Below are 56,303 nucleotides of genomic sequence, written 5' to 3' on the forward strand. Positions count from 1 at the left end.
GGCCTCAGCCCCTCGTGCCGCCCTGCGCTTCACCCGATCGGCAGTCCCGGCCCCGGCCGGGATCGCCCGGTGGGTCCCGTATGGCCCGTGTGTCCCGGCGGCTACCCGCGCGTAGCACATCAGCCCCGCTCCCGTCCGAGGTTTCGAACGCATTGAGGTTCAGACCAAGGGCGCTCCGTTTCACAGGACATGTGGACCGGATCCGACCACGGAAGGTCGGACGAAGCCGGAGGAAAGGGGCCCCATGTCCAGGAAACGCAGGCTCGGGACCAAGCAGAAGATCGCGCTGATGACGGGCGCGGCGACGCTCGCCGGCGGTTTCGCGGTGGCGACGATGGCCAGCGGCCACGCCTCCGTGGTGTGCGACGGCCTCGACCAGGCGATACGCAACAACCAGGCCTTCATCGCGGGCCAGCGGGCCAACCCCGACGCGCAGTCGGCGGCCCGGATCGCCAACCGTGAGGCGGTCATCCAGCAGATCAACGTTCAGCGTCAGGCGTCGGGTTGCGGCGCGGCACCGGCGGCCCCCGCGCCCCCGGCCGCGGCGCCCGCCGCGCCTCCCGCCGCACCCGCCGCGGGCCAGGGGCAGGGTCAGGGCCAGAACCAGGCGCAGCCGCCCGCCGCGCCGCCCGCGGGAGCGGCGACCGGCCAGGTCGTCTGCCCGGGTTCGACGGTGACGCTCTCCGGCGAGGCGGGCGCCCCGGCCGCGTCCAGCAACCAGTTCCCGATGGGCACCAGGCTCAAGGTGACGAACCTGGACAACGGCAAGTCGACGACGGTCGCCGTGACATCGACGTCCGGAAGCTGTGTGCTGCTCAACAACGCGGCCTTCGAGCAGGTCCGCGAGCCCGGCAAGTTCCTGATCCGGAAGGCGCGTATCGAGCGCGTCCGCTGACCCGGGCCGATCCGGGCCGACCCCCCAGCCGTCCGGGCCACCGCCGATCCAGGAAGCGGCGGTGGCCCGGACCTCTTGACGAGGGCACGACACTCCGCTTCAATCCGGCGTGACAGGTCCAGACCAACGGTCCAGACCACTTGCCCGGCACTGTCTGAACCCCCCGCCCCCCACTGGGAGGTCACGTGCTCTTCCGTCGTCATGTCCCGCGTACCGGATCGCGCAGATCCCGCATCCTCTCCGTCGTCACCGCCGCCTTCCTGGCCGCCGCCGGCACCCTGATCGCCCTGCCCGGCACCGCCCAGGCGGCCAACCTCGTCACCAACCCCGGCTTCGAGAGCGGCAGCCTGTCCGGCTGGTCCTGCTCGGGCGGCTCGGTCGTCGGCAGCCCGGTGCACAGCGGCACCAAGGCGCTGGCCGGCGCCGTCAGCAGCAGCGACACCGCCCAGTGCACCCAGACCGTCTCGGTGCAGCCCAACACCGCCTACTCGCTGACGGGTTGGGTGCGCGGCGCCTACGTCTACCTCGGTGTCACCGGCGGCGCCTCGACCTGGACCCCGTCCGCCGCCTCGTACACCCAGCTGACGGTCCCCTTCACCACCGGGGCCTCGCAGACCAGCGTGCAGTTGTACGTCCACGGCTGGTACGCGCAGGGCACCTACAACGCCGACGACATCAGCCTCGACGGCCCGGGCGGCGGCGGTGGCGGCGACACCCAGGCGCCCACCGCGCCCAGCGGCCTGACGTCCACGGGCAAGACCTCCTCCAGCGTCTCGCTGTCCTGGAACGCCTCCTCCGACAACGTCGGCGTCACCAGCTACGACGTGTACCGCGGCAGCACCCTGGCCACCACCGTGACCGGCACCTCCGCCACCGTCACCGGCCTGGCCGCGAGCACCGCGTACACCTTCACCGTCAAGGCGCGCGACGCCGCGGGCAACACCTCGGCGGCCTCCAACGCGGTGAGCGTCACCACCAGCGCCGGCGGCGGCGGTGGCACCGGCTTCAAGCAGGCCGCGCCCTACCTGTACCTCGGCTGGGGCGACCCGCCGAGCCCGTCCACGGTGATGAGCGCCACCGGCGTCAAGTGGTTCACGATGGCCTTCATCCTCTCCTCCGGCGGCTGCAACCCCGCCTGGGACGGTTCGCGTCCGCTCACCGGCGGCAACGACCAGTCGACCATCAACGCGATCCGGGCCGCGGGCGGCGACATCGTCCCGTCCATCGGCGGCTGGAGCGGCAACAAGCTCGGGCCCAACTGCTCGACCCCCGAGGCGCTGGCCGGCGCCTACCAGCAGGTGATCAACGCCTACGGCCTCAAGGCGATCGACGTCGACATCGAGAACACCGACGAGTTCGAGAGCGAGGTCGTCCAGGACCGCGTCCTGAACGCGCTGAAGATCGTCAAGCAGAACAACCCCGGCATCCGGACGATCCTCACCTTCGGCACCTCCACGACCGGCCCGACCTACTGGGGCGGCCGGCTCATCGAGCGGGCCAACGCGCTCGGCGCCAACATCGACGTCTTCACGATCATGCCGTTCGACTTCGGCGGCGGCGCCGACATGTACGGCAACACCGTGAACGCCGCCGAGGGGCTGAAGACCAAGCTGAAGTCCACCTTCGGCTGGGACGACGCCACCGCCTACGCCCACATCGGCATCTCGGGCATGAACGGCCTCAGCGACCAGCAGGAGAACACCACCCCGGCCATCTGGACCCAGATCCGGGACTGGGCCAACTCCCACCACATCGCCCGGCTCGCCTACTGGGCCGTCAACCGCGACCGCCCCTGCGCGGGCGGCGGTGTGACCAGCAACTGCTCCGGCATCAACCAGAGCACCTGGCAGTTCACCTCCATCACCGCCGGGTTCACCGGCTGAACGCGGCCCGGCCGGTGAACCGGCCGGGCCCACCGACCGCCCCACGGGTCAGGCGGCGGGGGACACCACGTCCTCCGCCGCCGTCCGCATGCTCACCGCGTGCTCGTTGGTCCGCGCGTCGTACGCCAGCAGCGTCGGCAGGCACACCGCCAGCGTCCCGACCGCCGCCACGCACGCCAGGCCGCCGGTCCACACCGAGGTCCGCAGCCCCAGCACCGCCGCCGCGCCACCGGCCCGCACCTGCCCCAGCTGCGGCCCGGTCATGAACGACAGCAGCTCGATGCCGGCCAGCCGGCCGCGCAGGGTGTCCGGGATGGTCTGATTCCAGATCGTGGAGCGGAACACCCCGCTGATCATGTCGAGCGCGCCCGCCAGCGCCAGGAAGAGCAGCACCAGCCAGACGTTGCGGGTCAGTCCGGCCGCCGCCATGCACAGCCCGAAGCCCGCCGCGGCCAGCACGATCGCCACGCCGTGCCGGTGCACCCGGCTGGACCAGCCGCTCGTCAGGCTCATCAGCATCGCCCCGGCCGGCAGCGCCGCGTACATCAGGCCCAGCGACCACGGCGCACCGAGGTCGTCCGCCATGAAGGGGAACACGGCGATCGGGAACGCCAGGCCCATCGCCGCGATGTCCACCACGTACGTGCCCAGCAGTTCCTTGCGGCTCCAGGCGTAGCGCGCGCCCTCGCCGATCGAGCGCAGCGACGGGCGCTCCGCGTCGTGCGCGGGCGGGGACGGCCGCAGCCCCAGGCCCAGCAGCAGCGACACCGCGAAGGTCACGGCGTCGATGGCGTACGCCCAGCGCAGGCCGGCGAAGGCGATCAGCACACCGGCCAGCGCGGGTCCCGCGATGGCGCCGAGCTGCCAGCGCAGCGCGTTCAGCGAGGCCGCCGCGGTGAGCTGGTCGTGCGGCACGATGCGCGGGACGATCGCCTCCAGCGCGGGGCGCTGCAGGCCCCCGAGCGCGCTCGTCAGCGCCGCCACCACGTACAACGGCCAGAGCAGCGGACGCGGGAGCAGGGTGTTGGCCAGCAGCAGGGCCGACATCAGGCCGAGCGCGGCCTCCGTCCACAGGATCAGCTTCCGCCGGTCGAGGGCGTCGGCCAGGGCGCCCCCGTAGAGCCCGAACACCACCAGCGGGACCAGCTCCACCGCGCCCAGGGCGCCGACCGCCAGCGTCGAGCCGGTCAGGTCCTTGATCTGGACCGGGAGGGCCACGAACGTCAGGAAGCTGCCGAAGCTCGTGATCAGCCCGGCGCACCACATCAGGCGGAAGTCGCGGGAGCTGCGCCAGGGCGCGAGGTCGGGGAGGAGATTTCGCACCCCCGCATGTTTCGCGGGCGGGCGCCGGGGGCGCAACGGATTTTCCGCCGCCGCCGCCGCAGGCGCCCGCCCGCGAAAGAAGTCACGCCATGAGGCCGGCCGCCTCCAGGCGCTCGCGGACGGCCTTCACCGCGGTGTCGTCCAGCGGCACCTGCGGCGCCGCCGTGGCCGGGCAGGGAATGACACCCCGCAGGTGCAGCGCGGCCTTGAAGGCGCCGAGCGCCGAGGCGCTGCCGCTCATCGGGGCGGCCTCGGCGCCGACGTCGACGATCGAGAAGAGCGCGGCGAGCCGGTCCTGCTCGGCGGCGGCCTCGCGCCAGCGACCGGCCAGCGCGTGCTCGTAGAGCCGCACATAGCCGTGCGGGTCGACGTTGCCGAGGCCCGGCACGACACCGTTGGCCCCGGCCAGCAGGGCGGCGTCGACGGTGAGTTCGGAGCCGGTGAGCAGGGAGAAGGAGCCGCTCAGACCGCGCCGGCGCAGCTCCACGAGCATCCGGCGCATGCCGCCGTCGGCCCCGCTGCTGTCCTTGAGGCCGGCCAGCGTGCCGTTCTCCGCCAGCGCGAGCACCGTCGCCGCGGGCAGCTTGGTGTGCACGGCGGAGGGGATGTCGTACGCGAACAGCGGCAGGCCGTCCGCGCCGTCCCGTACCCGGCGGAAGTGGTCGGCGATCTCGACCGGGTGCGTGGTGGTGTAGAAGGGCGCGGTGGCCACCAGGGCGTCCGCGCCCGCCGCGACGGCCGCGCGGACATGGTCCAGCACCCGGGCCGTGGTCATGTCGACGACCCCGGCGAGCACGGGGACGCGCCCGCCGACCGCCTCGACGACGGTGGTGAGCGCGATCCGGCGTTGCGCGTCGGACAGATAGGCCGTCTCGCCGCTCGACCCGAGCGCGAAGACGCCGTGGACGCCCGCCGACAGCACATGGCCGACCAGGGCGCGCAGCCCGTCGGTGTCCACGTCGCCCGCGGGTGTGAGAGGAGTGCACAGAGGAGGTACGACGCCGCACAAAGGTGCGTGCATAACGGTCATAACGCCCACTTCTACCAGCTTGCAGGCGGTGGCGACACGAACTGCTCGGCGAGCCGCGCGAGCCGCGGCAGCCGGTCCCGCAACCGCACCCGCCGCCCCGCGGCGGCACTGACCAGGTGCTGCAGCAGGTCCAGCCCCGGCTCCCCGGGCTCCGGCGGCACGGACAGCGCCTCATGGGCGAGCCCGGCGAGCTCCCGGTCGCCCGCCTCCATCGCCAGCACCGTCGCCCCGGCCCGCCGGGCGCCGTCCACCCGTTCCAGCAGCGCCGCCTCCGCCCGCTCGGGCGTGACCACCAGCACCGTCTCGCCGCGCCGCGCGGCCTCCAGCCGGGCCGTGCCGACCGCGAGATGCGCGGGCGCGCCCGGCGGCACATGCTGCCGCACCAGGGTGGGGGAGAGCTCGGGCAGCCCGCTCCAGGCGGCCTCGTCGTCCAGATGGGCGGCCATGTGCCACGGCTCGTACCCGCCGCCGCCCACCAGCAGCAGTCCGCCCGGGGAGCCGCGGCGGACCGCGCCGCGCAGCGCCCCCGCGAACGTCCCGGTCCGCTCCGGCCACTCGCTGCCGGCCAGCAGTTCACGGACGACCTCGACGCGTACGGCATCCATGCCACGGCATCCTGGCGCAGGCACCCACCGCCAAGCGGGGCTTCCCCGCCCGGCTCACCCGAAGGTGGTCATCGGGGTCACTGTGCGGGAAGGGCGCGCGAGACCCTGGCGCGTACGTCGGTGAAGTGCCGGCGCATCGCCGCCCGCGCCGCGCCCGCGTCACCGGTGCGCAGGGCGCCGACCACCGCGCGGTGGTTGGCGATGATGCGCTCGACGGGGTCGTCGGCGGGCGCGAGAGCCGAGCCGACGTCCTGGTAGACGCTCCAGAACAGGTCGATGAGCTGGAGCACCAGTTCGTTGTCGCAGGTCGCGTACAACAGCGCGTGGAACGTGCGGTCGGCGTCCGGGTCGGTGACCATCCGCGAGGCGAGCGTGTCGAGTTCGTCCAGCCGTTCCGCCGGTATGGTGCCGGCCACCTCGCCGATCAGCCCGACCTCCAGCAGTTCGCGCACCGCCACCAAATCGGCCAGCGCCCGTACCCGGGAGCGGATGTGGAAGGTGAGCGAGGGCAGCAGCACCCGCAGCGGCGCGTCGGCCACGAAGGTGCCGGTGCCGTGGCGTATCTCGACGATGCCGAGTGCCTGGAGCGCGCGCACCGCCTCGCGGACGCTGTTGCGGCCGGCGCCCAGCAGATCCATCAGCTGGGGCTCGGTGGGCAATGTGGCGCCGGGGGCGAGTCGCTGCTCGTGGATGAGCTCGATGATGCGATCCTGGAGCGTCGGGCCGCGGCCCCCGCCGGCGGTTCTGGTCACAAGTGGCCGCCTTTCCCTCGTGCTGTCGTGCTTTCTTGACGTGCCGTCAGTGTCTGTCTACCGTCCCTTGACGACAAGGGACGTCCTACGTCTGCCATGCAAGGGCGCATCGGAGGCAACACCGATGTCATACCTCACATCAGTCCCCTACCGAGCCGGTACCGGGGGAACCTCCGGGGAAGACCCGGGGGCCGTCTACGCCAGCTTCCGCATCCCCGCGGTCGTCGTGACGGGCACGGGCACCGTGCTCGCCTTCGCCGAGGGCCGGCACGAGTCGGCGGCGGACACCGGGCGCATCGACCTCGTCCTGCGACGGTCGGCCGACGGCGGCCGCACCTGGGACGACCTGCGGGTGGTGACGTCCAACGGCTCGGGCACGGCGGGCAACCCGGCCCCCGTCGTCACCGCCGAGGGCCGCGTCGTGCTGGTCCACGTGCGCAACGCCGGGACCGCGGAGGAACGGGCCATCATCCGCGGCAAGGTGCCCGACGAGGACGGCCGCCGGATCTGGGTCCAGTACAGCGACGACGACGGCCTCACCTGGTCCGAGCCGCGCGAGATCACCGCCGCCGTCAAACGCCCCGGCTGGCGCTGGTACGCCACCACCCCCGGCCACGCGCTCCAGTTGCGCGCCGGCCGGCACGCCGGGCGGATCGTCGTCGCCGGCAACCACACCAACCCGCCCGAGGCCCCCGACACCGGCGCCGAGCCCCGCTACAACGGCGGCCACTGCCTCTACAGCGACGACCTCGGCGAGACCTGGCAACTCGGCTACGTCGACGACACGTCCGACGACTACGTCAACCCCAACGAGACCACCGCCGCGGAACTCCCCGACGGCACGGTCTACTTCAACACCCGCACCGACTCCCGCAGCCCCGGCAACCGCGCCGACGCCGTCTCCGCCGACGGCGGCGCCACCCTGGAACGCCGTTTCCGCCCGCAGGCGGGCCTGGTCGCCCCCGTCGTGCAGTGCAGCGTCCTGCACCCCGGCACGCCCGACGTGCTGCTCTTCTCCGGCCCCGGGCATCCCACCGCGCGGGCCGCGATGACCATCCGGGCCAGCCACGACCGCGGCGTCACCTGGCGGACCGCGCACATCGTCGACGGGCTCCCCGCCGCCTACTCCGACCTGGTGCTCCTGGACGAGGACACCATCGGACTGCTCTACGAGACCGGCGACTTCGGCCCCTACGAGACGATCACCTTCCGCCGCGTCCCCCTCGCGGAGCTGGTCTCTTGATCGGCCGGCGCGGCGTGCTGGCGGCGGCCGGCGGCACGGCGGCGGCGCTCGCCCTGCCCGGCTGCGCCCCCTCCATCGGCGCGGAGGGCAAGGGCACCACCACCCTCACCTTCTGGTCCTGGGTGCCCGGCATCGAGCGCAACGTCGCGCTGTGGAACCGGCTGCACCCCGGGGTCCGCGTCGAACTGGAGAAGGTGGCCGCCGCCGGCGGCGCCCAGTACGCCAAGATGCACGCCGCGCTCAAGGCCGGCAGCCCGCCCGACCTCGCCCAGGTCGAGTACCAGATGGTGCCCGGATTCCTTCTCGACCAGGGCCTGGTGAACCTGGCCCGGTACGGCGCCGACCGCTACCGCGCCCGCTTCGCCGACTGGCTGTGGCAGCAGACCGTGTACGCCGGCGGGGTCTACGCCATCCCGCAGGACTCCGGGCCGATGGTGCTGTTCCAGCGCCAGGACCTCCTCGACCGGTGGGGCATCGAAACCCCCGCCACCTGGGACGACTTCGCCGCGGCCGCCCGCGTCGTACGCCGCCGCGGCGCGCACCTCACGGCCTTCTCGCCGTCCAACCCCGGCTGGTTCACGGCCCTGGCCTGGCAGGCCGGCGCCCGCTGGTTCCGCGCCGGCGGCGACACCTGGCTGGTCTCCGTCGACGACGAGCCCACCCGCCGCGTCACCCGCTACTGGGACCGGCTCATCAAGGACCGGCTGGTCGCCACCCAGCCCATGATGCAGAGCGCCTGGTACGCCGGCCTCCAGTCCGGCGACCTCGTCAGCTGGACCGGCGGCAGCTGGGGCGACGCGCTGCTGACCGGCAACGCCCCCGGCGGCGCGGGCAAGTGGCGGGTCCGGCCGATGCCGCAGTGGCACACCGCCGGCTCCGGCGCCGCCCCGTCCTCGGGGAACTGGGGCGGCTCCACCACCGCCGTCCTCGCCGGCACCCGGCACCCCCGGGCCGCGCTGGACTTCGCGGTGTGGCTCAACAGCGACCCCGCCAGCGTCCGCCTGCTCATCCGGGGCGGCTACGGCTACCCCGCCCCCGTCTCCGGCTTCACCCCGGCCGAACTCGACACCCGCGCGGCCTACTTCGGCGGCCAGGACTACGGCGCGGTGGTCGCCGCGTCCGGTGCCGCGGTCGACCGCGCCTGGACCTGGGGCCCCACCATGGACACCTTCTTCCAACGGCTCACCGACGCCCTCAGCGGCGCCGTCAGCTCCGGCACCTCCCTCACCGCGACCCTGCCGGGACTCCAGGCCCGTACCCTCGCCGACCTGCGCGACAAGGGCCTGAAGGCGGAGGCCGCGTGACCGCGCGGGCGGACGTCGTGCCGCCGGCCGCCCCCGGTTCCGCCGCCGTGCCCGCCGCCGGGACCCGGCCGCGCCACGCCGGCCCCACCCGCCCCCGGGCCCGTTCCCGTACCCGCTCCCGCGAGGCGCGGACCGCGGCCGCCTTCCTCCTGCCGTTCTGCGCGCTGTTTTTGCTCTGCTTCGTCGTTCCCATCGGCTACGCCGTGCAGCAGAGCCTGCTGCGGACCGTGCGCACCGGGCCGCTCGGCTTCGGCGGCTCGCACGACGTGTTCGCGGGCCTCGCCAACTACGCGCACGCACTGCGCGACGGCTCGTTCCTCGCGGGCTTCGGGCGCGTCCTGCTCTTCGGGGTCGTGCAGGTGCCGCTCATGCTCGCGCTGGCCGCCGCGCTCGCGCTGCTCCTGGACAGCGCCTCCGCCCGGGGCATCGGCTTCTTCCGCACCGCGTACTTCCTGCCCTACGGCGTGCCCGGGGTGATCGCGTCGATCCTGTGGGGCTTCCTCTACGTCCCCGGCATCAGCCCCATCGTGCAGATCCTGCACTCGGCCGGCTGGCAGGTCGACTTCCTGTCCCGCTCCACCGTGCTGTGGTCCATCGCCAACATCGTGACCTGGCAGTTCACCGGCTACAACATGCTGGTCCTGATCGCCCAGCTCAAGGCCGTGCCCGCCGAGCTGTACGAGGCGGCCCGCCTCGACGGCGCGAACGCGGCGCGGATCGCCTGGCACGTCAAGCTGCCGCTGATCCGGCCGGCGCTCGTGCTGACCGCCGTCTTCAGCATCATCGGCACGCTGCAACTGTTCTCGGAGCCGCTCGTGCTGCGTCCGCTCTCCCCGGCCATCGACTCCGGCTACACGCCCAACCTGCACGCCTACAACGAGGCGTTCGCGGCCAACGACTACCACGTGGCCGCCGCCGAGGCGGTGCTGCTCGCGCTCGTCGCGTGCGCGCTGTCCTTCGGCTTCCTCAGCCTCGTCGGCCGCCGCCGCGGCGGGGACGGGGCGCTGCGATGACCGTCCCGCTCCGTTACCGCGTCCTGACCGCGACCGCGCTGGCGCTCGCCGCCGTCTACTTCCTGGTCCCCGTGTACTGGCTCGCGGTCTCGGCGACCAAGTCCAGCGCGGACCTCTTCGGCAGCTTCGGCCTCTGGTTCGCGCACCCCCACCCCATCGACTACCTGGGCCGGGTGCTGACCTACGACGGCGGCGTGTACGTCCGCTGGTTCGGCAACAGCCTTCTGTACGCGGGCGTCGGCGCGCTCGGGGCGACCTGGCTGTCGGCCGCGGCGGGGTACGCCCTCGCGCAGTACCGCTTCGCGGGGCGCGAGGCGGTGCTGACCGCCGTCGTCGCGGGGGTCCTCGTTCCGTCCACGGCGCTCGCCCTGCCGCTGTACCTGCTCTTCACCGACCTCGGCCTCGCCAACACCTACTGGTCGGTCCTCGTCCCCGGCATGGTCAGCCCGTTCGGGGTCTACCTGTGCCGGATCTACGCCACGGCGGCGATCCCGCGCTCCCTGCTGGAGGCCGCCCGGCTGGACGGAGCGGGGGAGTGGCGGATCTTCCACGTCCTCGGGCTGCGCCTGATGTCACCGGCGCTGGTCACCGTCTTCCTGTTCCAATTCGTCCACATCTGGAACAACTTCTTCCTGCCGCTGGTCATGCTCTCCGACAGCGACCTGTACCCGGTGACGCTCGGGCTGACCTCCTGGCAGGGCTACGCCGACCGGCAGCCCGAGCTCTACCAGTACACGGTCGGCGGCGCGCTGCTGTCCGTCCTGCCGCTGATGCTGCTCATGGTGGTGCTCCAGCGGTACTGGCGGGGCGGCCTCAGCGAGGGGAGCGTCACGGCGTGACCGGCACGCCGCGGGCCGCCCCTTGCTGGCAGGATCACGTACATGACTGTTGACAGTGGCAATGACACCCCCGCCGCGAAGGCTCCCGCCAAGGACCCCTGGGACCTGCCCGACGTGTCCGGCCTCGTCGTCGGCGTCCTCGGCGGCACCGGGCCGCAGGGCCGCGGCCTGGCCTACCGGCTCGCCAGGGCGGGCCAGCAGGTGATCATCGGCTCCCGCGCGGCCGAGCGTGCGCAGGCCACGGCGGACGAGCTGGGACACGGCGTCCAGGGCGCGGACAACGCGGAGACCGCCCGGCGCAGCGACATCGTCATCGTCGCCGTGCCGTGGGAGGGCCACGCCAAGACCCTGGAGTCGCTGCGCGAGGAACTCGACGGGAAGCTCGTCGTCGACTGCGTCAACCCGCTCGGCTTCGACAAGAAGGGCGCCTTCGCCCTGAAGCCCGAGGAGGGCAGCGCCGCCGAGCAGGCCGCCGCGCTGCTGCCCGGCTCCCGGGTCGCCGCCGCCTTCCACCACCTGTCCGCGGTGACGCTGGAGGACCCGGAGGTCGAGACGATCGACACCGACGTGCTGGTCCTCGGCGAGTCCCGCGCCGACACCGACCTGGTGCAGGCGCTGGCCGCGCGCATCCCCGGCGTCCGCGGGGTCTTCGCGGGCCGGCTGCGCGGCGCCCACCAGGTCGAGGCGCTGGTCGCCAACCTGATCTCGGTCAACCGCCGCTACAAGGCCCACGCCGGGGTGCGCCTGACCGACGTGTAGCCGCCGTGGGGCCGTGCGAGGCCCGTGCGAGGGCATGGGGGACAATGGGCGGGTTCGTGACCGACCCGACAGGAGCCGCCCCCATGCCCCGCCTCGCCGTCTACGCGCTCATCGTGTGCGCACTGTCCGTGGTCGCCGCCGTCGTCTCCTTCGTCGAGGGCAGCTGGCTGGGCATCGTCTGGATCGCGATCACCGGCCTGACCAGCAACATGTGCTGGTACTACGTGCGCAAGGCCAGGATCGAGAAGGCGGCGGCCGTCTCCGCGGACTAGAGGGCGTCCTTCCAGAAACGGAAGAGCTGGTAGCCCAGGTCCGAGAGGCCGTTCGGCAGCCCGAAGGCGCGTGTCACGGAGTCCACGAAACCGAAGAAGGCCGCGTTGACCTCCGGGATCCACAGCACGCCGAAGACTGCCAGCAGGCCGAACGACGCGAACGGCTCCATCTGGCGCCGCACGTTGTAGGACAGCCAGGGCTCGATGATCCCGTAGCCGTCCAGCCCCGGCACCGGCAGCAGGTTCAGGATCGCCGCCGTCACCTGCAGCATGGCCAGGAAACCCAGGGCCGCGGCGAACGGCTGCTGCTCCGGGTTGAACGGGTCCACCACGTCAAGGGTGAACGGCAGCATCAGCGCGATCGCGAAGAGGATGTTCGTCAGCGGGCCCGCCGCCGAGATCAGGCTGTGCTTCCAGCGGCCGCTGATCCGGCCTCGCTCGATGAACACCGCGCCACCGGGGAGGCCGATGCCGCCCAGGATCACGAAGACCACCGGCAGCACGATGCTGAGCAGCGCGTGCGTGTACTTCAGCGGGTTGAGGGTCAGATAACCCTTCGCGCCGATCGAGATGTCACCGCCGTGCAGGGCGGTGCGCGCGTGCGCGTACTCGTGCAGGCACAGGGAGACCACCCAGCCGGACACGACGAACAGGAAGACGGCGAAGCCGGTGTTCGCGGAGAACCCGGTCCACACCGCCCACCCGGAGACGGCCATGATCGCGACCAGGCCCAGGAAAATCGGGCTGATCTGCCGCTCACTGCGGGTTGCTGCGGTGGTCATCGTGCGGGCTCCTGCGGAGGGCTGTACGGGGAGGTCTGTGCTGGCCGCCCGATCATGTCATTCGGCTGGCGCCGGGCATACCCACGGGCCGATAACGCTCTGCGAACGCGAGACGTTCCGCCCAGGGTTTTTCCCCGCCCTCCCGCCCGTGTGCCCTGTGAAGTCAGTGACCCCGGCGCGCGTGCGGGGTGGGCCGGGTTCGGGGCCTCCGGGGCTGGCCATTCTGGACAGCACATTTCGGTGCCTCGGGCACTCTCCGCGCGGCACCCCGGGTTGTGCACCCAAATATGCTCCACAGTCCAGAACGCCCACCCCTCCGACCCCGCCCCCTCTGTAGTTGCGAGCGCCTGATCCTCAGTGGGGGGTGGAAGGCAGCCATGGCACAGGCTCAGGGTTGGTGCGGCGGCACATCGGCCGCCCAGGCGTCACCGCCCACACCGATGGGGCCGTATTCAGGCAACCGCGGTCACCCCGGACCGCCTCCACCCCCACCGGGGATCAGGCGCATGACGAAACGGAGGGGGCGGGGTCGTAGGGGTGGATGTTCTGGACGCTGCGGCATATTTGTGTGCGGCATCCGGGGCGGGAAGGGATGGGCAAGTGCCCGTCACGCACGTAAATATGCCAGTCCAGGACGTGCAGCCCCGGAGGCCCCGCACCCGGCCCAGGAACCACGCGCGCCGGGGCGCGTGACTTCACGGGGTTGGGGGCACCCCCGGCCGAAGGTTGGGGGAGGGCGGGTGGGCGGGGAAAAAACCTACCGGGATCGCAAGGGACCGGGCCGCGGGGCGGCCCGCCCGGAGGGGGAGCGATGAGACGGAACCGGCTCGTCGGCCTGGTGGGGCTCGCCGTCGCCGTGTGCAGCACGCTCTCCGGCTGCACCGTGCCCGTCGCGGGCGTCACGGGCATCGCGGTGACGGACGACGGGAAGCCGCTCGGCGTGATGCTCGTCTGCCACGACCGCATCGACGGCGCGACGTTGTACTCCGATGAGGAGGAGGCGGATTACCTCGGCCGGTGGATCCGCGGGAAGCCGGCCAAGGGATACACGCTCTGGCGGCTCGACACCGGCGGCCGGGGCTGGACCACCGACATGCCCGTGGCGGCGCTGGAGCCGCGGCGCACGTACAGCCTGTACGGCTGGACCCGTGACAACTCGTGGTCGACTGAGCACGTGGACTTCACACTTGAGCAGCTGGCGCGCCTCGAACCCGGTCAGGTGCGTTATTGGAAGGACGACGGCTACGCCACCGTCACGGCCGACGTCTTCCGCTCGGAGGCGTGCCGGGGCCTCTGAAGGGGGGCTCGCCGTAACCCGGGGGCGAGGCGGCCGTGGCCTCGGACACAATGGGGGCGTGCGCTACGGCATCCTCGGGACGACGCAGGTCCATCGCGACGACGGCACCGCTGTGCCCCTCGCCGGGACCCGCCTGCGGGCCCTGCTGGCGGCGCTGGCCCTGCGCCCCGGGCGGGTGCGCACGACCGAGGCGCTGATCGACGAGGTGTGGGAGGGCGAGCCGCCCGCCGACGCGAACGGGGCGCTGCAGGCGCTGGTGGCGCGGCTGCGCCGGGCGATCGGCCACGGGGCGGTCGCCTCCGTGGACGGCGGCTACCGGCTGGACGCGGGGCCGGACGCCGTGGACCTGTTCCGCTTCGAGCGTCTGGTGGAGGACGGCGGACGGGCGCTGGCCGACGGCGACGCCGCCAAGGCGGCCGACGCGCTGGACAGCGCGCTCGGGCTGTGGCGCGGCCCCGTGGTGGCCGACCTTCCGGACCGGGCCTCCGTCGCCTCCCGCTACGACGCGCTGCGGCTCGACGCCCGCCGCCTGCGGATCACCGCCGAGGTCGCCGTGGGCCGCGCCGAGCAGGTGCTCCCGGAGATCGCGGAGCTGGCGGCCGCGCATCCGCTCAACGAGCAGGTGCAGGCCCTGCGCCTGCGGGCGCTGCGTGAGGCGGGGCGGACGGCGGACGCGCTGGTCGCGTACGAGGAGGTGCGCCGGGAACTCGCCGACACGCTCGGCACCGACCCGGGCCCGGAGTTGCGCGCCCTCCACGCCGAACTGCTCGTGCCGGCGACGCCGGCGCCCGTTCCGGCCGCCGCGCCGCCCCCGCCGGAGCCGCAGCGCCGGGGCAACGCGCGCGCCCGGCTGACCAGTTTCGTCGGACGGGAGACGGATCTGACGGCGCTGGCCGCCGATCTGTCGGCCGCCCGGCTGGTGACGATCACCGGGCCCGGCGGCACCGGCAAGACCCGGCTGTCGCAGGAGGCCGGGGACATGGTCGCCGGCCAGTGGCCGGACGGCGTGTGGTTCGCCGAACTCGCCCCCGTCGAAGACCCCCGTACGGTGGCCGTCGCCGTGGTCAACGCGCTCGGTCTGCGCGAGACCCTGCTGCACGCGGGCTCGGCCACCGAGGCCGCGCTCGCCGCCGAGGCGAAGGGCGCGGCCGCCAAGGACCCGCTGCTGCAACTGACCGAGTACTGCGCCGATCGCCGGCTGCTGCTCGTCCTGGACAACTGCGAGCACGTGATCGGGGCCGCCGCCGAACTGGTCGAGCGGCTGCTCGCGCACTGCCCGGACCTGGCGGTGCTCGCCACCAGCCGCGAACCGCTCGGTGTGCCGGGGGAGTCGATACGGCCGCTGGACCCGCTGCCCGAGCCGCCCGCGCTGCGGCTGCTGGCCGACCGCGGCGCCGCGGCCCGCCCCGGCTTCACCCCGGACGAGGACCCCGAGGCGTGTGCGGAGCTGTGCCGCAGGCTGGACGGGCTGCCGCTGGCCATCGAGCTCGCGGCGGCCCGGCTGCGGATGATGACGCCACGTCAGCTGGTCGACCGGCTCGACGACCGCTTCCGCATCCTCACCGCGGGCAGCCGCACCGTGCTGCCCCGCCAGCAGACGCTGCGCGCCGTGGTCGACTGGAGCTGGGACCTGCTCTCCGAGGCCGAACGGACGGTGCTGCGCCGCTTCGCCGTCTTCGCCGGCGGCTGGGACCTGGCCGCCGCCGAGGCGGTGTGCGACGGCGGCGACGGCGACGGCTCCGTGGACCCGCGCGACGTCGCCCACCTCCTCGCGTCGCTGGTCGACAAGTCGCTCGTGGTCGCCGACCTGGCCGAGGACGGCGCTCGCTTCCGCATGCTGGAGACCATCGGCGAGTACGCCGCGGAACGGCTCGACGAGGCCGGTGAGCGCGCCGCCGTGGGGCGCCGCCACACCGCGTACTTCCGCGAGTACATCCGCACCGCCGACCCCGAATTGCGCGGGCCCCGCCAACTGCTGTGGCTGGAGCGGCTGGAGCGCGAGCACGAGAACCTGAGGGCGGCCATCCGCCGCGCGGTGGAGACGGGCGACGAGCAGGAGGCGCTCTGCCTGGTGCTGGCCTGCAGCTGGTTCTGGGAGATGCGCAACTACCGCAGTGAGATGGGCCATTGGCCCTCGGTCGTGGCGCGGATGAGCCCGGAGGACCCCTTCGCCGGGCAGCTCGCGCTGCCGCCGCTGGACCGCGGACCGCTGGACGACCCGCTGCCGATGGCGCCCCAGCTGCTGACCGAGGCCCGGCGATGGGTGCGCACCGCCGAGGTGTTCGCGCACATGGAGAAGACCGACGTCTGGGACGACCCGCGGTTCGTCGCGCTCGGAAAGGCGCTCATCGACGTCTACCCGCCCGAGCTGCCGCAGTCCAGCCTGCGGCCGGGGCTGTTCCGCATGATGGGCGCCATGCTGACCGGCCGCTTCGACATCATGCCGGAGCTGATCGACGCCACGGTGACCAGCTGCCGGCGGCACGGCCGGGTGTGGGAGCTGGCGTTCGCGCTGCAGCTCCGCGCCAAGGTGATGAACGACGTCGAGGACCGGCTCAGCGCCTCCATGGAGGACATCCGCGAGGCCCGGGCGCTGTTCGGCCGGATCGGCGACGACTGGGGTCTGGCGGAGGTGCTGGCCGCGGAGGCCGAGGCCACCGCCAACTCAGGTGACTGGGTCCGCGCCGCGGGGAGCTGCCGCGAGGCCATCGCCATCGCGCGCAAGCTCGGTGCCCACCAGCAGGTCCCGATGATGACGATCCGCCTCGGTGACGCCCTCGCCAACAGCGGCGAGATCGAGGAGGGGGAGCGGCTGATCCGCGAGGGGATCGCCGACGCCGAGCGCTTCCGGCCGGTCGGCGACGACGCCAGTTACTACGGCCGGGTGCTGCTCGTCGCGATCCTCGCCCGGCGCGGCGAACTGGACGAGGCCTTCGGACTTCTCGACGCCATGCAGGCCGACCCCCCGCGCGGCATGCCCTCCTTCATCTTCGGGCTGCTGGCCGCGATCCGCGGCTGGCTGACCGGCATGGCCGGCGACCCGTACGGCGGGCTGCCGCATCTGCGCGAGGCCATGGACTACATGGAGGCGCATCCGCTGAGCCCGGTCATCGGGCCGCGCCTGGGCATCCTGCTCTTCCCGCCCGGCGTCGGGCTCTTCACCGGCATCGCCGGACTGCGGGACGCCGACGGCGCGCGGGAGCCGGCCCGCCGTGCCGCGCTCGTGCTCGGCGCCCACGACAGCCTGCGGCAGACCGCCTGCACCCCGTGGGAGCGCGTCAGCCTCGACGAGGACGCGGCCCGGCTGCGCGTGCATCTCGGCGAGGAGGCGTACGACGCGGCGTACCGCGAGGGCGGGACGCTGACGTTCCCCGAGGCGATGGCGCTGCTGCGCGAGCCCGTCTGACCGGCCCGGTCAGCCGGCCTTCTTGCGTGCCGCCGTCTTCTTGGCCGTGGTCTTCTTCGCGGCGGTCTTCTTGGCGGCCGCCTTCTTCGCCGGGGCCTTCTTGGCGGCGGTCTTCTTGGCGGCGGCCGGCTTCCCGGCCGTCCCGGTCTTCGCGGTGTTCGCCGTGCTCCCCGTCTTCTCGCCGCCGCGGGCGTCGATGCTGGCCTGGAGCGCGGCCATCAGGTCCACCACGTTGTCGGGGGCGGAGGTCACCTCGGCCGTCTCGGGCACGGGCTCGCCCTCGAGGCGGGCGGCGACCAGGGAGTCCAGCGCCTTCTGGTACTCGTCGTGCAGGGACTCCAGGTCGAAGTCCTCGGAAAGGGTCTCCATCAGGCTCTGCGCCATCTTCAGTTCCTGCGGCCGCACGGCGACGTTCTCCGGCGGCGCCAGCCCCCCGGCGTCGCGCACCTCGTCGGGCCAGTACATGGTGTGCAGGACCAGCAGCTCCTCGTGGACGCGGAGCAGCGCCAGCGACTCGCGGGTGCGCAGGGCGATCTTCGTGACGGCTGCCTTGCCGCTGGTGGCCAGGGCCTCGCGCAGCAGGACGTACGGCTTGGACGCGGCGGCCTCGGCCCCCACGTAGTAGGCGCGCGACAGCGAGAGCGGGTCGATCTCGTCGGTGTCGACGAAGGCGAGGACGTCGATGAGCTTGCGGCTCGGCAGCGGCAGCTGCGCCAGGTCCTCGTCGCTGAGGACCGCTGTGCGCCCGCTCTCGTCCTCGTACCCCTTGGCGATCTCCGAGTAGGGGACCTCCTTGCCCTCCTTCTCGCAGAACCGCTTCATGCGGATGCGGCCGCCGTCCTCGGCGTGCACCTGGTGCAGGGAGACGCCGTGTTCCTCGGTGGCCGCGTAGAGCTTGACGGGAATGGAGACCAGCCCGAAGCCGATCGCACCTTTCCACATGGATCGCATACTTTCGTCCCTTTCCGGGGACTTTCCACACTATGCCCGCCCCGTCAGCCTCGCCCGACCGGCAGCCGGCCGAGGTGGACGGCCGTCAGGTGGTCCTCACGCACCTGGACAAGGTCGTCTTTCCGGCGACCGGCCACACCAAGGCGCGGCTGCTGCGCTACTACGCCCGGATCGCCACGGTGATGCTGCCGCACGCCGCCGGCCGCCTCGCCTCGTTCGTCCGGGCGCCGGAGGGGCCGCACGGGCAGGCGTGGTTCGCCAAACGGCCGCCCGCCGGCACGCCCTCCTGGGTGACGACGGCCGGCGATCCGAAGGAGCCGCACGTCGTCGTCGACTCCACCGCCACCCTCGTCACCATGGCCAACCTCGGCGGCTGGGAGCTGCACGTCCCCCAGTGGACGGCGGCCGCGGGGCGCGAGGCCCACGACCGGCTCGTGCTCGACCTCGATCCCGGGGAGGGCGCCGACCTCGTCCTGTGCTGCCGGGTCGCCGAACGGCTCCGCCAGATGATGGACGACGACGGGCTCACCGCCTTCCCCGTCACCTCCGGCAGCAAGGGCCTGCACCTGTACGCGCCGCTGGAGCCCGCGACCGGCAGGGCGGTCAGCGGCTACGCCAGGGCGCTGGCCGGGCGGATGCGCGACGAGCACCCCGGTCTCGTCCTGGTCTCCATGACCCGCAGCCTGCGCCCCGGCAAGATCTTCATCGACTGGTCGCAGAACGCCTCCGCGAAGACCACCGCCTGCCCCTACACCCTGCGGCTGCGCGACCGCCCCGGAGTGGCCACCCCGGTCACCTGGGACGAGGTCGCCGCCTGCCGAGCGCCGGGGGACCTGGTCTTCGGTCCCGAGGACGTGCTCGGCCGCGCCGACCGGCACGGCGACCTGCTGGCCGGCCTCGACGACGGTGCCGCCCGGGCCCGGCTGCCGTGACCGATCCCGTCCCGCCGCCCGTCGTGGTGATGCTCGCCCGGCGCGTTGAGACCGTCCCCGAACCGGACGCGCTGCCCGGCGGCTGTGCGTACGAGCCGAAGTTCGACGGCCACCGGATGGTCGTGCTCACCGACCCGGTACGGCTCCAGACCCGCTCCGGAAGGATCGTCACCGACACCTTCCCCGAACTGGCCGAGGCCGCGCGGGCGCTGCCGCCCGGCACCGTCGTGGACGGCGAGGTCGTCATCTGGCGCGACGGGCGGATCGACTTCGGCGCGCTCCAGCGGCGCGCCCTGGGCGGCACCCGCAGGCGCCCGACGGCACCGCCGCCCGCCAACTACGCGGCGTTCGACCTGCTCGCGGCCGGCGGCACCGACCTGCGCGGCCGCCCCTACGACGAGCGCCGCGCCGCCCTGACCACCCTCCTCGCGCCGCTCGGCCCGCCGCTGCAGCCCGTCCCCATGACCACCGAACGCGACGAGGCCCTGCACTGGTACGCCTCCCTGGCCGCCTCCGGCATCGAGGGCCTGGTCGTCAAGGGCCGCGCCCAGCGCTACCGGCCCGGCCGCCGCGACTGGCTCAAGCTCCGGCACTCCGTCCCGCAGGACGCCGTCGCCATCGGCTTCACCGGCACCCCCCGCGCCCCGCGCGCCCTCGTCCTCGACCTCGGCGACGGCCCGCTGGCCTCCGCCGCCCTCGACGCCCCCCTGCGCGCCCAACTCGCCCCCCTCCTGACCCCCTCACCCCGCGCCACCGCGGCCCTCGACGACGGCACCCCCTACCGCCCGCTGCCCCGGCCCCTCCCTGTCGAGATCCTCCAGGGCGCCGGCCGCCACGCCCTCACCACGGTGCTGCGCCTGCGCCCCGTGCCGTGACCTCGCGGAAGAGGCCCGGCACCCCGGCGGAAAGGCCGTTGAGCGGCGGCCGGTGCCCGCATACGATGGCGCGTCGCCACCCGGCCGTCGCCACCCGTGATCCCCCGCTCCCAGGAGACCCCTTCCGCCATGCGCGCGTTCTTCCATGCCGTCCGCCTCCTCGGGCTCCTGCTCGGCTTCTACGTCATGGCTCTCGGCCTGCTCGCGGCGATAGTGGCCGCGAACGTCGTCCTCTTCGACGCGGCACTCAAGGGGGGTTACGTGACCTTCCTGTTCGTGGGCGTCAGCGTCGCCTTCGCCTCGCCGCTGGTGTCGGGACTGCTCGCCTCCGTCCGCGGGATGAACCGCCACCGGCCCGCCGCGCTGCGGGTGAGCCCGGACGAGCAGCCGGAGTTGTGGGCGCGCGTCCTCAAGGTGGCCGCGGCGATGGACACGTCCGCCCCCGCCGAACTCTGGCTCGTGGCGGAGCCGGTGGCGGCGGTCTGGCAGAGCTCCTGGCTGCTCGGGCTGGTCGCCGGGCGGCGGCGGATGGTGCTCGGCATCCCGTACCTCACCGGACTGACGGAGCGTCAGCTCGACGCGGTCATCGCCCACGAACTCGGCCACTTCGCCCGGCGCGACACCTTCCTGGCGGGACTGGCCGCCCGCAACCGCGCCGGCCTGACGCGGGTCCTCGACCGGTACGCCGAGGACGGCAGCGGCATCGGCCACGCGATGGGCTCGCTGTTCGCCGGCTACGCCCGCTTCTGCCTGCGGGTGACCCAGGCCGAGGCGCGCCTCGGGGAACTCGCCGCGGATCGCGCCGCCGCGCGGATCGCCGGACGCGACACCACCGCCGCCGCCCTCCGCCGTATACCTCTCGTCACCGCCGCGCACACCCGGTACCTGCGCGAGTACGCCGGCATCGGCATCGAGCTCGGTCTGCTCCCGCCGGCCGGGGAGGTGCACTCCGGCTTCGCCGCGTTCCTGGACAGCGACACCTGGCGCGAGGAGGAGCGGCGGCTGATCGCCGACCCGCCGCGCGAGAAGACCTCGCCCTACGACTCGCACCCCCCGATGCGCGAGCGGGTCGCGCTGATCGAGGCGCTGCCCCCTGACGCCGCCGGGACGTTCCCCGACGGGCCGTCCCCGGTGGCGGCCGGCCTGCTCGACGACCCCGCGGGAATCGGTTCCCGCACCGTGCTGGCGCTCCCGGAGGCGGCCGGGCTGCGGCAGCTGCCGTGGCGGGAACTGGCCGCCGCGGCGGGTACGGCGGAACTCGACGCCGAGACCGTGCCGGTGCTCCGGGCGGGCCGCGCGGTCCTGCGCAGCCCCGCGGACCTCGCGGCGCTGCTGGACACCGTCGACGCCGGACGGTGGCCGGAGGTCGTCGACTGCATGCCGCGCACCGGCGACGTGGGCCACATGCTCCTCGACGACTCCCTGCGGGCCCGCAACGAGGCCGCCGCCGCCGACCAGTTGTACTCCCTGGCGCTGACGTCCCTGGTCGGGTCCGGCCGGGCCCGCTGGGACCTGGACTGGGAACGCGGCAAGCACCTGGAGTTCGACGAGGGCGTGCACGCCGCCCTGGACCGCGCGCTGGACGCCGCCCTGACCCCGTCGGACGGCGCGGAGCCGGACACCTCGCAGCTGCGCGGACTGCTCGGGCTTGCCGTGGACCGGGCCCCGGCTCAGCCCTGACGCGCCGGACCCGGGACCTCACGGGTCCTGGCCCAGCGCAGCAGCGTGTCCGCGTCCCAGGTGGTGACCACCCGTTCCGGCGGGACGCCGCACTCCTCGGCGCGGGCGCAGCCGAAGATCTGCCAGTCGAGCTGGCCGGGCGCGTGGGCGTCGCTGTCGACGGCGAAGAGGACCCCGGCGTCGACCGCCTCGCGCAGGAGCCGGCGGGGCGGGTCGAGGCGGTCGGGGCGGCTGTTGATCTCCACCGCCACGCCGAAGCGCTCGCAGGCGGCGAAGACCAGGTCCGCGTCGAACTCCGACTCCGGGCGGGACTTGCCGCGCACCAGGCGGCCGGTGCAGTGGCCGAGCACGTCCACCAGGGGATTGCTGACGGCGGAGACCAGGCGGCGGGTCATCTCGTCCCGTCCCATCCGCAGTTTGGAGTGGGCGGAGGCGACCACCACGTCCAACCGGCCCAGCAGATCCGCGCTTTGGTCGAGGGACCCGTCCGCGAGGATGTCGCACTCGATGCCGGTCAGCAGCCGGAAGGGCACGGGCAGCCGTTCGTTCAGTTCGTCGACGACCGCGAGCTGGGCGCGCAGCCGGTCGGCGGTCAGGCCGCGGGCGACGGTCAGCCTCGGGGAGTGGTCGGTGAGCACCGCCCACTCGTGGCCGAGCGCCGCCGCCGTGCGGGCCATGGTCTCGATGGGGCTGCCCCCGTCGGACCAGTCGGAGTGCAGATGGCAGTCGCCGCGCAGCGCCGCCCGCAGCCGCTGCCCCGCGTCCCCTTCGGGCCGTGGCACGGCGTCCGTCCCGCCGCCCTCCTCCAGCCGGGTGAGGTAGGCGGGACGTGCGCCCGCCACCGCCTCCCGGACGACGGCGGCGGTCTTCGGCCCCAGCCCCTTGATCTCCTCCAGGGCGCCGGAAACGGCCGCGCGCCGCCGGAGCTCGTCCGGCGGCAGCGCGGCGACCGTGGCGGAGGCGCCCCGGAAGGCTTTCACCCGGTAGGTCGGGGCGCCGTCCCGCTCCAGCAGGAAGGCGATCCGGTCCAGCGCCTCGACGGGGTCCATGCCTCCAGGATCAGGTCTTGTTGCGGAACCTCGCCACCGCCAGCGGCGCGCTGATCACGGTGATGCCCACCGCCCACATCAGCGTCATCATCACCGAGTGCGCCACCGCGCCCCCGTTGATGAGGTTGCGGGAGGCGTCCGCGAGGTTGGACAGCGGGTTGTAGCGGGTGAAGGCCTCCAGCCAGCCCGGCATGGTCGTGGGCTTGGCGAAGATCGAGCTTCCGAACTGCAGCGGCAGGACGACGATCATGGACAGCCCCTGGACGGACTGGGGGGTCCGGGCGACCAGACCCAGGAGGATGAAGACCCACATCAGCGAGGCCCCGAAGGTCAGGGAGAGCACCACCGCGCTCACCAGGCCGAAGACGCCGTTGTCCACGTGCAGGCCCAGGATGAAGCCCATCGCGAGCAGGATGACGGTGGCGACCAGCGCCCGGCCGATCTCGACGACGATCTTCGCGATCAGCACGGAGGAGCGGGCGATCGGCATGGTCCGGAAGCGGTCCATGACCCCGGTCTTGAAGTCCGAGTTGACGCCCGTGCCGACGGCCATCGCGATGTTCATGCCCATCATGGCCATCAGGCCGGGCACCATGTAGTTGACGTACTTCTCCTGGCTGCCCTCCAGCGCGCCGCCGAAGACGTACACGAACAGCAGCGTGAAGACGATCGGCATCAGCAGCGCGTCGAACATCGACTCCGGGTCCTGCCGGATCTGCAGGACGTTGCGCCGCACGAGGGCGCCGATGTGCCGGAGGTTGGCCCGCAGCCCGATCCGCGGATCGGCGTCCACGGCCACGGCGGCGGGCGCGGCAGGGGCGGTGATGGCGGTCATGCGGCGAGTTCCTCTCGCTCCTTGGGGGTCCTGCTGCCGTGCGTGACGGCCAGGAACACCTCGTCCAGGCTGGGCAGATGGGTGTCGATGCCGGCGATCGCGAAGCCGTGCGTGCCGAGCGCGGCCACGATCTCGGTCAGCTGCTCGTCGCTGATGATCGGCACGTTGAGCACGCCGTGCGCGTGGTCCGGGACGGCCTGCGCGCCCGTGCCGAGGGCGGTCGCCATGGCGTTCAGCGTGCCCGGGTCGACCGGGCGCACCTGGAGGGTGCGGCCGCCGACCTTGGCCTTGAGCTCCTCGACCCGGCCGCCGGCGATGACCCGGCCGCGGTCGATGACCGTCAGCTCGTGGGCGAGCTTCTCGGCCTCCTCCATGTACTGCGTGGTCAGCAGCACGGTCGACCCCTCCGCGACCATGTTCTGCACCTCGTCCCACACCTCGTTGCGGGTGCGGGGGTCCAGACCGGTCGTCGGCTCGTCCAGGTAGAGCACCGAGGGGCGGCCGATCATCGATGCCGCCAGGTCCAGGCGGCGGCGCATACCGCCGGAGTACTCCTTGGCGGGCTTGCGGGCCGCCTCCGTGAGCGAGAACCGCTCCAGCAGTTCGTCCGCCCGCGACCGGGCCTCGCGGCGCGGCAGGTCGAGCAGCCGGCCGATCATGTACAGGTTCTCGCGGCCGGACAGCGACTCGTCCACCGAGGCGTACTGCCCGGTCAGCCCGATCACCCGCCGCAGCTGCCGCGGCTGCGCCATCACGTCGTACCCGGCCACCATCGCCGTGCCGGCGTCGGGCCGGATCAGCGTGGACAGGATGCGCACCAGCGTCGTCTTCCCGGCCCCGTTCGGTCCCAGCACCCCGAGTACGGTCCCCTGCCGCACGTCCAGGTCCACTCCGTCGAGGGCTTTCGTCTCCCCGTAGCGCTTCACGAGCCCCCGCACCCTCACGGCGGCGTCCGCGCTCTTCACGTCTCGCTGTGTCATGCCCCCCACCTTGGCGGGGTCCGCTGACAGGACACCGATATCGTGCCGACGCGGCACTGACGGGCCGCCGGCACGGGGCGCCGAGGGGACGGAGGGGGCGGACGGCATGCGGCACGCAGGGGGCATCACGGCGGCGGCGCTGGTGGTGGCGGGGTGCGCGATCGGGGTGGGCGCCGCCTGGCCGCTGGTCTCAGGGGACGCGGAGCCGGACGCCGCGGACGTCACCGGCGTCTGGACCAGCCCGCGCGGCGGACGGCTGGAGTTCTCCGGGGACGGCCGCGTCACCGCCGGGAACATCACCCTGGCGCCCGCGTGCGACCCGGACGGCGTGCGCCCCGAGGGCGCCCGCGTCTCCGGGACCGGTCGCTGGACGATCGGGGCGTTCCCCGACGAGGCACCCGGCGCGGTGATCGACTTCCGCCCGGCGGACGGGCCGGTGCGGTCCTGCACGGTGTGGACGGTCCTGCGGCGGCCGGACCGGGCGGAGATGTACCTCCTGCAGGACGACGGCGCGGGCGAGGTCTACGCGCGCGCCCCGGAGCAGGTCTCCGGACAGGGCCGGGAGAACGGCTGAGGGGGGACGCGCATCGCGCGTCCCCCCTCAGCCGTTCCGGGCCGGCAAGGCTCAGACGTTCACCGACACCAGCCGCTGTCCCTGCGAGGTGATGACGTCGAACCGTGCGATGTCGTCCGGGTGCATCCCCGCGGACCCGCCCAGCGACAGCGGCTGCGGCTGCGCGGAGGTGCCGTAGCCCGCCGTGGGGACGCTCCAGGTGGAGACGGTCTGCTGGGCCCCGTCCTTGCCGATGGCGACGAGGCGGCAGGTGAGCGGGCCCTGGACGCCGGAGAGGGTGAGGCCGATGTCGGTGCCCCACTTCTTGTCGTTGACGCCGACGGTGGCCTTGACGCCCGTGGAGGTGTCGGAGCTCTTGAACTCCTGGGCGTACGTGTGCGTCGCCCCGGAGTCCGAGCCGCCGCCGGAGGCCACCACCGCGACCGTGGGGCCGCCGATGATGAGGGCGACCGAGGCGGCGAGCGCGAACATCCTGCGCCGGGCCCGGGTCTTGCGCTCGTCGGAGACCTTGCCCAGGAGCTTGCCGAGGCCCGCGTCGCCGCTGGGCAGGACGGGGGCGCCGGCGCCGGCGGGGGCGAGTTCGGCGAGGACGGGCACGAGCCCGCTCAGCTCGTCGAGCTGCTGCCCGCACTGGTGGCAGATGGCGAGGTGCTCCTCGAAGCGCGCCATGTCGGCGTCGTCGAGCACACCGAGGACGTAGGCACCGACGTCGACGTGCGGGTCGTGGGGGGTACCTGCCCCGGAACCGTAACCGTAGACCGTCACGAGGTGGTCACACCCCTTTCCTCAAGAGCGATTTTCAGTGAGCGGAGGGCATAGAAGACCCGCGAGCGCACGGTGCCGGGCGGTACCCCCAGCGCCGCCGCGGCCTCGTTGACCGTCCGGCCCTTGAAGTACGTTTCGATCAGCACCTGGCGGTGGGCCTCGGTGAGATCTTCCAGTGCGTCGGAGATCGTCATCAGCCTCAGGGAGCGTTCGAGTTCGTCCTCGGCCGGGAGCTGGTCGAGGGCGGCCGGGGAGGCCTCCGGTGGCCGTGCCTGACGGCTCCGGTGGCCGTCTATCACGATCCGCCGGGCGACCGTCACCAGCCAGGGCCGCAATGACCGGGCGCCCGGGTCGAGCCGGGAAGCGCTCTTCCACGCGCGCAGGAGGGTTTCCTGCACGACGTCCTCGGCCAGGTAGCGGTCACCGCCGACCAGCCGAAGGACGTATGCGAAGAGCGCGCCCGCGTGTTCGCGGTAGAGCGCCCGCATGAGGTCCTCTTCGGGGACCCCACCAGAGCGATGGTCGGCCACGAGCGCATCCTGCCCTACTGATCGCCGCGGGTCGAGTCCGCGCAATGCCTGCTGTCCCATCAGTATCCGTCTGACCCGTTCTGGGTGGTTGCGCTCTTCGCCCGTGCACCGGGCCCGGCCTTCTCGCCTTGGGTGTCCGCCGCGAACCAGACCCTGTCCACGCCCTGGCCCTTGGTGTCGCCCGGGTTCTTGTCGCCCGTGAAGCGATAGAGCGGCCAGCCGTTGAGCGTGAGCTGGAGGGAACCGTCGGGACGCTTGACGCTGCCGACCAGGTTCTGGTCCACGCCCTGCACCTGGGTGTCGGAGACCGCGGCGGCCGGCTGCCACCGGGTCGCGCACGGGCCGACGCAGGTCGAGGTCGGCGGGACGTTCTTGTCCTGGTCGAAGCGGTAGAGGACCCAGCCCTGGTTGTCGGTGGCGAGGGTGCCCAGCTGGGCGTTGTCCACGGTCCGCAGTCCCGCCGCCGGCTGAGAGGCGGAGGGCTGGGGGAGGACCGCGTCCACCGGGGGTCCGCTGCCGCCGCCCGCGTTGCAGGCGGTGGCAGCGACCAGCATCGCGGCGGCGAAGGCCCCCGCGACCACTGATCGGTGCAGCTTGGTAAGGCTCATGCCAAGGCCCCCGGCAATCCTGGTCGGTGCTCCGCCCCCTGGTGGGCGGTTGCCCACTCATACGCGCGGGGGGCCGGGTGTACTCAACCGCCCCGGAAAAAACTTCCGCCCCGGGGAGGGGGATTCCCGGGGCGGAAGCAGGCGGCATGGCGCACCGCCGTTCAGGAGGGTCCTGGGACGGCCTGAGGCCTCGGTGGGATCCCGGCGGGACCCCGGTGAAACCTCAGTGGAAACTGTGCTCCGCGGCGGGGTAGGCACCGCCGGTCACGTCCTCCGCGAAGGCCTTCGCGGCGCCGCCGAGAGTCTCGCGCAGCGCGGCGTACTGCTTGACGAAGCGCGGCACGCGGCCGCCCGTCATCCCCGCCATGTCGGTCCACACCAGCACCTGGGCGTCGCACTCCGCGCCCGCGCCGATGCCGACCGTCGGGATGTGCAGACTGCGGGTGACCTCCGCCGCCAGCTCCGCCGGGACCAGTTCCAGGACGACGGCGAAGGCTCCCGCGTCCTGCACGGCCTTGGCGTCCCGCAGCAACTGCTGCGCGGCCTCCTCGCCGCGGCCCTGCACGGTGTAGCCGCCGAAGGCGTTGACCGACTGCGGGGTGAGGCCGACGTGGGCCATCACGGGGATGCCGGCCTGGACCAGCAGCTCGATCTGGTGGGCGGAACGCTCGCCGCCCTCCAGCTTCACCGCGCCCACCCCGGCCTCCTTCAGCAGGCGGGTCGCGCTGCGCAGCGCCTGTGTGGGGCCCTCCTGGTACGAACCGAAGGGCAGGTCGCCGATCACCATCGCGCGCTTGGTGCCGCGCACGACGGCGGCGGAGAGCATCGTCATCTCGTCCAGCGTGACGGGGACGGTGCTGTCGTAGCCGAGGTGGCAGTTGCCCATCGAGTCGCCGACCAGCAGCACGGGGATGCCGGCCTCGTCGAAGACGGAGGCGGTCATCGCGTCGTAGGCGGTGAGCATGGGCCACTTCTCGCCGCGCTCCTTGGCGGCGGCGATGTCCCGGACCGTGATGCGCCGGGTGCCCTTGCCCCCGTACAGCGCCTTGCTGCTGTCGGATGCGGACGGGGCAGGCGGCTGGGCAGCCGAAACGGCGTGCGTCATCGCAACGCTCCTTGTATGTCATCTCGAGGCGCCCTGACGGCGTCCCCGGACCGTTTCCATGCTGACACGACCTGCCGTCCGCGCAAAGAGGGAGTCCGGTCACGTCGCTTTGCCGAGGTTTTACAATACGAGACGGTCCCGTATCGAAATGCGGGTCTAGCGTGAGAACATGTCCGCCGACGTGCCGCAGAACCGGCCCCTCAGCGTCCCGGAGGCGGTCCATCGCCGCCGCTGGGCGATCCTCAGCGTCCTGTTGCTCAGCCTCCTCGTGGTGGTGCTGGACAACTCGATCCTCAACGTGGCGATGAAGACCATCGCCGAGCCCGCCCCGACCGGCCTGGGCGCCACCCAGAGCCAGCTGGAATGGGCGATCAACTCCTACACGCTGGTCTTCGCCGGCCTGCTCTTCACCGCCGGTCTGCTCGGCGACCGGATCGGCCGCAAGAAGGTGCTGCTCTTCGGCATGGTCGTCTTCGGCATCGGCTCGGTGCTGTCGGCCTTCGCCGGCTCCTCCGGGGAGCTGATCGGCTTCCGCGCCGTCATGGGCTTCGGCGGCGCCTTCGTCATGCCGGCGACCCTCGCCATCATCATCAACGTCTTCGAGCGCGAGGAGCAGCCCAAGGCGATCGGTATTTGGACCGGCGCCGTGGGCCTGGCCATCGCCATCGGCCCGGTCACCGGCGGCCTGCTGCTGCAGCACTTCTGGTGGGGCTCGGTCTTCCTGGTCAACGTGCCGATCATCGCGGTCGCGCTGGTGGCGATGGTGCTGCTCGTCCCCGACTCCCGCGACCCTCGGCCGGGTCGGCTCGACCCGATCGGTGTGCTGCTGTCCATCGTCGGCCTCGTGCTGCTGGTGTACGGCATCATCAAGGGCGGCCAGCTGGCCGACTTCGGCGCCCCGGAGGCCTGGACGACCATCGTCGGCGGCCTGCTGATCCTGGGGGCGTTCGTCTGGTTCGAGGCGCGCAGCACGCACCCCGCCTTCGACGTGGCGTACTTCCGCAACCCGACGTTCTCGGCCTCGGTCTCCGCGATCGGCCTGGTCTTCTTCGCGCTCATGGGCGTGACGTTCTTCATGGTCTTCTACATGCAGAGCGTGCGCGGCTACAGCGCCCTGGAGTCCGGTCTGCTGCTGCTCCCGCTGGCCGTCGCCCAGCTGATCTTCGCGCCGCGGGCCCGGCTCGTCGTCGACCGCTTCGGCGCCCGGGCGACCTGCGGCGCCGGCCTCGGGCTGATCGCGCTGTCCTTCCTCGGCTTCCAGCTGCTGGACGGGGACAGCCCGATCTGGATCCTGGAGCTGCTGTTCTTCCTGATGGGCACGGCCATGGCGCACGTCATGCCGCCCGCGACCGTCGCCATCATGTCCTCGCTGCCCCGCGAGAAGGCCGGCTCGGGCTCCGCCGTCAACAACACCTTCCGGCAGGTCGGCGGCGCCCTCGGCGTGGCAGTCCTCGGCTCGGTGATGTCCACGGTCTACCGTGACGGCATCAAGGACCATCTGACCGGCCTCCCCGCCGGCGTACAGCACCAGGCCGGCGAGTCCATCGAGGCGACCAGGGCCGTCGCCGAGCACATGGGGCCCGCGGGCAAGGCGCTCATCGGCCCCGCCACCGACGCCTTCATCCACGCCATCCACGTCACCGCCTGGGCCTCGACCGCCGTCGCCCTGCTCGGGATGGTCGTCGTGCTGCTCTTCCTGCCGAGCAAGGCCGCGGCGGCGCGGTCCACGGGCGGCGAGGAGCGTGAGGCCCGTCCGGTGGAGGCGGGCAGATGACTGCGCCGGTACCGGCGCCGGTGACGCCCGCGCGGGAGAACTCCGGGGCCGTACGGCCCCGGTACCCGCGCGGGCGTCCGCGCAGTGCCGAGGCCGACTCCGCGATCGTCGAGGCCGTCCTGCGGCTCATCGAGGAGGGCGCCACCATCGGCGGGCTGTCCATGGAGGGCATCGCCCGCGCCGCGGGCGTCGGCAAGTCGACCGTCTACCGGCGCTGGCCCGGCAAGGACGCCCTCATGCTCGACGTCCTGCGGTCACTCGACGAGGAGGCGCCGGAGCTCGCCGGGGTCTCGGTCCGCGACGACCTGGTGACCTGTGTGGAGTTCATACGGCGCCGCGCCCTGATGAAGCGGTCGTCCGCGCTCATGCGCAACGTACTGGCCCAGTTCCAGAACGTGCCCGAGCTGTGGGCCGCGTACCACGACACGGTCATCGTCACCCGCCGCCGGCAGGTCGCCGAGGTCCTGGCGCGCGGCATCCGCGAGGGCGAACTGCGCGACGACGTCGACCTGGAACTCCTCGGCGACCTCTTCGTGGGCCCTATGCTCTCCCGCGTGATGCTGCGTCCGGAGGCGTCGCTTCCGGACGGGCTGTCCGAGCAGATCGTGGACTCGGTGCTGCGCGGAGTGCGCGCCGCGCCCTGAGCAGGGAGCAAACGGGCGGAATGTGCCCGTTGTGTCACAGGCGGCCGCCCGCCGCGCCTTGCGGGAACCCGCCGCCCGGCGCGCCCCGTCCTTCCTGTGTCGATCCCCTATGGTCGACTGAGCACTTCGCAAGACAGTGAGGACTTCCCCCATGGCGCAGGCGTACGACGCGGACGTGACCACCGAAGGCGGCGGCAAGCCGCGACGCGGGTCCGGCGCGGCGGGACGATTCAGGCGTTATGTCGGGAAGTTCAGGGACGGCATGTGGCGGCGCGGCATCATCACCGCCGTACTGGCCGTCCTCACGGCCCTGGTGATGGGCTTTCACGGAGCCCTGCCCAACCGGATCGGCAACGTCGGCAGCCTGCTGGAGACCTTCCTGCCGTGGGTCGGGCTGGCGATCCCGGTGCTGCTCGTGGTGGCCCTGCTGCGGCGCTCGGCGACCGCGCTGATCGCGCTCCTGCTGCCGCTGCTGGTCTGGGTCAACTTCTTCGGCGGCCTGCTGTCCGACAAGCACACCGGCGGCGGTGACCTGACCGTGCTCACGCACAACGTCAACGCCGACAACCCCGACCCCGCCGGCACCGCCCGCGACCTCGTCGCCTCCGGTGCCGACGTGATCGCCCTCGAGGAGATCGCGGCCGGCCAGGCGCCCTCGTACGAGAAGGGCCTGAAGGGCGCCTACCGGTACCACTCGGTGCAGGGCACGGTCGGGCTGTGGAGCAAGTACCCGCTCACCGGCGTGCGTCCGGTCGACATCGGGCTCGGCTGGGTCCGCGCCATGCGGGCCGCGGTCACCACTCCCGACGGCGAGGCCGCGGTCTACGTCGCCCACCTGCCCTCGGTGCGGGTCAAGTTCAACGCGGGCTTCACGGCGGGGGAGCGGGACCACAGCGCCGACGACCTCGGCGAGGCCATCGCCGGGGAGAAGCTGCCCGACGTGATCCTCATGGGCGACCTCAACGGCACCATGAACGACCGCTCGCTCGCCAACATCACCTCGCAGATGCGCTCCACGCAGGGCGCGGCCGGCCACGGATTCGGCTTCAGCTGGCCCGCCGGCTTCCCGATGGCGCGGATCGACCAGATCCTCGTGAAGGGCGCGGAGCCCACCGACTCCTGGGTGCTGCCGGCGACCGACAGCGACCACCGGCCGGTGGCGGCGAAAGTGGCACTTTCCTAGCAGACGGGTTTAACACGCCGTTCGTCTGTGGGTGACACCACGGGAAGAATGGTCGGGGAGAGTTTGTTCCGCGGATAAACTAATAAGGCTCCCCGCCTCCCACCTTCCTGAAGGGTCAGTCATGCCTCTCGCCCTGCTCGCACTGGCGATCAGCGCATTCGGCATCGGTACCACGGAGTTCGTGATGATGGGCCTGCTGCCCAACGTCGCGGACGACCTGCACACCTCCATCCCGACCGCCGGCTACCTCGTCTCCGGCTACGCCCTCGGCGTCGTCATCGGCGCGCCCCTGCTGGCCGCCCTCACCACGCGCATGCCGCGCAAGGCCCTGCTCCTGATGCTCATGGGCCTGTTCACGGTCGGCAACACCCTGTCCGCGCTCGCCCCCGGCTTCGGCTGGCTGCTGGCCGGACGCATCGTCGCCGGACTCCCGCACGGCGCCTTCTTCGGCGCCGGCGCGGTCGTGGCGGCCGGCATGGTCGACCCGGCGCGCAGGGCCCGCGCGGTCTCCCTCATGATCGCCGGGCTCACCGTCGCCAACATCGTGGGCGTCCCCGCGGCGACGCTCATGGGCCAGCACCTGGGATGGCGGGCCACCTTCCTCACCGTCGGCGTGATCGGTCTCGTCGCCATGGCCAGCATCGCGCTGCTCGTCCCGCGCATGCCCGTGGCGCCGGGCGGCGGACTGCGGCACGAACTGTCGGCCTTCCGCAACGGACAGGTCTGGCTGGCACTGGCCACCACGATCTTCGGCTTCGCCGCGGTCTTCACGGTCTACAGCTACGTCACGCCGCTGCTGACCGAGGTCGCCGGGTTCGGGGAGGGCAGCGTCACGATCGTGCTGGCGCTCTTCGGCGTCGGCGCCACCATAGGCAACCTGCTCGGCGGCCGCCTCGCCGACCGGGCCATGCGGCCCGCCCTGCTCGGCAGCCTCGCCGCGCTCGCGGTGGTCCTGCTCCTGTTCACGGTCACCGCGCACGCGCGGTGGAGCGCGGCGCTCACCGTCGTGCTCCTCGGGATCGCCGCGTTCGCCGCGGGCTCGCCCCTGATGATGCTCGTCATGGACAAGGCCCGGCACGCCCCCGGACTGGCCTCCGCCGCGAACCAGGCGGCGTTCAACCTCGCCAACGCGGGCGGCGCGTGGCTCGGCGGGTTCGTCATCGCCCGCGGCTTCGGCTACATCGCGCCCGCGGTGGCGGGCGCGGGTCTCGCGGTCAGCGGCGTCGCGATAGCGGTGGGGGCGGGGCTGTTGGAGCGGCGTACGGGGTCCGCTTCGCGGGTGGTGGCGGCGGGGGCGGTTCGGCCGGCCCCCGAGCGGGTCGGCTAGCGCCGGGCTCTCCGGGTAGGTTTTTTTCCCCGCCCGCCCTCCCTCCCCCAACCTTCGGCCGGGGGTGCCCCCAGCCCTGTGAAGTCTGGGCGCCCCGGCGCGCGTTTCGTGGTGGGCCGGGTTCGGGGCCTCCGGGGCTGGCCATTCTGGACAGCACATTTTGGTGCCTCGGGCACTCTCCGCTGGTCACTCCGGGTTGTGCACCCAAATATGCTCCACAGTCCAGAACGCCCACCCCTACGCCCCCGCCCCCTCGGTGAGTTGTCGCGCCTGATCCCCAGTGGGGGGTGTTAGGGCGGCCATGGCACAGGCCGAGGGTTGGTGCGGCGGCACATCAGCCGCCCAGCCGTCACCGCTCACACACACCGCGCCGGCCGCCACGTCGCGCCGACAGCGGGTCCCCCGGTCGAATGTTGGGGCAGGCCTGGCGGGCCGATGGGGGCTGTCTCCAGGCAACCGCAGCCGCCCCGGTCCGCCTCCATACCCCCCACTGAGGATCAGGCGCATGACGAGACGGAGGGGGCGGGGGAGTTGGGGGCACCCCCGGCCGAAGGCTGGGGGAGGGTGGGTGTTCTGGACGGTGCGGGATATTTGTGTGCGGCATCCGGGGCGGGATGGGATGAGCAGGTGCTGGAAACGCACGTAAATATCCCAGTCCAGAATGGCCAGCCCCGGAGGCCCCGGACCCGGCACCCACTGAAACGGGCGCCGGGCCGCCCGGACTTCACAGGGCACCCGGGAGGGCGGGCGGGGGAAAAACCTGACCGGTCCGGACGCGAAGCGTCAGGCGTGTTCGCGCCAGCGATTCGTGATCGGAAGCCGCCGGTCCTTCCCGAACCCCTTCGCAGAGATCTTCGTCCCCGGCGGATACTGCCGCCGCTTGTACTCCGCCGCGTCCACCATCCGCAGCACCTTCGAGACGAGCTCCGCGTCGAACCCGGCCGCGACGATCGCGTCGCGCCCCTGGTCCTGGTCGACGTACATCGCCAGCATCCGGTCCAGGACGTCGTAGTCCGGCAGGGAGTCCGTGTCGACCTGCCCCGGCCGCAGTTCCGCGCTCGGCGGCTTGGTCAGGGAGTTCTCCGGGATCGGCGGGGTCTGGCCCCGCTCCCCGGCCGCGCGGTTCCGCCAGTGCGCGAGGCGGAAGACGGTGGTCTTGTAGACGTCCTTGATGGGCCCGTACGCGCCGACGGAGTCGCCGTACAGGGTGGAGTAGCCGACCGCGAGCTCGCTCTTGTTGCCCGGGGCGAGGACGATGTGGCCCTCCTGGTTGGAGATGGCCATGAGCATCGTGCCGCGCAGCCGGGACTGCAGGTTCTCCTCGGCGAGGCCGGTGAGCCCGAGGGCGCCCATGTAGGCGTCGAACATCGGGGCGATCGGGACGGTGCGGAAGTTGAGCCCGGTGCGCCGGGCGAGTTCGGCGGCGTCGTCCTTGGAGTGGTCCGAGGAGTACCGGGAGGGCATGGAGACGCCGTACACGTTGGCCGCACCGACCGCGTCGCACGCGATGGCGGCGACGAGGGCCGAGTCGATGCCGCCGGAGAGCCCGATGAGCACGGACCGGAAGCCGTTCTTGGCGACGTAGGCGCGCAGGCCGACCACGAGCGCGGTGTAGATCTCCTCGTCGTCGCCGAGCCGGGGGGCCTCCTCGCCGCGCACCTCCGCCTCGTACGCGGCAAGCGGCTCGGCGGAGAGCGTGACGTGCTCGATCTCCAGGCCGTCGTCCGCGATGCCGCTCGGCACCTTGGCGGGGTCCGCGGCCGGCAGGTCGAGGTCGAGCAGGACGCAGCCCTCCTCGAACTGCGGGGCGCGCCCGATCACGTCGCCCTCGGCGGAGACGACGATCGAGTCGCCGTCGAAGACCAGCTCGTCCTGGCCGCCGATCATCGCGCCGTAGGCGAGGGTGCAGCCGGCCTCCTGGGCCCGCTTGCGCACCAGCTCCAGCCGCGTGTCGTCCTTGGCGACCTCGTACGGGGAGGCGTTGATCGCGACCAGCAGCCCGGCCTCCGCGGTGCGGGCGGCGGGTACGCGGCCGCCGTCCTGCCAGAGGTCCTCGCAGATGGCGAGGGCGACGTCCACCCCGTGCACCCGGATCACGGGCAGGGTGTCGCCGGGCACGAAGTAGCGGAACTCGTCGAAGACGCCGTAGTTGGGCAGGTGGTGCTTGGCGAACTTCAGCACGACCTTCCCGCCGTGCAGCACGGCGCCGGCGTTGCGGGGCGAGCCGGCCGGCTGGCCGTAACGCGGCTGGGCCTTCTCACTGCGGTCGAGGTAGCCGACGATCACCGGCAGGTCCCCGAAGCCCTCCGCGGCCAGACGGGCCGCGAGCTGCTCCAGGGCGGTCCGGCTGGCTTCGACGAAGGAGGAGCGCAGCGCGAGATCCTCGACGGGGTACCCGGTGAGCGCCATCTCCGGGAAGGCCACGAGGTGGGCTCCCTGTTCGGCCGCGTGCCGGGTCCAGCGCACCACCGACTCCGCGTTGCCGGCGAGGTCGCCCACGGTGGAGTCGATCTGATTCAGAGCGAGGCGTAGTTGAGGCACGGCGCCCAGTGTAATCGTCAAACCGACGCGATGTAGGAGCGCGCGCTGTGTGGCGCAGCCCACGTCCTGCCCGTTCCGACTGTCGGAGCGGCGCGACGCATGCGTAATCTGGTCGAAACCGCGGCGGGTGATACTGGCGTGCCCCCGCCATGCCATTGGCTGTGGTGCACAGGCCGTATGACCTGCAAGGATGTAGCTATGGACAAGCAGCAGGAGTTCGTTCTCCGCACCCTTGAGGAGCGGGACATCCGCTTTGTGCGGCTTTGGTTCACGGACGTGCTGGGTTATCTGAAGTCCGTGGCCGTCGCGCCGGCCGAGCTGGAGCAGGCCTTCGACGAGGGCATCGGCTTCGACGGCTCGGCGATCGAGGGCTTCGCCCGGGTGTACGAGTCCGACATGATCGCCAAGCCGGACCCCGGCAGCTTCCAGATTCTGCCCTGGCGCGCCGAGGCGCCCGGCACCGCCCGGATGTTCTGCGACATCCTCATGCCCGACGGCTCCCCGTCGTACGCGGACCCGCGCTTCGTCCTCAAGCGGTCCCTGGCGAAGGCCTCCGACCTGGGGTTCACCTTCTACACGCACCCCGAGATCGAGTTCTTCCTGCTGAAGAACCTGCCGCTCGACGGCACCGTGCCGGTCCCGGCGGACAACTCCGGCTACTTCGATCACACGCCGCAGAACGTGGGCCAGGACTTCCGCCGTCAGGCGATCACGATGCTGGAGTCGATGGGCATCTCGGTGGAGTTCTCCCACCACGAGGGCGCCCCCGGCCAGCAGGAGATCGACCTGCGCTACGCGGACGCGCTGTCCACCGCCGACAACATCATGACCTTCCGGCTGGTCATGAAGCAGGTCGCGCTGGAGCAGGGCGTGAACGCCACGTTCATGCCCAAGCCCTTCAGCGAGCACCCCGGTTCCGGCATGCACACCCACCTGTCGCTCTTCGAGGGCGACCGCAACGCCTTCCACGAGTCCGGCGCCGAGTACCAGCTGTCCAAGGTCGGCCGCTCCTTCATCGCGGGCCTGCTGAAGTACGCCGGCGAGATCTCCGCGGTCACCAACCAGTGGGTCAACTCCTACAAGCGCATCTGGGGCGGCGCCTACCGCCCCGCGGGCGCCGGCGGCGAGGCCCCCTCGTACATCTGCTGGGGCCACAACAACCGCTCCGCGCTCATCCGGGTGCCCATGTACAAGCCGGGCAAGACCGGCTCCACCCGCGTCGAGGTCCGCTCCATCGACTCCGGCGCCAACCCCTACCTCGCCTACGCCGTCCTCCTGGCGGCGGGCCTCAAGGGCATCGAGCAGGGCCTCGAACTCCCCCCGGGCGCCGACGACGACGTCTGGGCACTGTCCGACGCCGAGCGCCGCGCCCTCGGCATCGAGCCCCTGCCGCAGAACCTCGGCGAGGCCATCCACCTCATGGAGCGCAGCGAACTGGTCGCCGAGACGCTCGGTGAGCACGTCTTCGACTTCTTCCTCCGCAACAAGAAGCAGGAGTGGGAGGAGTACCGCTCCGAGGTCACGGCCTTCGAGCTCCGCAAGAACCTCCCGAACCTGTAGTCGCAGGTCAGCGGGGTTTCCCGCGAACGACACGATCCGGGCCGGCAGCGCGAAGCTGCCGGCCCGGAGTCGTCTCATTCGCTCGGGGCCGCCTCTGGGCCGTCCGGCCCGGCGGTCCGTCCCTCGCTGCTCGGCATCAGGTGCGTACAGATGCGAAGCATGAACCCCGCGTCGGTGTGGCCCGTCGCGCTGGTGTACGTCGACGGCCTCTACGCGTCAGCGAGCGGTACCACGGTCTGCCACACCCAATGGAAACACTGGCTGGTCGCAGAGTCCTTCGAGGAGGCGCTGGACCGGAGAGCACCGTGCCAGATCCATGCCGGAACGGACGGTCAATCACGGTCCTCGACGGGTCAACAATGCGCGCAGCATCGGCAGTCGAGCGAGGAATCGTCCCTGTTCAGAGCCTCATAGAGCCAATCCGGGCCGGTGATTCGCAAGCTCAGGGCTTCAGATGGATGCCCGCTGAGCCGTTGTTTCCCCGTTCAACGCGTGGTTGATCTCCGAGAGGCGGCCCGCCGGCAGAGCGAAGGTGTTGGCAGGGTTTCGATACGAGTGCCCACCGTCGTTGATCCAGACGCCGTCCGCCAGCCGCCAGTGAGCAGGAGACCACTGGCCCTGGTTCTCCAGAAGCATGGTCGCCACTTCGGCAGTCTCTTCGATCACGGTGAGAGCTGTGAGCGCGGTGGTGAGGGCAACGGCTGCGTCGTCGGGAAGTCGCGCGTCGCCAAGTGTCGGGAAGAGAAGCAAGAGACGGGCGTCGGGGTCGGCAATGCCTTCCGTGACCGGCTGCCGGGCAGTGGACAGCAACTCCGGCCAGGCCAAGCCAGGCCCCATGAAGTGGCCGTCATCCACGGCAAGGGTTTCCGCTGCGGACCACGCCGGGTGATGTATCAGGTAGTCCACCCCGCGGTCGCCCTCGATGTTGCGGTAGACGACATGGATCGTGTGCCCCGAGGACAGAGGCACGCTGAACACCGGCCACTCCCGCTCAGCCGACAGCACGCGATACAGCTCTGTGGCCGCGTCCCAGTCGGCACCGAACGCCGCTCGCTGTGCATCCTCATCGCGCAAGCAGGAGCCGAGATGCACGGGCCAGAACAGCGGATCGTCCAGGTAAGCAGTGCCCTGCACCAGAGGGCCGTCTTCGTAACCGGGGATCTTCAGCACGTGAGGATGATGGCACGAGGGGCAGATACTGCCTCCGGGTTCGAGGCTCGGCTGTCCCGTCTCTGGGCCGCGGTCTTCGGCGAGGAAGCCGCCATTGGCTCCACGTACACCACCACCGGCCCACCGGCCAGGTGCTTGGGGCTCAACCTCAACGGGCTCGCACAGGCCGTCGACACGCAGGCCCCGGATGTGCCGTCGGCGTGCGGATGCCGGTGCGGGCCGCTCGCTTGTTTTTTGCGTGCGCGCAGGCATAGCGGGGGGCCGCCGGGGGCGTCATCTAGGGCAGCAAGCCGGTCGAGGATGATTCCGGAACGAGCAAGAGAAGGTGACGATGGATGCCGAGGGTCAGGAAAACTTCAGGGAGTTCGTGGAGAGCAGGTCGTCCGCGCTGCTGAAGACCGCCGTCCTGCTCTGCGGTGGTGACCGGCACGCGGGCGAGGATCTGCTGCAGAACGCCCTGATCAAGGCCGCGGGACGCTGGCACCGCATCGAGGAGCCCGAGGCGTACGTACGGCAGGTCCTCTACCGGCAGCAGGTGAGCCGCTGGCGGCTGAAGGGGCCGCGGCGTGAACTGAGCGTCGCCGAGCCGCTGGAGAGCCGCGTGCGCCACGGTGCCGACGACGGGCCCGGCGCGGCCGACCTGCGCATCGTCATGCGCTCGGCACTGGCCCGGCTCACCGCCCGGCAGCGCACCGTCCTGGTCCTGCGCTACTTCGAGGACCTGCCCGAGGCCGACGTCGCGCGTCTGCTGGGCTGCTCGGTCGGCACGGTGCGGTCCACCACGCACCGCTCCCTGGCCCGGCTGCGGGGCCTGGCCCCCGAACTGGCCGCACTCGGTCCCGCGGACGCCGAGCAGCAGCCGTCCCGTGACTTCTCGCCTGTGGAGGTGCGTTCGTGAACGTCGATGAGCTGGTGCGCGACTCGCTGCGCGAACAGGCCGACGAACAGCCGGCGCTGGGGCCGGGCTTCGCCGAACGGGTGCTTACGGTCCGACGGCGTCGCCGGGCCCGGGCGCTGGCGTCCGCCGCCGCGGCCACCGCCGCCGTGGTCGCTCTCGCGGTGGCCGTCCCCCTCCTGCACTCCGGCAAGGACGACGTGCGCCTCGCGAACGTCCTCGCCCACCCGGACCAGACACCGCCGCACGACCTGATCGCGGCGGGGGACGTCGCAATGGCCGCGTACTACACATGGGACTCCGCCAAGCAGGCCGACGGCCGTGAATTCGCCGTCCGCACTTACCGGCTCCTGGACCCCAAGACCGACACGTACGTGAAGACGACCAAGTGGTCCCGTGTCGCCGTCGCCCCCGGCATGCGGACCGCGGCCGTCCTGGAAAGGAACCTGCCCGCCAAGCGGATCGGCCTGCTCAACATGGTCACCGGAGAGGTCGAGCGCTGGATCCCGGTCGATCACGGTGTCGCTGACGTCGAGTTCTCGCCCGACGGCGGCAAGCTCGTCGCGACGACGTACAGCAAGAACCCCGACCTGCTGCTGCGCAGGGCGGACCGCGACGGCGACGGCGACGGCGACAAGGACTGGGTGATGTTCGGCGACGAGGAGAGTCACACCGGCTTCTACGTCCTGGACGTGGCCTCCGGGAAGGGAGCTTGGAGCGAAGCCGATGTCGCCGACCAGCGCAGCCTCAACCAGGACTTCTCCTTCAGCCGTGACGGCAAGCTGATCCACTCCGGAACCACTTCGCCTCCTTACCGCCAGTACTACGACTTCGCGGGAAACCAGGTCGCCGCGCCCGCGAACGAGGCGCACGTGTCCTGGCGCAACGGGCTGGAGCTGTCCCCGGACGGCAAGCTCGTCGGGGGCGGCTTCCAGCGCCCCCACCGCCCAAGCGAGCAGTCCCGCTGGATCCTCATCGACCCCCGTACCGGCAAACCGGTCACCACGGTACGCGGGTACGAGTTGCTCGCCTGGCTCGACAACAAGCGGCTGATCGCCTGGGACTACGCACCTGGAACGAAGGAACCCCGCTTCCGGCTCGCGCTCGTCACGATCGGGAGCGACGAGGCAGTACCGCTGAGCGGTTTCAGCAAGGCGGGCGAGGGTGGGACCCTGGACTGGACGCCGGTCTTCGCCGAACGCTGATCTGGCGGCCCGCCGGCAGCCGCTCCGAGGCCACGGCCTTCGAGCCCCCGATCCGGGCCGGCAGCGCGACGCTGTCGGCCCGGATCCGTCATGTGCGCCGGATGACCAGGACGGCCACGTCGTCGGCGTGGTCCACCGCGACCGCGGCGTCGAGGACGCGGTCGGCGGTCTCCTCCGCGGTCAGTCCATCGTGGAGGGCGCCGCCGGCAAGCGTCCCGGCCCGCTCCAGCCCTGCATCCAGCGTCAGGCCCGGTCCTTCGACCACGCCGTCGGTGACCATGACCAGCGCGCTGTCCCGATCCAGGGTGAAGGTCTCCTCGCGGTACTCGGTGTCGGACACCACTCCCAGGACCGGCCCGCCCGGCAGTTCGTGGATGCGGTGGCTCCCGTCCTTGCGCGCGCACAGCACCGGCACGTGGCCGGCGCTGGCGCCCGTGACCTGTCCGTCCAGTGGATCGATGTGCAGCAACGTGCAACTCGCGAACCGTGCCGGATCCATCGTGACGAGCAATTCGTTGGTGCGCCGCAGCACGGTTCCCGGGTCCGGTTCCTGGTCGGCGATCGCCCGCATGGACAACCGGACCTGGCCCATGAAGGCGGCGGCGTCCACGTCGTGGCCCTGGACGTCGCCGATCCCCAGGGCGACCGCGCCGTCGGGCAGCACGAAGGCGTCGTACCAGTCCCCGCCGATGTCCAGCCCGTCGCGGCTCGGCCGGTAGCGGGCGGCGACCTCCAGGCCCCCGAGGTGCTCGGGCAGCGCGGGGAGCATGGTGTGCTGCAGGGCCGAGGCCAGCTCGACGCGTGCCTGCTGCAACCGGATGCGTCTCAGTGCCTGGCCGGCCAGGTCGGCCAGCGTGCCCATGAGGGTCCGCTCCTCCCGCTCCGGCCGGTATCCGCCGGCGGAGAACACCATCCACGCCCCGAGCGGCTGAGTGCCGGCCTCGCCGAGCGGGGTGATCGAGACGGCGTAGTCCGAGCCGAGCCGGGCAAGCCGCGGATAGTCGGACGCGTGGGGCCAGCGGCGGATGTAATCGTCCCGGTTGGGGATGAACTCCGGTTCGCCGGAGCGGATCGCCTCGGACACCGGGCACGGACGGTCCAACGGCAGGTCGTGCAGGGCCTCGACCTCCCCCGCACCGATCCCGGCATCGGTGGAGACGCGCAGGCGGCCTTGGTCGACGAGCGCGAGCACGGCGCCGGTTCCGTAGAACGTCGCGGCGAGCCGGGTCAGGACGACCTGCCGCAGCTCCTGCTCCGTGGCCGCGGTGATCAAGGCGGCGGAGAACTCCGCGATCTCCTTGGCACGCTGCCGCTCGGCAGCCAGCGCGGCCTGCGCCTGCTCCTTGCTCTTCTCCTGCTTGGTGTCGTCGCGGACCACCCCGAAGACCCGCTCGGGGCCGCCGTATCCCAGCCGGATCCGGCGGGTCTGCACGGCCAGTCGGTGCCAGTCGTCGTGCCGGGTGAGGTACCGCAATTTCACCCAGGAGGACCGGGAGGGGGACGGACGCAGGAGATGCCGCAAGGCCTCACGGTCATCAGGGTGCACCGCCGAGATCACGGTACCCAGGTAGGTTCTGGCATCCGGGAAGGTCGCGGCCAGGGCAGGCGCGCCACCGAGCCACTCCAGCTGGTGCGCGTGCGGCGAATACATCCACAGGCCGAGGTTGGCGGCTTTGGCCGCCAGCCGGAACGGGATCAGCAGGCTGTTCAGGTCGTTGCGCGCGTTCAGCGCGTGCACCCAGACCAGCCGCTCGCCGCCGACTGCGACCGGCTGCGCCTCGATCAAGCAGGCCGTGGGTGCTCCGTCGCGCCCGGGGAACTCGAGTACCCGCATCGCGACGCCATTCGTCCCGACGGCGTGGGCCACGAGACTCTCGGCCGAGGGTCGCTGGCTTGCGGGCCACACATCACCGAAGCCATGGCCCAGACAGTGGTCGGCCGGCCTGCCGAGCGCCGTGGCCATCGCGGGGTTGAGACCGCTGATGACACCGTCCGGCGTCAAAAGAGCCGCGGGGTCAGCCCTTCGAAGGAGTCCGTCCGAGGCATCCATCTGTGGCCCCCTGGGGACTGCCGAAGCTGAAACTGCCCATTCGAATCCTTTACCATTTTACTCCGATATCCAGGCAAGGGAGGAACGCGAAGCGGCCGCCGACAGTTCGAGTGCCAGGCGGGTCGTCTCCTTCTGCGGGTGGCCGCGGCGTGCCCAGCCGGCGATCAGCAGCGGCGCGCCGGGTTCTCCTCCGACGTAGACGCTTTCCTGGGGCAGTTCGGAGAAGACCACATTGACGCAGTCGGGCGGAACGTGATTGATCTCCGCGTGGATCCTGGTGATCTCGGCGGCCAGTTCGCCCTTGGCGCCGGCCTTCAGCGTTCCCTCAGCGGTGGTGCAGGTGTACATCGGCACGTCGACTCCTGAGGGGTGAGAACGTCCAAGGCAGCGGAGGCGTGGCTGTGTTGGGTGATCAGTTGCTCTGGTCGATCAGGGTCTTGAGATCGGTGACGGTGTACGCGAGGTCGTAGTGGAATCCCCTGCCGGTGCGCCGGATCGGCAGATCGGCGAGTTCTTCGCCGTGGGCGGGGAGGAAGCTGAGGTCGGCGGTGCCGGCCCAGGCGTCGCTGACGGCGGCGTCGTCCAGTACGGACATGACCAGTTCGTGGACGGCGGGCTTGTCGTGCTGCCCGGCGGCCAGGCGGGGGAAGTGGCGGAGGTTGACCAGGGGCCGGGTCATCAGGGCGGCGGGGTCGAGGACCGGCTCTTCGAGGGTGATCCTGGCCTCGGCGATCCGCTGCCCCGTGGAGGACGCGGTGGCGCCGAACTGCCCGCCCGGGCCGAGGACAGGGGTGCCGGGTCCACCGACGGAGTAGGCGCGGGTCTGGTGGACGGCGCCGAGCTTCTTGGGGAAGCCCTGGACCCAGCCACGAGCCATGGCGGAGTCGTTGTCGACGTAGATGTAGGGGCACCAGGACACCGGGGTGCCCTCGTAGTGGGCGTCCAGGGTGATGAAGAATTCCCGGTACTGCGAGCGTGCGGGGTCCAGGTACTCCAGGTTCGCGGCGGAGTACTGCCAGTCGATGAACATGGCGACGCCGTGGCCGGCGTAGTCCGGGTCGGGGGCCAGGCCCTCGGGCAGGGTTGCCGTGGCGGCGGCCGGATCGGTGAAGAACTCCGCGCTCACCACGGTGCCTGCGTAGTGCCACGGCGGAGCGGGCGCCAAGTTCGCGATGCCACGGGGGGACAGGGGGACGGTGTAACCCTTCATGACACGGCCTTTCGGAAGAGACCGGAGCACCGGTTCTTCCACCCTGCGAGGGAAATGAGGCGGCGTCCAGGTCACAAGCGCACGAAGCGGTACCAGGAGATTGGTACCGGCGCACAGTGAGCCGCCGGACGAGTAAAGGGTGTGGCGTCGCGAGAATGTACGGGAAAGGTGCCGGTGCGCCTAGCCGCCGAGGGTCTTTTCCAGAGCGTCGAGGCCGTCACGGTAGATGCCCGTGAAGAGGTCGATGACCTCCTCGTCCGTGGCTCCCTTCGGAACGAAGCGGCCGGACCACTGGACTTCGGCGGCGTTCTCGTTGCCGCTGATCTCGTAGACCCGCACGGTCGACAGGTAGTCGACGACCGGGAAAGGCGCCTGCAGAATGTGGTAGCTGTAATACCGCTGTTCCTCGTCGAACGCCATCAGCCGCTCCACGATGGTTTTGCCGTCGGGGTTCTTCAGATGCCGCACTCGACCGCCTTCGGAGAAGGCGCTATCGGGGATGTACGGCAGCCAGTCGGGCAGCGATCCGAAACCGCCGATCACTTGCCATACGCGTGCGGGAGAGGCCGGGACGACCCTGCTCACCGATGTGGATGCCATGTGTCGCTCCTCGGAACTCGTCGGACGGCTGTTGACGGGCGATACGGCCCGGCCCTATGCCCCGCCCGGCAGGGGCGCCAGGGGGCTGACCAGGCCGGAGGCGCGCAGATCGGTCCAGAACCCGGCGGGCACCTTCTCGTTGAGCGCGGCATGGTCCTCGATGGTGTGGGCGGGCCGGGTCGCGCCCGGGATCACCGCGTCGGCGACGGGATGCGCGAGTGAGAACTGCAGGGCGGCGGCCTTGATGCCCACGCCGTGCCTGTCGGTGAGTTCCCTCAGCCGCTCGACCTTCGCCACGATCTCGGGCGGGGCGGTGACGTACTCGAAGTGGTCGCCGCCGGCGAGGATGCCGGAGCTGTAGGGGCCTCCGACGACCATGCCGACGCCTTGCTCCTCGGCCATGGGCAGCAGTCGTTGCAAGGCGTGCGCGTGGTCGAGCAGGGAGTACCGGCCGGCCAGCAGGAAACCGTCGGGCTGTGGCTCTTCGAGCGCGAGAGTGATTTCGATGGGTTCGGTGCGGTTGACGCCGAGTCCCCAGGCCTTGATGACACCCTCGTCGCGCAATTCGGTGAGGACGCGGAAGGCGCCCGTGCGGGCCTCCTCGATCTTCTGCAGCCATACGTCGCCGTGGAAGTCCTGGGCGATGTCGTGCACCCACACGATGTCCAGCCGGTCGGTCTGCAGGCGCTTCAGGCTGTCTTCGATGGAACGTTTCGTGGCGTCGGCCGTCCACACGTGAACCATCTTGTTCGGGCGCCCGTGGGCGAAGAGGTTTCCCTTCTCGCCGAGATCACGCGCGGCAGGGTCTTCCTCCTCGTCGAGGATGACGCGGCCGACCTTTGTGCTGAGCACGTAGTCGTCGCGCGGACGGCCGGAGAGTGCCTTCCCGAGGCGTATTTCCGACAACCCGGAACCGTAGAAGGGCGCGGTGTCGAAGTAGCGCGTGCCCTGTTCCCAGGCGGCGTCGACGGTCGCCGCGGCTTCTTCCTCGGGAACCGAGCGGAACATGTTGCCGAGCGGCGCACAACCGAACCCGATGTGCGCTGGGAGGATCTGATCGAGTTTCACAGCGTGTCCTTCCCTGGTGACGCCGAAGGCCGGAGCGGTCGGGACTCGATTCCCTCGCTTACGCGGGCGGACATCCATACAGGCCTGGTCAGCGGCCCCCGCGGGCCCTTCTTCGATCGTAGGTACGGATGTACCGGACGTGCATCTTGGCGGCTGGATCTTGCGGTACGCATACCCTCGCCGTCCGAACAGGGCCTAAAAGGGGTGCCTGGCCGACTCTTTGAGGGCGAGTCAGTGAGCCCGTCCACCCCGGCCGGTCAGTTCAGGCGCTCGTGGCGGCCGGGTTCCGGCTGGTCCTGCGTGGCCGCCCAGGCGGACAGGAGGCGGAGGGCGTCGGCGCTCGGGGTGCCGGGAACGGCGGTGTAGATCACGAGCGTGAGGGCGGGGTCGGAGGCCAGGGTCATGGTCTCGAAGATCAGTTCCAGGTCTCCGACGGCCGGATGGCGCAGCTTCTTGGGACCGGTGCGGTGCCGGCGGACGTTGTGGTCGGCCCAGCGCTTCCGGAAGATCTCGCTGCGGGTGGACAGTTCCCCGATGAGGTCGCTGAGGTCCTTGTCGTAGGGGTTGCGGCCGGCTTCGCCGCGGAGCATCGCGGCGATGTCGTCGGCGGCCCTGTCCCACTCGGGGAGGAACGCGCGGGCGGCCGGGTCGAGGTAGATGAACCGGGCGAGGTTGGCCGGGCGGCGCGGGTCGGCGAGGAGGGACGTGTACAGGGCGCGGGCCAGGTGGTTGGCGCCCAGCAGGTCCTGGCGTTCGTTGTGGATCATGGCGGGCGCGTCGCTGATGGCGTCCAGCATGTGCTGCAGCGCGGGCCGCAGGCGCCGGGCGGGGGCGCGGCGGCGGGCGGCGGCGGGTGCGGGGGCGCGGCGGGCGAGGTCGTACAGGTACTGGCGTTCGGCGTCGTCGAGGCCCAGGGCGCGGGCCACGCCGTCCAGGACGCTGTCGGAGGCTCCCGAGAGGTTTCCGCGTTCCAGCCGCACGTAGTAGTCGACCGAGACGCCGGCCAGCATCGCCACCTCCTCGCGGCGCAGCCCCTTGACCCGCCGGTGGCCGCCGTAAGCGGGCAGCCCGGCCTGCTCGGGGGTGATGCGGGCCCGGCGGGAGGCGAGGAACTCCCTGATCTCCGCGCGGTCGTCCATGGTCTCCACGGTAGGCGAGGGTCCCGGGACGAGGCAGGTACTGGCATTACCCGGAAGACCAGGCACTGGCACCGGGCGCCGAGACGACGTCTGCTGGGGACGGACCACCCCCCCACGACCCCGAGAAAGCGATCATGAAGCACACCACTCTGGGAGACCTGGACGTCTCCCGCATCGGCCTGGGCACGATGGGCATGTCCTCCTACTACACCGGCGCCGGCAGCGACGACGCCGAGTCCGTCCGCACCATCCGGCGGGCGCTCGACCTGGGTGTCACGCTGATCGACACCGCCGAGGTCTACGGACCGTACGTCAACGAGGAACTCGTCGGCAGGGCGCTGGCGAGCCGCCGTGACGAGGTCGTGCTGGCGACCAAGTTCGGCCAGGTCTCGCACGCGCACGCGGACGCGGGCGGCGGTGCGCACGTGCTCGACAGCAGCCCGGCCAACATCCGCGCCGCCGTGGAAGGCTCGCTCAGGCGGCTCGGGACCGACCACATCGACCTGTACTACCAGCACCGCGTCGACCCGGACACGCCGATCGAGGACGTGGCGGGTACGGTCGCGGAGCTGGTGCGGGAGGGCAAGGTCCGGTATCTCGGCCTGTCCGAGGCCGGTCCCGACACGATCCGCCGGGCCCACGCCGTGCACCCGGTGGCGGCGGTCCAGTCGTCGTACTCGCTGTGGAACCGCGAGGTCGAGGAGCGGGTCCTGCCCGCGTTGCGCGAGCTCGGCATCGGCTTCGTGCCGTACTCCCCGCTCGGCCACGGCTTCCTCACCGGCACACTCCGCTCGCCCGAGCAGTTCGACGAAGGCGACTGGCGCCGCACCAGCCCGCGTTTCCAGGGCGAGAACTTCCGGCGCAACCTGGCACTCGCCGACGAGGTGCGGGCCGTCGCCGACGAGGCCGGCGCCACACCGGCCCAGGTCGCGCTGGCATGGCTGCTGGCCAAGGGCGAGCACATCGTCCCGATCCCCGGCACCAAGCGGGTCGCCCGCGTGGAGGAGAACACCGCCGCCGACACGGTCGGGCTGACCGCTGGGCAGCTGGCCAAGCTCGACAGCCTGCCCCCGGCCGCCGGCCGTGGCGAAAGCGAGAGGGCGCGGCGGCTGATCGAGCGCTGACGCTCCCCGGCACCCCGGCTCCCCGGTACCCCGTCACCCCCGGCACCCCCGCCGTCGGAGCCCCCGGCAAGCCGGTGTCAGGAGGCCCGCGGGGGTCTGATCCAGCCGATGGACCGTTCGACGGCGCGCTGCCAGTCCTCGTACTCGGTCTCGCGCCGCGCGGGGTCCATCGCGGGCAGCCACTGGGCCGCGCGGTGCCAGTTGCGGCGCAGGACCTTCAGGTCCGGCCAGTAGCCGGCGGCGAGGCCGGCGGCGTAGGCGGCGCCGAGGGAGACGGTCTCGGCGACCATGGGGCGCACCACGGGGACGTCGAGTACGTCGGCGAGGAACTGCATGAGGAGGTTGTCGGCGGTCATGCCGCCGTCGACCTTGAGCTCCTTCAGGGCGATCGAGGAGTCGGCGTTCATGGCGTCGACGACCTCGCGGGTCTGCCAGCCGGTGGCCTCCAGGACGGCGCGGGCCAGGTGGCCCTTGGTGATGTACGAGGTGAGGCCGACGATGACGCCGCGGGCGTCGCTGCGCCAGTGCGGGGCGAACAGCCCGGAGAAGGCCGGGACGATGTAGCAGCCGCCGTTGTCCTCGACCGTCCGCGCCAGGGTCTCGATCTCCGGGGCGCTGCTGATCAGTCCGAGCCGGTCGCGGAACCACTGGACGAGGGAGCCGGTGACGGCGATCGGGCCCTCCAGGGCGTAGACCGCCGGCTGTCCGTCGATCTTGTACGCGATGGTCGTGATCAGCCCGTGCGTCGACCGCACGAGGCGGTCGCCCGTGTTGAGCAGCAGGAAGCTGCCGGTGCCGTACGTGCACTTCGCCTCGCCGGGCGAGAAGCAGGTCTGCCCGAAGAGCGCGGCCTGCTGGTCGCCGAGGGCGGCGGCGAGACGGACGCCGGGGAGCACGGCCTTGGCCTCGCCGTAGACCTCGGCCGAGGCGTGGATCTCCGGGAGCATCGCGCGGGGCACGCCGAAGAAGTCCAGCAGCTCGTCGTCCCAGGTCAGTGAGCGGAAGCTCATCAGCATGGTGCGGCTGGCGTTGGTGACGTCGGTGATGTGCAGGCCGCCGTCCGGGCCGCCGGTGAGGTTCCACAGCAGCCAGGTCTCCATGGTGCCGAAGAGCACCTCGCCGTCCGCGGCCCGCTCCCGCAGCCCCGGGGAGTGCTCGAAGAGCCAGCGCAGGCGGGGCGCGGAGAAGTAGGTGGAGGGCGGCAGACAGCACCGCTGCATGAAGAACTCCTCGCCGGGGTCCCGCAGCAGCTCGTCGACGAGGGGGGCGGTGCGGGTGTCCTGCCAGACGATGGCCCGCCCCAGCGGGGTGCCGGTGGCGCGGTCCCACAGGACGGCGGTCTCCCGCTGGTTCGCGATGCCGATGGCGGCGACCTCGTCGGGGGTGATGCCCGCCTCGGACAGCGCCTGCGGCACGATGCGCTGAAGGTTGCGCCAGATCTCCAGGGCGTCGTGCTCCACCCACCCCGGCTTCGGGAAGTGCTGCTGGTGCTCGCGTTGCGCGACCGCCGCCAGGCGCCCGCGGTGGTCGAACAGGATGCATCGGGTGGACGTGGTGCCCTGGTCGATGGACAACACATACCGTTCAACCATGTCGGGGGCCTGCCTTCCGATGCGTTCGGGGCCAGCTGCGGGACCCGCTACCAGCGGGCCGCGCCCAGGTCTCTGGAGATCACCCGTGCCGCCTCCCGGAGCAGGGTGACCATGGCAGCGTGCGGCCGGCTCCTGGAGTCGCAGATCCGCTCGACGGGCCCGGAGACGCCGATCGCGCCCACGACCAGGCCGCCGTGCCCGCGGATGGGCGCGGCGACGGCCGCCTCGCCCATCGACATCTCCTGCACCTCCGCGCCCCAGCCCTGCTCGCGGACCTCGACGAGGGCGCGGTCCAGGTCGCCGGGGTCGACCAGGGTGTGCCGGGTGTAGGCCTCCAGCCCGGCGGCGACCGCCGCCTCCACGGGGCTGGCCCCGAACGCCAGCAGCACCTTGCCCAGGGCTGAGGCGTGCAGCGGCAGCAGCGCCCCCACGTCGAGGGTCTGCAGGCTGTCGTCGGGCCGGAAGACGTGGTGGACGATGAGCACCTGGCCCTCCAGGGGGGTGCCCAGCCGTACCGTCTCGCCGCTGCGCGCGGCCAGGGCGTCGGCCCAGTTGATGGAGCGCGAGCGCAGGTCGTTCACGTCCAGGTAGCTGCTGCCCAGATGCAGCAGGGCGGCGCCGAGCTGGTACTTCCCGGTCGTCGGGTCCTGCTCGACGAAGTCGACGTGCTGGAGGGTGCGCAGAATTCCGTGGGCGGTGCCCTTCGCCAGCCCCAGCGAGGCCGCCACCTCGCCGAGCCCCAGTCGGCGGGAGCCGCCGGCCAGCAGACGGAGGATCGCCGCCGCCCGTTCGATGGACTGGAGCGGGCCGGCCATGCCTCGATCGTAGCCCGGCTGTTGACGGTCGGCAGCGGAGGCGGCCCCCGGCGCCCTCCGGCGGCGGAATGCGGCGTTCGGTAATGCCGACCCGGTTTCATTGCCCTCCGCCCGGTCTGTCAATAACGTTCCCTCGACATCCGGGTGCCCACCCGGCGGGGCTCCTCGGAGGGAGGACACATGACGGCGGGGCCGAACACGATGCCGCAGCGTGAGGACGTGCACGTCGCCCCGCTGTCGCACATTCCCGGTGCCCTGTCCGTCGTGCGCCGGCGGGTGCGAGGGGTCCTGGTGGACTGGAATCTCTGCCCGGAGCTGGCCGAGGACGTGCTCCTGGTGGTCTCCGAGCTGACCACCAACGCGATCGTGCACGCCCTGGGGCCCGCGACCCTGCGGGTGTCGTGGACCGCGCTGGACGGCTTGAGCGCCCTGCACATCGAGGTGACCGACGCCGGGCCCGCGAACCCCTGCGGGCCGCCCGGCGGGATCGACCCCGACGAGCACGGCCGGGGCCTCGGCATCGTCAAGGCCCTTTCCGACCGCTACGGAATGCGCACCGACTGCTGCGGGGTCACCCGCTGGGCCGACCTCGCGGTGCGGCCGCCCGCCGCCTGAGCCGGCGCCCCCGGCCGGGCCCTACCCGAGATAGGCCGGTGCCAGCGCGGCCGTGGCCATCCGCCGCGCCTTGCCGGTGCCGTCGGCAGGCACGGTCCACAGGTCGGCGCCGAAGTCGCCCGCCAGCGCGTAGACGATCGTGCGGTCGTCCCGCCAGACGACCTGGTCGTCGACGCTGCGGTCCTCCGCGAGCGGCCGCTCGCGCATCGTGGCGAGGTCCAGCACGTACAGCCGCCACGGGGCGTCGGGGGACAGGCCCTCCACCCGCTTCTTGAAGACCAGCCGCGTGCCGTCGGGGGACAGGGACGGGCACTCGACGTTGGTGCGCAGGGTGCGCACGGAACGCGCGGCGACGTCGCCGCGCACGAGGTAGGTGCGGCCGGCGGTGCCCACGGTGGCGTAGAAGTGGCCGTCGTCGGCGAAGGTCACGCCCCAGAAGTTGACGTCGGCCGCGTGGTAGGGCTTGCCGTCCCTGGTGATCGTGAAGTCCTCCAGGTTCTTGCGCAGGTCCCAGGTGCGCGTGTCGAGGACGGAGGTGCGGGTGGAGAAGTCGGTGCCGGCGTAGGAGTCGCCGCCGACGAAGACCGTCCAGGCGACCATGCGGCCGCTGGGGGAGACCCTGGCCCGCGTGGGGATGCCGGCCAGCGGGTAGCTGCGGAGTTCCTTCAGGTGCGCGTCGAGCACGACCGCCCGGTAGGTGTCCTGGACGGTGCCGTGCACGGACTGCAGGCAGATGCCGGTGCCGGCGGCCGCGTGGAAGCGCAGGCACTTGACGCCGGAGGCGGTGCGGGCCCCGGTGGGGCGGTCGGCGGGCACGGTCGCCAGCTCGTCGCGGTGCGGGCCCCAGGCCATGTTCCGGAAGACCATGCGGGGCGCGTCCGGCGCGAGCGAGACGCTGCCCTCGGTGACGGCCGGACCGCCCGCCTGGGGGCGGTCCTTCTCCGCGGCCCGGTCCGCGGCGTGCAGCACGGCCGCCGCGGCGACGGCGGCCAGGACCGCCACGGCGGCCAGCAGCACGAGCAGGCGGTTCCGCGGGCTGAGGGGGGCGGCGTCCATGCGCGGCCTTTCTGTGGGGGTCACGAATCGGATGCCGGGCGCAGCCACACCGCGCAGGCCGCGCAGGCCGCCAGGGCCAGGGCCGCGCTGGTCAGTGCCGTACGGTCGCCCCAGGCGGTCCAGGCCGCGCCGAAGGCCAGGGACGCGGCGAAGCGGGCCGCGGCCTGCCCGGTCTGGATGAGGGCGAGTCCGGCGCCGCGCAGCTCGGCGGGCACCGCGGTGGAGGCGGCGGCCATCAGGACGCCGTCCGTGGCGGCGTAGAAGGCGCCGTGCAGCAGCAGCACGAGGTAGGCGGGCCCGTGGGTGAGCAGCAGGGCGTACGCGCCGAGCAGCGCCACGTGCCCGGCCAGGAACATGCGCCAGCGCCCCAGCCGGTCGGCGAGCCGCCCCAGCGGGATCGCGAGCAGCAGGAAGGCCGCCGCCGTGCCCAGCGGCAGCAGCGCGAACCACCGGTCGGGCACCCCGAGGCGGTGCTGCAGCAGCAGGTAGACGAAGGAGTCGCTGACCGTCGACAGCCCGAGCAGGGTGGCGCAGATGGTCAGCCGCCGTACGTCCGGGCGCCGCAGCAGCGCCACCGAGGCGCGCAGCGAGGGCGACGCGGCCGGGGCCGCGGGAGCCGCCGCGTCCGCCGGGGCCGCCAGGTCCGCCGCCGGCCGTATCCGGCCGCCGGGGACGAAGAGCAGCAGTACCAGCACGCCCACCGCCGCCACGCAGAAGCTGACCGTGAAGACGGCGTCGTACCCCTCGGCCGCCTGCCGCAGGATGAGGAAGGCGATCAGCGGGCCCAGCAGCGCGCCGGCGGTGTCCATCGCGCGGTGCACGCCGAAGGCCCGCCCGCGCGTCTCGGGCGTGGAGGAGAGCGAGATCAGGGCGTCGCGCGGCGCCGTGCGCAGGCCCTTGCCGGTGCGGTCGACGGCCAGGACCGCGCCGATCAGCGGCAGGCTGTGGACCAGCAGCAGGGCCGGCTTGCACACCGCCGACAGGCCGTAGCCGAAGGCGGCGACGGCCTTGTGGCGGCCGCCGCCGCGGTCGGCGAGGTGGCCGCCGACCAGCCGCACCAGTGCGCTGAAGCCGTTGTAGACGCCGTCGAGCAGGCCGAAGCCGAGGGGTGAGAGGCCGAGCCCGGCGACCAGGTAGAGCGGCAGGACGGCGGTGACCATCTCCGACGAGACGTCGGTGATGAGGCTGACCGTGCCCAGGACGAGGACCGTGGGGGCGACGGCGGCCGCGGCCCGAGGCCCGGGACGCGTCGCGTCCCGGGCCTCGTCGCCGGCGGCGCCGCGGCTGTCCGCGACGTACACGCTCAGCTCGCCCAGATGCCGGTGATGTCCGAGGCGGAGGCGGCGTTGCCCGCGTGCGTGGTGAGACCGGCCAGGTCCTCCAGCGTGCGGAGCACGTTGTAGTGGTTGTAGGTCGTCGCCGAGGTCGAACCGGCCTTGACCGGCTGCCCGTACAGGACCGTCGGGATGCGGTTGCCGGCCAGGCGGTTGTCCTCGTCGAAGGTGACGACGAGCACGCTGTTGTGGGTCTTGGCCCAGGTGGCGTAGGCACCCAGCTTGTTCTTCAGCCAGGTGTCACCGGTGGAGACCGAGCAGTCGTGCATGTCGCTGCACAGGTTCGGCGTGACGAAGGAGACCTTCGGCAGCGTGGTGAAGTCCGTCGGGAACTGCGCGAAGGTCTTCGCCGTCGACGTCGGGACGTTCTTGAAGGCGAACCACGGGTTGTGCTTGCGCGCGTAGTCGCCGCTGCTGCAGGTGGTGGAACCCTGGCTCGGCAGCGTCTCGTTGTAGCTGGCCCAGGTCTTGCCCGCGGCGATCAGCTCCGAGGCGAGGTTGGCGGCCGAGCTGAAGCCCGGGGTGTAGCAGCTGTCGCCGGTGACGCCCTGGTTGCTGCCCGAGAAGATCTGCATGTAGTTGGGCTGGCTCGGGTGCGTGATGCCGTACGACTGGGTGAGGCTGGCGCCGCCGGCCTTCAGCGTGTTGTTGAGGTACGGGGCGCTGGAGCTGCCGATGACCTGGCTGTACGCGTGGTTCTCCATCATCACCACGACCACGTGGTCGGGGTTGGGCACACTGCCGGCGGCGTGGGCGGTCTCGGAGCCGCCGAGCGCGGCCCACAGGCCGAGCGAGGCGGCGGCGATGCCGCAGGCGGATGCGAGGGCGGTGACAGTGCGGCGGGGACTGGACAGGGACCAGCCGGACACGACGGACCTCCGGGGCGGGGGGACAGGGAGTGGCGCCGCGCCAGGTTAGGAGGGGGCCGCGGAAGCCGGAAGCGCTCCGCAGATGAAGGTACGTGGAACGCTGCGTAGGACCGGGGATCGCGAGGTCAAGCGCAGGCAAAGGGCCCGGGGAACGCGCAACTCGCGTTTCCCGGGCCCCTGCTGTCAAGGCGTCACATCACGTCATTTCACGTAGGTGATGCCGTCGGTGGTGATGGCCGGGCGGCCCGAGGTGCCCACCACCACGATCTTCAGGGTGTGCTTGGCGCTGGTGCTCCAGGACGTGGACCAGATGGTCTGCCGGTACTGCGTGCCCGAGGACTTCAGGTCCACCGTGGCGGTCTTCTTGCCGTCCACGTAGACGTACGCCTGCCCCGAGGTCGAGGCCCGCGAGACCACCCAGCCCACCGAGCGTCCGGTGAACGTCCACGTGAGACTGGCGTTCTTGGACTTGGACGTGAGCGACTTGCCGCCGAGGTAGCTGCCGGAGCTCTTCGAGGTCCAGGTGCCGGTCCTCGTCGCCGAGGTCTCCTGGATGATCGCCGCCGTGCGGCTCACCGAGGTGGTGGCGTAGTTGCCTGCCATGTCGGTGGCCTTGAGGTTGTAGGTGACGGCGCTGCCGGCCTTGCCCGCGGTGCTCCAACTCGTGGTCGTGGGGCCGAAGGTGGCGGTGGCCGGTGCGGTCGCCGAGGCGCTCTTGAGCACCGTGTCGTCCGCGGCCTTCCAGGTCACCGTGACCGGCACCGAGGTGCTGGACACCGCGGCGTTGCGGATCTTCACCGCGGGGGCGGTGGTGAACGTCGGCTTGGTGGTGTCGCCGGTCACCGCGAGCGACCTGGACACCGACGTCTTGTTGTTGATGTGCACGGCGCGCACCGCCACCGTGTGCTTGCCGGTCGGCACCGTGACCGCGGCCGAGGTGGCCGTGCGGCCCGCCGTGGCCTTCACGACGCCGTCGACCAGCACCTCGAAGCGCTTGACCAGCATGGACGGGGTCGTGGTCCGCCAGGACATCGTGATGGAGCCCTTGGTGTAGTACGTGGTGCCGGACTTCGTGGCACCGGTCGGGGCGGCGAGCGTGGGCGTCGCGACGGGGCCGGCCGCGTAGGCGCGGATCGTGGGCAGCTTGTCGTACAGGTTCTGGCCGGGGCAGGCGGTGGCGAAGCCGTCACGGTGCCCGGAGATCGCGTTGAACGTGTACGTCTTGCCCTTGACGAAGGGCGTGCTGTCGCTCGCGCCCTCCACCAGGGGCTGCGTCTTCTTGCCCGGGTTGGGATTGACGCCGTACTGGCCCAGCTTCCACGCGGCGAGCGCCGCGACCGACCCCAGCATCTGCGAGGTGATGGGCGTGGCCGGCTTGCCGTCGATGACCTGGTACGTGCCGATCACCGCGATGCCGAAGCTGCGGGTGTTGAAGCCGTAGGTGTGCGCGCCGATGACGGGCAGGTCGATGCCGCCGAAGCGGCCCTCGAAGATCTTGCCGCACTTGTCGACCAGGGCGTTGTAGCCGATGTCGCGCCAGTGTTCGGCCTGTACGTGGTACGCGTAGATCGACCGCACGATGCTCGCCGAGGCGGAGCAGTCGTAGCTGACGGCGGTGTCGGTGTGGTGGACGAAGACCGTGTTCACCTTGTCCGCGTAGTCCGGGTCGCCGGCCTCGCGGATCTTCTCGTTGGCGCCCCAGCCGGCCCGGGTGACGATGGCGGGCTTCGACACGGAGGACGCCGGCGCGGTCGGCCGGGTCGAGCTGGGGGTGGGGCTGACGCTCTTGCTCGCCGACGCGGTCGGGGAGGCCTTCGTCGGCGTCGCGTTCACGGAAGGCGTGGTGGTGACCGGCGGCGTGGCGCTCTGCGAGGCCGAGGTGGAGGCCGAGGGGGACGCGGTCGCGGTGTCACCGGAGCCGGCGGAGGGGTCCGGCGTGGTGCCGGTCGCGGTGTCCGTCGGTGTGGGCTCGCCGGGAGTGGTGCTGGGGGAGTCCTCGCCGCCGGCGGCGTCCGCCTCGAAGGCCGCGGGGGCCATCGCCAGGCCGGTGCCGCTCTGGGAATCGCCGTGCGCGGCGTCGCCGACGAGCGCCAGGCGCATGCCCTCGGGCAGCCGGCCGGACTCGCCGTGCGCGGAGACGACCCGCAGCTGCACGCCGTCGGAGGGTCCCACCCACAGCGGCGCGGAACCGCCGCGCATGTTCTGCTCGGCGCCCGGGTCCGGCGCGTCGTCGTTGTGCGGGTCG

General features: G+C 72.0%; 50 protein-coding genes (1 of these 50 running past the window's edge). 23 read left to right on the forward strand and 27 right to left on the reverse strand.

Annotation, left to right across the window (positions count from 1 at the left end):
• Positions 1-244: 244 nt before the first annotated feature.
• A complete protein-coding gene (locus ACFWVC_RS26195) occupies positions 245-895 on the forward strand; it encodes a hypothetical protein (RefSeq protein WP_384290885.1) in 651 nt (216 codons plus the stop codon).
• Between the two features lie 233 nt (positions 896-1,128).
• Entirely contained in the window at positions 1,129-2,778 is a 1,650-nt protein-coding gene (locus ACFWVC_RS26200; protein WP_384291126.1) for a carbohydrate binding domain-containing protein, read from the forward strand.
• 48 nt (positions 2,779-2,826) lie between these two features.
• On the opposite strand, the gene ACFWVC_RS26205 is transcribed toward ACFWVC_RS26200, so the two are convergent.
• From ACFWVC_RS26205 to ACFWVC_RS26220, 4 genes are all read right to left on the reverse strand, one after another.
• Positions 2,827-4,101 carry an MFS transporter gene (locus tag ACFWVC_RS26205; RefSeq protein WP_384290888.1) on the reverse strand — a complete coding sequence of 425 codons (1,275 nt, stop codon included), beginning with the start codon at positions 4,099-4,101 and terminating at the stop codon, positions 2,827-2,829.
• Positions 4,102-4,183: 82 nt separating this feature from the next.
• Complete coding sequence (locus ACFWVC_RS26210; RefSeq protein ID WP_384290890.1) at positions 4,184-5,122, reverse strand: dihydrodipicolinate synthase family protein; 939 nt, start codon at positions 5,120-5,122, stop codon at positions 4,184-4,186.
• Between the two features lie 20 nt (positions 5,123-5,142).
• A complete protein-coding gene (locus tag ACFWVC_RS26215) occupies positions 5,143-5,736 on the reverse strand; it encodes a hypothetical protein (RefSeq protein ID WP_384290893.1) in 594 nt (197 codons plus the stop codon).
• A gap of 77 nt (positions 5,737-5,813) precedes the next feature.
• Positions 5,814-6,488 carry a FadR/GntR family transcriptional regulator gene (locus ACFWVC_RS26220; protein ID WP_384290896.1) on the reverse strand — a complete coding sequence of 225 codons (675 nt, stop codon included), beginning with the start codon at positions 6,486-6,488 and terminating at the stop codon, positions 5,814-5,816.
• Positions 6,489-6,612: 124 nt separating this feature from the next.
• On the opposite strand from ACFWVC_RS26220, the gene ACFWVC_RS26225 reads away from it, so the two are divergent.
• The 6 genes from ACFWVC_RS26225 (at position 6,613) to ACFWVC_RS26250 (ending at position 11,918) form a co-directional block, all read left to right on the forward strand.
• Positions 6,613-7,731: an exo-alpha-sialidase gene (locus ACFWVC_RS26225; protein WP_384290899.1), complete on the forward strand. Its 1,119-nt coding sequence runs from the start codon at positions 6,613-6,615 to the stop codon at positions 7,729-7,731.
• Entirely contained in the window at positions 7,728-9,035 is a 1,308-nt protein-coding gene (locus ACFWVC_RS26230) for an ABC transporter substrate-binding protein (protein WP_384290902.1), read from the forward strand. The genes ACFWVC_RS26225 and ACFWVC_RS26230 overlap by 4 nt, the downstream gene beginning before the upstream one ends.
• Before the next feature lie 47 nt (positions 9,036-9,082).
• Complete coding sequence (locus tag ACFWVC_RS26235; protein ID WP_384291131.1) at positions 9,083-10,048, forward strand: carbohydrate ABC transporter permease; 966 nt, start codon at positions 9,083-9,085, stop codon at positions 10,046-10,048.
• The gene (locus tag ACFWVC_RS26240) at positions 10,045-10,887 is read left to right on the forward strand and encodes a carbohydrate ABC transporter permease (protein WP_384290904.1); all 843 of its coding nucleotides are present in this window, start codon (positions 10,045-10,047) and stop codon (positions 10,885-10,887) included. The genes ACFWVC_RS26235 and ACFWVC_RS26240 overlap by 4 nt, the downstream gene beginning before the upstream one ends.
• A gap of 42 nt (positions 10,888-10,929) precedes the next feature.
• Entirely contained in the window at positions 10,930-11,646 is a 717-nt protein-coding gene (npdG, locus tag ACFWVC_RS26245; RefSeq protein WP_384290906.1) for an NADPH-dependent F420 reductase, read from the forward strand.
• An 83-nt stretch (positions 11,647-11,729) separates the two neighbouring features.
• A complete protein-coding gene (locus tag ACFWVC_RS26250; protein WP_384290909.1) occupies positions 11,730-11,918 on the forward strand; it encodes a hypothetical protein in 189 nt (62 codons plus the stop codon).
• On the opposite strand, the gene ACFWVC_RS26255 is transcribed toward ACFWVC_RS26250, so the two are convergent.
• A complete protein-coding gene (locus tag ACFWVC_RS26255; RefSeq protein ID WP_384290912.1) occupies positions 11,915-12,700 on the reverse strand; it encodes a site-2 protease family protein in 786 nt (261 codons plus the stop codon). The genes ACFWVC_RS26250 and ACFWVC_RS26255 overlap by 4 nt on opposite strands.
• Positions 12,701-13,511: 811 nt before the next feature.
• Here ACFWVC_RS26255 and ACFWVC_RS26260 point away from each other — a divergent pair.
• Together ACFWVC_RS26260 and ACFWVC_RS26265 are read left to right on the forward strand one after the other, a co-directional pair.
• Positions 13,512-13,997: a hypothetical protein gene (locus ACFWVC_RS26260; RefSeq protein ID WP_384290915.1), complete on the forward strand. Its 486-nt coding sequence runs from the start codon at positions 13,512-13,514 to the stop codon at positions 13,995-13,997.
• A 58-nt stretch (positions 13,998-14,055) separates the two neighbouring features.
• Positions 14,056-17,403 (forward strand): BTAD domain-containing putative transcriptional regulator, encoded by a 3,348-nt coding sequence (locus ACFWVC_RS26265; protein WP_384290918.1) that lies wholly within the window; start codon positions 14,056-14,058, stop codon positions 17,401-17,403.
• A gap of 9 nt (positions 17,404-17,412) precedes the next feature.
• On the opposite strand, the gene ACFWVC_RS26270 is transcribed toward ACFWVC_RS26265, so the two are convergent.
• Positions 17,413-18,354 carry a Ku protein gene (locus ACFWVC_RS26270; RefSeq protein ID WP_384290920.1) on the reverse strand — a complete coding sequence of 314 codons (942 nt, stop codon included), beginning with the start codon at positions 18,352-18,354 and terminating at the stop codon, positions 17,413-17,415.
• Positions 18,355-18,386: 32 nt separating this feature from the next.
• On the opposite strand from ACFWVC_RS26270, the gene ligD reads away from it, so the two are divergent.
• The 3 genes from ligD (at position 18,387) to ACFWVC_RS26285 (ending at position 21,841) form a co-directional block, all read left to right on the forward strand.
• The gene (gene ligD, locus ACFWVC_RS26275; protein WP_384290922.1) at positions 18,387-19,286 is read left to right on the forward strand and encodes a non-homologous end-joining DNA ligase; all 900 of its coding nucleotides are present in this window, start codon (positions 18,387-18,389) and stop codon (positions 19,284-19,286) included.
• Positions 19,283-20,161 carry an ATP-dependent DNA ligase gene (locus ACFWVC_RS26280; RefSeq protein ID WP_384290924.1) on the forward strand — a complete coding sequence of 293 codons (879 nt, stop codon included), beginning with the start codon at positions 19,283-19,285 and terminating at the stop codon, positions 20,159-20,161. The genes ligD and ACFWVC_RS26280 overlap by 4 nt, the downstream gene beginning before the upstream one ends.
• 129 nt (positions 20,162-20,290) lie before the next feature.
• Entirely contained in the window at positions 20,291-21,841 is a 1,551-nt protein-coding gene (locus tag ACFWVC_RS26285) for a M48 family metallopeptidase (RefSeq protein ID WP_384290927.1), read from the forward strand.
• On the opposite strand, the gene ACFWVC_RS26290 is transcribed toward ACFWVC_RS26285, so the two are convergent.
• The 3 genes from ACFWVC_RS26290 to ACFWVC_RS26300 are packed head-to-tail and all read right to left on the reverse strand — an operon-like array spanning position 21,832 to position 24,705.
• A complete protein-coding gene (locus ACFWVC_RS26290) occupies positions 21,832-22,890 on the reverse strand; it encodes a PHP domain-containing protein (protein WP_384290929.1) in 1,059 nt (352 codons plus the stop codon). The genes ACFWVC_RS26285 and ACFWVC_RS26290 overlap by 10 nt on opposite strands.
• Before the next feature lie 10 nt (positions 22,891-22,900).
• On the reverse strand, positions 22,901-23,725 hold the full coding sequence (locus ACFWVC_RS26295; protein ID WP_384290932.1) for an ABC transporter permease: 825 nt from the start codon (positions 23,723-23,725) through the stop codon (positions 22,901-22,903).
• Positions 23,722-24,705: an ATP-binding cassette domain-containing protein gene (locus tag ACFWVC_RS26300; protein ID WP_384290935.1), complete on the reverse strand. Its 984-nt coding sequence runs from the start codon at positions 24,703-24,705 to the stop codon at positions 23,722-23,724. Before ACFWVC_RS26300 ends, ACFWVC_RS26295 begins: the two co-directional genes overlap by 4 nt.
• Positions 24,706-24,811: 106 nt before the next feature.
• On the opposite strand from ACFWVC_RS26300, the gene ACFWVC_RS26305 reads away from it, so the two are divergent.
• Positions 24,812-25,279 carry a hypothetical protein gene (locus ACFWVC_RS26305; protein ID WP_384290938.1) on the forward strand — a complete coding sequence of 156 codons (468 nt, stop codon included), beginning with the start codon at positions 24,812-24,814 and terminating at the stop codon, positions 25,277-25,279.
• Between the two features lie 51 nt (positions 25,280-25,330).
• Here ACFWVC_RS26305 and ACFWVC_RS26310 read toward each other — a convergent pair whose 3' ends face one another.
• The 4 genes from ACFWVC_RS26310 to panB form a co-directional block, all read right to left on the reverse strand.
• Positions 25,331-26,044 (reverse strand): anti-sigma factor family protein, encoded by a 714-nt coding sequence (locus ACFWVC_RS26310; RefSeq protein ID WP_384290939.1) that lies wholly within the window; start codon positions 26,042-26,044, stop codon positions 25,331-25,333.
• Positions 26,041-26,634 carry a sigma-70 family RNA polymerase sigma factor gene (locus tag ACFWVC_RS26315; protein ID WP_384290942.1) on the reverse strand — a complete coding sequence of 198 codons (594 nt, stop codon included), beginning with the start codon at positions 26,632-26,634 and terminating at the stop codon, positions 26,041-26,043. Before ACFWVC_RS26315 ends, ACFWVC_RS26310 begins: the two co-directional genes overlap by 4 nt.
• On the reverse strand, positions 26,634-27,182 hold the full coding sequence (locus ACFWVC_RS26320; RefSeq protein WP_384290945.1) for a hypothetical protein: 549 nt from the start codon (positions 27,180-27,182) through the stop codon (positions 26,634-26,636). The genes ACFWVC_RS26315 and ACFWVC_RS26320 overlap by 1 nt, the downstream gene beginning before the upstream one ends.
• A gap of 223 nt (positions 27,183-27,405) precedes the next feature.
• On the reverse strand, positions 27,406-28,287 hold the full coding sequence (panB, locus tag ACFWVC_RS26325) for a 3-methyl-2-oxobutanoate hydroxymethyltransferase (protein ID WP_384290950.1): 882 nt from the start codon (positions 28,285-28,287) through the stop codon (positions 27,406-27,408).
• A gap of 169 nt (positions 28,288-28,456) precedes the next feature.
• Here panB and ACFWVC_RS26330 point away from each other — a divergent pair, with 169 nt between their 5' ends.
• The 4 genes from ACFWVC_RS26330 to ACFWVC_RS26345 all read left to right on the forward strand — a co-directional run bounded on the left by ACFWVC_RS26330 (position 28,457) and on the right by ACFWVC_RS26345 (position 33,215).
• A complete protein-coding gene (locus ACFWVC_RS26330) occupies positions 28,457-30,061 on the forward strand; it encodes an MFS transporter (protein WP_384290953.1) in 1,605 nt (534 codons plus the stop codon).
• A complete protein-coding gene (locus ACFWVC_RS26335) occupies positions 30,058-30,705 on the forward strand; it encodes a TetR/AcrR family transcriptional regulator (RefSeq protein ID WP_384290958.1) in 648 nt (215 codons plus the stop codon). The genes ACFWVC_RS26330 and ACFWVC_RS26335 overlap by 4 nt, the downstream gene beginning before the upstream one ends.
• A gap of 262 nt (positions 30,706-30,967) precedes the next feature.
• Complete coding sequence (locus ACFWVC_RS26340) at positions 30,968-31,888, forward strand: endonuclease/exonuclease/phosphatase family protein (protein WP_384291137.1); 921 nt, start codon at positions 30,968-30,970, stop codon at positions 31,886-31,888.
• Positions 31,889-32,009: 121 nt separating this feature from the next.
• Complete coding sequence (locus tag ACFWVC_RS26345) at positions 32,010-33,215, forward strand: MFS transporter (RefSeq protein WP_384290962.1); 1,206 nt, start codon at positions 32,010-32,012, stop codon at positions 33,213-33,215.
• A 783-nt stretch (positions 33,216-33,998) separates the two neighbouring features.
• Here ACFWVC_RS26345 and ACFWVC_RS26350 read toward each other — a convergent pair.
• Positions 33,999-35,756, reverse strand: a complete 1,758-nt coding sequence (locus ACFWVC_RS26350) for an NAD+ synthase (RefSeq protein ID WP_384290967.1) — start codon at positions 35,754-35,756, stop codon at positions 33,999-34,001.
• A gap of 198 nt (positions 35,757-35,954) precedes the next feature.
• Here ACFWVC_RS26350 and ACFWVC_RS26355 point away from each other — a divergent pair, with 198 nt between their 5' ends.
• Complete coding sequence (locus tag ACFWVC_RS26355) at positions 35,955-37,316, forward strand: glutamine synthetase family protein (protein WP_384290973.1); 1,362 nt, start codon at positions 35,955-35,957, stop codon at positions 37,314-37,316.
• A gap of 450 nt (positions 37,317-37,766) precedes the next feature.
• Here ACFWVC_RS26355 and ACFWVC_RS26360 read toward each other — a convergent pair whose 3' ends face one another.
• The gene (locus tag ACFWVC_RS26360) at positions 37,767-38,486 is read right to left on the reverse strand and encodes a hypothetical protein (protein WP_384290980.1); all 720 of its coding nucleotides are present in this window, start codon (positions 38,484-38,486) and stop codon (positions 37,767-37,769) included.
• A gap of 331 nt (positions 38,487-38,817) precedes the next feature.
• Between ACFWVC_RS26360 and ACFWVC_RS26365 the strand changes: the two genes are divergently transcribed.
• On the forward strand, positions 38,818-39,384 hold the full coding sequence (locus ACFWVC_RS26365; protein ID WP_384290986.1) for a SigE family RNA polymerase sigma factor: 567 nt from the start codon (positions 38,818-38,820) through the stop codon (positions 39,382-39,384).
• Positions 39,381-40,586 (forward strand): WD40 repeat domain-containing protein, encoded by a 1,206-nt coding sequence (locus tag ACFWVC_RS26370; protein WP_384290993.1) that lies wholly within the window; start codon positions 39,381-39,383, stop codon positions 40,584-40,586. The genes ACFWVC_RS26365 and ACFWVC_RS26370 overlap by 4 nt, the downstream gene beginning before the upstream one ends.
• 88 nt (positions 40,587-40,674) lie before the next feature.
• Here ACFWVC_RS26370 and ACFWVC_RS26375 read toward each other — a convergent pair whose 3' ends face one another.
• The 6 genes from ACFWVC_RS26375 to ACFWVC_RS26400 all read right to left on the reverse strand — a co-directional run bounded on the left by ACFWVC_RS26375 (position 40,675) and on the right by ACFWVC_RS26400 (position 46,653).
• Positions 40,675-42,636, reverse strand: a complete 1,962-nt coding sequence (locus ACFWVC_RS26375) for a SpoIIE family protein phosphatase (protein ID WP_384291000.1) — start codon at positions 42,634-42,636, stop codon at positions 40,675-40,677.
• A 57-nt stretch (positions 42,637-42,693) separates the two neighbouring features.
• The gene (locus tag ACFWVC_RS26380) at positions 42,694-42,984 is read right to left on the reverse strand and encodes a tautomerase family protein (protein ID WP_384291142.1); all 291 of its coding nucleotides are present in this window, start codon (positions 42,982-42,984) and stop codon (positions 42,694-42,696) included.
• 64 nt (positions 42,985-43,048) lie between these two features.
• Complete coding sequence (locus ACFWVC_RS26385) at positions 43,049-43,846, reverse strand: acetoacetate decarboxylase family protein (RefSeq protein ID WP_384291005.1); 798 nt, start codon at positions 43,844-43,846, stop codon at positions 43,049-43,051.
• 180 nt (positions 43,847-44,026) lie between these two features.
• Positions 44,027-44,446 (reverse strand): SRPBCC family protein, encoded by a 420-nt coding sequence (locus ACFWVC_RS26390; RefSeq protein ID WP_384291012.1) that lies wholly within the window; start codon positions 44,444-44,446, stop codon positions 44,027-44,029.
• Between the two features lie 54 nt (positions 44,447-44,500).
• The gene (locus ACFWVC_RS26395) at positions 44,501-45,514 is read right to left on the reverse strand and encodes an aldo/keto reductase (RefSeq protein WP_384291018.1); all 1,014 of its coding nucleotides are present in this window, start codon (positions 45,512-45,514) and stop codon (positions 44,501-44,503) included.
• Positions 45,515-45,771: 257 nt separating this feature from the next.
• Entirely contained in the window at positions 45,772-46,653 is an 882-nt protein-coding gene (locus ACFWVC_RS26400) for a helix-turn-helix domain-containing protein (RefSeq protein WP_384291022.1), read from the reverse strand.
• A gap of 134 nt (positions 46,654-46,787) precedes the next feature.
• Here ACFWVC_RS26400 and ACFWVC_RS26405 point away from each other — a divergent pair, with 134 nt between their 5' ends.
• Positions 46,788-47,777: an aldo/keto reductase gene (locus ACFWVC_RS26405; protein ID WP_384291028.1), complete on the forward strand. Its 990-nt coding sequence runs from the start codon at positions 46,788-46,790 to the stop codon at positions 47,775-47,777.
• Between the two features lie 77 nt (positions 47,778-47,854).
• Here ACFWVC_RS26405 and glpK read toward each other — a convergent pair whose 3' ends face one another.
• Positions 47,855-49,369, reverse strand: coding sequence for a glycerol kinase GlpK (gene glpK / locus ACFWVC_RS26410; RefSeq protein WP_384291032.1), 1,515 nt, complete (start codon positions 49,367-49,369; stop codon positions 47,855-47,857).
• 47 nt (positions 49,370-49,416) lie between these two features.
• A complete protein-coding gene (locus ACFWVC_RS26415; protein ID WP_384291035.1) occupies positions 49,417-50,184 on the reverse strand; it encodes an IclR family transcriptional regulator in 768 nt (255 codons plus the stop codon).
• A 180-nt stretch (positions 50,185-50,364) separates the two neighbouring features.
• Between ACFWVC_RS26415 and ACFWVC_RS26420 the strand changes: the two genes are divergently transcribed.
• Complete coding sequence (locus ACFWVC_RS26420; RefSeq protein ID WP_384291037.1) at positions 50,365-50,799, forward strand: ATP-binding protein; 435 nt, start codon at positions 50,365-50,367, stop codon at positions 50,797-50,799.
• A gap of 21 nt (positions 50,800-50,820) precedes the next feature.
• Here the strand turns inward: ACFWVC_RS26420 and ACFWVC_RS26425 are convergent, their stop codons facing one another.
• The 4 genes from ACFWVC_RS26425 to ACFWVC_RS26440 all read right to left on the reverse strand — a co-directional run.
• Positions 50,821-51,855 (reverse strand): TolB-like translocation protein, encoded by a 1,035-nt coding sequence (locus ACFWVC_RS26425; protein ID WP_384291043.1) that lies wholly within the window; start codon positions 51,853-51,855, stop codon positions 50,821-50,823.
• Between the two features lie 20 nt (positions 51,856-51,875).
• The gene (locus ACFWVC_RS26430; protein WP_384291046.1) at positions 51,876-53,156 is read right to left on the reverse strand and encodes an MFS transporter; all 1,281 of its coding nucleotides are present in this window, start codon (positions 53,154-53,156) and stop codon (positions 51,876-51,878) included.
• A gap of 2 nt (positions 53,157-53,158) precedes the next feature.
• Positions 53,159-54,058, reverse strand: coding sequence for an alkaline phosphatase family protein (locus tag ACFWVC_RS26435; protein WP_384291049.1), 900 nt, complete (start codon positions 54,056-54,058; stop codon positions 53,159-53,161).
• Positions 54,059-54,259: 201 nt separating this feature from the next.
• Positions 54,260-56,303, reverse strand: the 3' portion of a protein-coding gene (locus tag ACFWVC_RS26440; protein ID WP_384291054.1) for a peptidoglycan recognition protein. The gene runs 365 nt beyond the window's last position; only the last 2,044 of its 2,409 coding nucleotides appear in the window; the start codon falls outside the window, past its right edge; it ends in the stop codon at positions 54,260-54,262.

Origin of the sequence: Streptomyces sp. NPDC058691 (assembly GCF_042714775.1) — a bacterium.
GTDB lineage: Bacteria > Actinomycetota > Actinomycetes > Streptomycetales > Streptomycetaceae > Actinacidiphila.

What these genes read in the sequence shown, in the direction of transcription:
- ACFWVC_RS26195 (WP_384290885.1), top strand. Translation starts at nt 245, where the DNA reads ATGTCCAGGAAACGCAGGCTCGGGACCAAGCAGAAGATCGCGCTGATG.
- ACFWVC_RS26210 (WP_384290890.1), bottom strand. Translation starts at nt 5,122, where the DNA reads ATGCACGCACCTTTGTGCGGCGTCGTACCTCCTCTGTGCACTCCTCTC.
- ACFWVC_RS26215 (WP_384290893.1), bottom strand. Translation starts at nt 5,736, where the DNA reads ATGGATGCCGTACGCGTCGAGGTCGTCCGTGAACTGCTGGCCGGCAGC.
- ACFWVC_RS26225 (WP_384290899.1), top strand. Translation starts at nt 6,613, where the DNA reads ATGTCATACCTCACATCAGTCCCCTACCGAGCCGGTACCGGGGGAACC.
- ACFWVC_RS26240 (WP_384290904.1), top strand. Translation starts at nt 10,045, where the DNA reads ATGACCGTCCCGCTCCGTTACCGCGTCCTGACCGCGACCGCGCTGGCG.
- npdG (WP_384290906.1), top strand. Translation starts at nt 10,930, where the DNA reads ATGACTGTTGACAGTGGCAATGACACCCCCGCCGCGAAGGCTCCCGCC.
- ACFWVC_RS26250 (WP_384290909.1), top strand. Translation starts at nt 11,730, where the DNA reads ATGCCCCGCCTCGCCGTCTACGCGCTCATCGTGTGCGCACTGTCCGTG.
- ACFWVC_RS26255 (WP_384290912.1), bottom strand. Translation starts at nt 12,700, where the DNA reads ATGACCACCGCAGCAACCCGCAGTGAGCGGCAGATCAGCCCGATTTTC.
- ACFWVC_RS26260 (WP_384290915.1), top strand. Translation starts at nt 13,512, where the DNA reads ATGAGACGGAACCGGCTCGTCGGCCTGGTGGGGCTCGCCGTCGCCGTG.
- ACFWVC_RS26270 (WP_384290920.1), bottom strand. Translation starts at nt 18,354, where the DNA reads ATGCGATCCATGTGGAAAGGTGCGATCGGCTTCGGGCTGGTCTCCATT.
- ligD (WP_384290922.1), top strand. Translation starts at nt 18,387, where the DNA reads ATGCCCGCCCCGTCAGCCTCGCCCGACCGGCAGCCGGCCGAGGTGGAC.
- ACFWVC_RS26285 (WP_384290927.1), top strand. Translation starts at nt 20,291, where the DNA reads ATGCGCGCGTTCTTCCATGCCGTCCGCCTCCTCGGGCTCCTGCTCGGC.
- ACFWVC_RS26290 (WP_384290929.1), bottom strand. Translation starts at nt 22,890, where the DNA reads ATGGACCCCGTCGAGGCGCTGGACCGGATCGCCTTCCTGCTGGAGCGG.
- ACFWVC_RS26295 (WP_384290932.1), bottom strand. Translation starts at nt 23,725, where the DNA reads ATGACCGCCATCACCGCCCCTGCCGCGCCCGCCGCCGTGGCCGTGGAC.
- ACFWVC_RS26300 (WP_384290935.1), bottom strand. Translation starts at nt 24,705, where the DNA reads ATGACACAGCGAGACGTGAAGAGCGCGGACGCCGCCGTGAGGGTGCGG.
- ACFWVC_RS26305 (WP_384290938.1), top strand. Translation starts at nt 24,812, where the DNA reads ATGCGGCACGCAGGGGGCATCACGGCGGCGGCGCTGGTGGTGGCGGGG.
- ACFWVC_RS26315 (WP_384290942.1), bottom strand. Translation starts at nt 26,634, where the DNA reads ATGGGACAGCAGGCATTGCGCGGACTCGACCCGCGGCGATCAGTAGGG.
- ACFWVC_RS26320 (WP_384290945.1), bottom strand. Translation starts at nt 27,182, where the DNA reads ATGAGCCTTACCAAGCTGCACCGATCAGTGGTCGCGGGGGCCTTCGCC.
- panB (WP_384290950.1), bottom strand. Translation starts at nt 28,287, where the DNA reads ATGACGCACGCCGTTTCGGCTGCCCAGCCGCCTGCCCCGTCCGCATCC.
- ACFWVC_RS26330 (WP_384290953.1), top strand. Translation starts at nt 28,457, where the DNA reads ATGTCCGCCGACGTGCCGCAGAACCGGCCCCTCAGCGTCCCGGAGGCG.
- ACFWVC_RS26335 (WP_384290958.1), top strand. Translation starts at nt 30,058, where the DNA reads ATGACTGCGCCGGTACCGGCGCCGGTGACGCCCGCGCGGGAGAACTCC.
- ACFWVC_RS26340 (WP_384291137.1), top strand. Translation starts at nt 30,968, where the DNA reads ATGTGGCGGCGCGGCATCATCACCGCCGTACTGGCCGTCCTCACGGCC.
- ACFWVC_RS26345 (WP_384290962.1), top strand. Translation starts at nt 32,010, where the DNA reads ATGCCTCTCGCCCTGCTCGCACTGGCGATCAGCGCATTCGGCATCGGT.
- ACFWVC_RS26355 (WP_384290973.1), top strand. Translation starts at nt 35,955, where the DNA reads ATGGACAAGCAGCAGGAGTTCGTTCTCCGCACCCTTGAGGAGCGGGAC.
- ACFWVC_RS26365 (WP_384290986.1), top strand. Translation starts at nt 38,818, where the DNA reads ATGGATGCCGAGGGTCAGGAAAACTTCAGGGAGTTCGTGGAGAGCAGG.
- ACFWVC_RS26375 (WP_384291000.1), bottom strand. Translation starts at nt 42,636, where the DNA reads ATGGATGCCTCGGACGGACTCCTTCGAAGGGCTGACCCCGCGGCTCTT.
- ACFWVC_RS26380 (WP_384291142.1), bottom strand. Translation starts at nt 42,984, where the DNA reads ATGTACACCTGCACCACCGCTGAGGGAACGCTGAAGGCCGGCGCCAAG.
- ACFWVC_RS26385 (WP_384291005.1), bottom strand. Translation starts at nt 43,846, where the DNA reads ATGAAGGGTTACACCGTCCCCCTGTCCCCCCGTGGCATCGCGAACTTG.
- ACFWVC_RS26390 (WP_384291012.1), bottom strand. Translation starts at nt 44,446, where the DNA reads ATGGCATCCACATCGGTGAGCAGGGTCGTCCCGGCCTCTCCCGCACGC.
- ACFWVC_RS26400 (WP_384291022.1), bottom strand. Translation starts at nt 46,653, where the DNA reads ATGGACGACCGCGCGGAGATCAGGGAGTTCCTCGCCTCCCGCCGGGCC.
- ACFWVC_RS26405 (WP_384291028.1), top strand. Translation starts at nt 46,788, where the DNA reads ATGAAGCACACCACTCTGGGAGACCTGGACGTCTCCCGCATCGGCCTG.
- glpK (WP_384291032.1), bottom strand. Translation starts at nt 49,369, where the DNA reads ATGGTTGAACGGTATGTGTTGTCCATCGACCAGGGCACCACGTCCACC.
- ACFWVC_RS26415 (WP_384291035.1), bottom strand. Translation starts at nt 50,184, where the DNA reads ATGGCCGGCCCGCTCCAGTCCATCGAACGGGCGGCGGCGATCCTCCGT.
- ACFWVC_RS26420 (WP_384291037.1), top strand. Translation starts at nt 50,365, where the DNA reads ATGACGGCGGGGCCGAACACGATGCCGCAGCGTGAGGACGTGCACGTC.
- ACFWVC_RS26425 (WP_384291043.1), bottom strand. Translation starts at nt 51,855, where the DNA reads ATGGACGCCGCCCCCCTCAGCCCGCGGAACCGCCTGCTCGTGCTGCTG.